General features: G+C 35.8%; 53 protein-coding genes, 5 tRNA genes and 2 rRNA genes (1 of these 60 running past the window's edge). 6 read left to right on the top strand and 54 right to left on the bottom strand.

All coding sequences use genetic code 11. The annotated features are described in order from the left end of the window. The 11 genes from BMW29_RS10045 to BMW29_RS09995 form a co-directional block, all read right to left on the bottom strand. A protein-coding gene (locus tag BMW29_RS10045; protein WP_092652989.1) for a glucosaminidase domain-containing protein crosses the window boundary here: on the bottom strand, positions 1–387 show its 5' portion. It extends 201 nt beyond the left edge of the window; only the first 387 of its 588 coding nucleotides appear in the window; its start codon is at positions 385–387; its stop codon lies off the left edge, out of view. Then, a complete protein-coding gene (locus tag BMW29_RS10040; RefSeq protein WP_245706269.1) occupies positions 380–766 on the bottom strand; it encodes a phage holin family protein in 387 nt (128 codons plus the stop codon). Before BMW29_RS10040 ends, BMW29_RS10045 begins: the two co-directional genes overlap by 8 nt. 137 nt (positions 767–903) lie before the next feature. Next, complete coding sequence (locus tag BMW29_RS10035) at positions 904–1,308, bottom strand: hypothetical protein (RefSeq protein ID WP_092652985.1); 405 nt, start codon at positions 1,306–1,308, stop codon at positions 904–906. Next, the gene (locus tag BMW29_RS10030; RefSeq protein ID WP_092652983.1) at positions 1,308–2,951 is read right to left on the bottom strand and encodes a hypothetical protein; all 1,644 of its coding nucleotides are present in this window, start codon (positions 2,949–2,951) and stop codon (positions 1,308–1,310) included. The genes BMW29_RS10035 and BMW29_RS10030 overlap by 1 nt, the downstream gene beginning before the upstream one ends. A gap of 7 nt (positions 2,952–2,958) precedes the next feature. Then, entirely contained in the window at positions 2,959–4,062 is a 1,104-nt protein-coding gene (locus BMW29_RS10025) for a siphovirus ReqiPepy6 Gp37-like family protein (RefSeq protein ID WP_092652981.1), read from the bottom strand. 4 nt (positions 4,063–4,066) lie between these two features. Next, the gene (locus BMW29_RS10020) at positions 4,067–5,011 is read right to left on the bottom strand and encodes a phage tail domain-containing protein (protein WP_092652979.1); all 945 of its coding nucleotides are present in this window, start codon (positions 5,009–5,011) and stop codon (positions 4,067–4,069) included. Next, positions 5,011–6,771 (bottom strand): phage tail protein, encoded by a 1,761-nt coding sequence (locus BMW29_RS10015; protein ID WP_092652977.1) that lies wholly within the window; start codon positions 6,769–6,771, stop codon positions 5,011–5,013. The genes BMW29_RS10020 and BMW29_RS10015 overlap by 1 nt, the downstream gene beginning before the upstream one ends. A gap of 19 nt (positions 6,772–6,790) precedes the next feature. Then, a complete protein-coding gene (locus BMW29_RS10010; protein WP_245706268.1) occupies positions 6,791–7,072 on the bottom strand; it encodes a hypothetical protein in 282 nt (93 codons plus the stop codon). Between the two features lie 29 nt (positions 7,073–7,101). Next, positions 7,102–7,536, bottom strand: coding sequence for a tail assembly chaperone (locus BMW29_RS10005; RefSeq protein WP_092652975.1), 435 nt, complete (start codon positions 7,534–7,536; stop codon positions 7,102–7,104). 140 nt (positions 7,537–7,676) lie between these two features. After that, positions 7,677–8,201 carry a phage major tail protein, TP901-1 family gene (locus BMW29_RS10000; protein WP_092652973.1) on the bottom strand — a complete coding sequence of 175 codons (525 nt, stop codon included), beginning with the start codon at positions 8,199–8,201 and terminating at the stop codon, positions 7,677–7,679. 209 nt (positions 8,202–8,410) lie between these two features. Further along, a complete protein-coding gene (locus tag BMW29_RS09995; protein WP_092652971.1) occupies positions 8,411–8,755 on the bottom strand; it encodes an ArpU family phage packaging/lysis transcriptional regulator in 345 nt (114 codons plus the stop codon). Positions 8,756–9,010: 255 nt separating this feature from the next. Between BMW29_RS09995 and BMW29_RS09990 the strand changes: the two genes are divergently transcribed. Continuing rightward, positions 9,011–9,208, top strand: coding sequence for a YdiK family protein (locus BMW29_RS09990; RefSeq protein ID WP_092652969.1), 198 nt, complete (start codon positions 9,011–9,013; stop codon positions 9,206–9,208). A gap of 138 nt (positions 9,209–9,346) precedes the next feature. Here the strand turns inward: BMW29_RS09990 and BMW29_RS09985 are convergent, their stop codons facing one another. Then, a complete protein-coding gene (locus BMW29_RS09985; RefSeq protein ID WP_092652967.1) occupies positions 9,347–10,000 on the bottom strand; it encodes a redox-sensing transcriptional repressor Rex in 654 nt (217 codons plus the stop codon). Between the two features lie 352 nt (positions 10,001–10,352). On the opposite strand from BMW29_RS09985, the gene BMW29_RS09980 reads away from it, so the two are divergent. Further along, entirely contained in the window at positions 10,353–12,290 is a 1,938-nt protein-coding gene (locus BMW29_RS09980; RefSeq protein WP_092652965.1) for an ABC-F family ATP-binding cassette domain-containing protein, read from the top strand. Positions 12,291–12,315: 25 nt separating this feature from the next. Here BMW29_RS09980 and BMW29_RS09975 read toward each other — a convergent pair whose 3' ends face one another. From BMW29_RS09975 to BMW29_RS09935, 9 genes are all read right to left on the bottom strand, one after another. Next, on the bottom strand, positions 12,316–12,729 hold the full coding sequence (locus BMW29_RS09975; RefSeq protein ID WP_092652963.1) for a DUF1801 domain-containing protein: 414 nt from the start codon (positions 12,727–12,729) through the stop codon (positions 12,316–12,318). Between the two features lie 66 nt (positions 12,730–12,795). Next, the gene (gene tsaD / locus BMW29_RS09970) at positions 12,796–13,821 is read right to left on the bottom strand and encodes a tRNA (adenosine(37)-N6)-threonylcarbamoyltransferase complex transferase subunit TsaD (protein WP_092652961.1); all 1,026 of its coding nucleotides are present in this window, start codon (positions 13,819–13,821) and stop codon (positions 12,796–12,798) included. Positions 13,822–13,836: 15 nt separating this feature from the next. Then, a complete protein-coding gene (gene rimI / locus BMW29_RS09965; protein ID WP_092652959.1) occupies positions 13,837–14,325 on the bottom strand; it encodes a ribosomal protein S18-alanine N-acetyltransferase in 489 nt (162 codons plus the stop codon). Continuing rightward, complete coding sequence (rimI, locus tag BMW29_RS09960; RefSeq protein WP_245706267.1) at positions 14,315–14,914, bottom strand: ribosomal protein S18-alanine N-acetyltransferase; 600 nt, start codon at positions 14,912–14,914, stop codon at positions 14,315–14,317. The genes rimI (BMW29_RS09965) and rimI (BMW29_RS09960) overlap by 11 nt, the downstream gene beginning before the upstream one ends. Continuing rightward, entirely contained in the window at positions 14,901–15,623 is a 723-nt protein-coding gene (gene tsaB, locus BMW29_RS09955; RefSeq protein WP_092652955.1) for a tRNA (adenosine(37)-N6)-threonylcarbamoyltransferase complex dimerization subunit type 1 TsaB, read from the bottom strand. Before tsaB ends, rimI (BMW29_RS09960) begins: the two co-directional genes overlap by 14 nt. A gap of 127 nt (positions 15,624–15,750) precedes the next feature. Beyond that, positions 15,751–16,737, bottom strand: a complete 987-nt coding sequence (gene lacD, locus BMW29_RS09950) for a tagatose-bisphosphate aldolase (RefSeq protein ID WP_092652953.1) — start codon at positions 16,735–16,737, stop codon at positions 15,751–15,753. Positions 16,738–16,761: 24 nt separating this feature from the next. After that, a complete protein-coding gene (locus BMW29_RS09945) occupies positions 16,762–17,700 on the bottom strand; it encodes a hexose kinase (protein WP_092652951.1) in 939 nt (312 codons plus the stop codon). A 136-nt stretch (positions 17,701–17,836) separates the two neighbouring features. Continuing rightward, on the bottom strand, positions 17,837–19,114 hold the full coding sequence (locus BMW29_RS09940; RefSeq protein WP_092652949.1) for an MFS transporter: 1,278 nt from the start codon (positions 19,112–19,114) through the stop codon (positions 17,837–17,839). Next, positions 19,107–20,420 carry an alkaline phosphatase family protein gene (locus tag BMW29_RS09935; protein WP_092652947.1) on the bottom strand — a complete coding sequence of 438 codons (1,314 nt, stop codon included), beginning with the start codon at positions 20,418–20,420 and terminating at the stop codon, positions 19,107–19,109. Before BMW29_RS09935 ends, BMW29_RS09940 begins: the two co-directional genes overlap by 8 nt. A gap of 226 nt (positions 20,421–20,646) precedes the next feature. On the opposite strand from BMW29_RS09935, the gene BMW29_RS09930 reads away from it, so the two are divergent. Beyond that, positions 20,647–21,180, top strand: coding sequence for a 3'-5' exonuclease (locus BMW29_RS09930; RefSeq protein WP_092652945.1), 534 nt, complete (start codon positions 20,647–20,649; stop codon positions 21,178–21,180). A gap of 429 nt (positions 21,181–21,609) precedes the next feature. On the opposite strand, the gene BMW29_RS09925 is transcribed toward BMW29_RS09930, so the two are convergent. The 3 genes from BMW29_RS09925 to BMW29_RS09915 all read right to left on the bottom strand — a co-directional run bounded on the left by BMW29_RS09925 (position 21,610) and on the right by BMW29_RS09915 (position 24,722). Further along, on the bottom strand, positions 21,610–22,134 hold the full coding sequence (locus BMW29_RS09925) for a GNAT family N-acetyltransferase (protein WP_092652943.1): 525 nt from the start codon (positions 22,132–22,134) through the stop codon (positions 21,610–21,612). 16 nt (positions 22,135–22,150) lie between these two features. After that, the gene (gene tsaE, locus BMW29_RS09920; protein WP_092652941.1) at positions 22,151–22,621 is read right to left on the bottom strand and encodes a tRNA (adenosine(37)-N6)-threonylcarbamoyltransferase complex ATPase subunit type 1 TsaE; all 471 of its coding nucleotides are present in this window, start codon (positions 22,619–22,621) and stop codon (positions 22,151–22,153) included. A gap of 127 nt (positions 22,622–22,748) precedes the next feature. Continuing rightward, positions 22,749–24,722, bottom strand: a complete 1,974-nt coding sequence (locus BMW29_RS09915; RefSeq protein WP_177165740.1) for a leucine-rich repeat protein — start codon at positions 24,720–24,722, stop codon at positions 22,749–22,751. A gap of 269 nt (positions 24,723–24,991) precedes the next feature. Between BMW29_RS09915 and BMW29_RS09910 the strand changes: the two genes are divergently transcribed. Next, the gene (locus tag BMW29_RS09910; RefSeq protein WP_092652937.1) at positions 24,992–26,722 is read left to right on the top strand and encodes a hypothetical protein; all 1,731 of its coding nucleotides are present in this window, start codon (positions 24,992–24,994) and stop codon (positions 26,720–26,722) included. Between the two features lie 55 nt (positions 26,723–26,777). On the opposite strand, the gene BMW29_RS09905 is transcribed toward BMW29_RS09910, so the two are convergent. The 7 genes from BMW29_RS09905 to BMW29_RS09875 all read right to left on the bottom strand — a co-directional run bounded on the left by BMW29_RS09905 (position 26,778) and on the right by BMW29_RS09875 (position 34,571). Beyond that, positions 26,778–27,584 (bottom strand): Imm26 family immunity protein, encoded by an 807-nt coding sequence (locus BMW29_RS09905; protein ID WP_092652935.1) that lies wholly within the window; start codon positions 27,582–27,584, stop codon positions 26,778–26,780. A gap of 12 nt (positions 27,585–27,596) precedes the next feature. Next, positions 27,597–28,052 carry an ASCH domain-containing protein gene (locus BMW29_RS09900; RefSeq protein WP_092652933.1) on the bottom strand — a complete coding sequence of 152 codons (456 nt, stop codon included), beginning with the start codon at positions 28,050–28,052 and terminating at the stop codon, positions 27,597–27,599. 73 nt (positions 28,053–28,125) lie between these two features. Beyond that, the gene (locus tag BMW29_RS09895; RefSeq protein ID WP_092652931.1) at positions 28,126–30,792 is read right to left on the bottom strand and encodes a cation-translocating P-type ATPase; all 2,667 of its coding nucleotides are present in this window, start codon (positions 30,790–30,792) and stop codon (positions 28,126–28,128) included. A gap of 404 nt (positions 30,793–31,196) precedes the next feature. Further along, positions 31,197–31,733, bottom strand: coding sequence for a hypothetical protein (locus BMW29_RS09890; RefSeq protein ID WP_092652929.1), 537 nt, complete (start codon positions 31,731–31,733; stop codon positions 31,197–31,199). Between the two features lie 189 nt (positions 31,734–31,922). Beyond that, positions 31,923–32,822, bottom strand: coding sequence for a UDP-N-acetylmuramate dehydrogenase (gene murB, locus BMW29_RS09885; protein WP_092652927.1), 900 nt, complete (start codon positions 32,820–32,822; stop codon positions 31,923–31,925). Between the two features lie 77 nt (positions 32,823–32,899). After that, the gene (locus BMW29_RS09880) at positions 32,900–33,601 is read right to left on the bottom strand and encodes a GntR family transcriptional regulator (protein ID WP_092652925.1); all 702 of its coding nucleotides are present in this window, start codon (positions 33,599–33,601) and stop codon (positions 32,900–32,902) included. Positions 33,602–33,665: 64 nt separating this feature from the next. After that, a complete protein-coding gene (locus BMW29_RS09875) occupies positions 33,666–34,571 on the bottom strand; it encodes a Gfo/Idh/MocA family protein (RefSeq protein WP_092652923.1) in 906 nt (301 codons plus the stop codon). A gap of 160 nt (positions 34,572–34,731) precedes the next feature. Here BMW29_RS09875 and BMW29_RS09870 point away from each other — a divergent pair, with 160 nt between their 5' ends. Together BMW29_RS09870 and BMW29_RS09865 are read left to right on the top strand one after the other, a co-directional pair. Continuing rightward, a complete protein-coding gene (locus BMW29_RS09870) occupies positions 34,732–35,493 on the top strand; it encodes an exodeoxyribonuclease III (protein WP_092652921.1) in 762 nt (253 codons plus the stop codon). A 16-nt stretch (positions 35,494–35,509) separates the two neighbouring features. After that, on the top strand, positions 35,510–36,115 hold the full coding sequence (locus tag BMW29_RS09865) for a DNA-3-methyladenine glycosylase (RefSeq protein ID WP_092652919.1): 606 nt from the start codon (positions 35,510–35,512) through the stop codon (positions 36,113–36,115). An 86-nt stretch (positions 36,116–36,201) separates the two neighbouring features. Here the strand turns inward: BMW29_RS09865 and BMW29_RS09860 are convergent, their stop codons facing one another. The 23 genes from BMW29_RS09860 to rrf (BMW29_RS09745) form a co-directional block, all read right to left on the bottom strand. Then, complete coding sequence (locus BMW29_RS09860) at positions 36,202–36,882, bottom strand: response regulator (protein WP_092652916.1); 681 nt, start codon at positions 36,880–36,882, stop codon at positions 36,202–36,204. Further along, positions 36,879–39,587, bottom strand: coding sequence for a sensor histidine kinase (locus tag BMW29_RS09855; protein WP_092652914.1), 2,709 nt, complete (start codon positions 39,585–39,587; stop codon positions 36,879–36,881). The genes BMW29_RS09860 and BMW29_RS09855 overlap by 4 nt, the downstream gene beginning before the upstream one ends. Before the next feature lie 36 nt (positions 39,588–39,623). Beyond that, entirely contained in the window at positions 39,624–40,190 is a 567-nt protein-coding gene (gene kdpC, locus BMW29_RS09850) for a K(+)-transporting ATPase subunit C (RefSeq protein ID WP_092652912.1), read from the bottom strand. A gap of 24 nt (positions 40,191–40,214) precedes the next feature. Then, positions 40,215–42,272: a potassium-transporting ATPase subunit KdpB gene (gene kdpB, locus BMW29_RS09845; RefSeq protein ID WP_092652910.1), complete on the bottom strand. Its 2,058-nt coding sequence runs from the start codon at positions 42,270–42,272 to the stop codon at positions 40,215–40,217. A 30-nt stretch (positions 42,273–42,302) separates the two neighbouring features. Further along, positions 42,303–43,988, bottom strand: a complete 1,686-nt coding sequence (gene kdpA / locus BMW29_RS09840) for a potassium-transporting ATPase subunit KdpA (RefSeq protein ID WP_092652908.1) — start codon at positions 43,986–43,988, stop codon at positions 42,303–42,305. Between the two features lie 250 nt (positions 43,989–44,238). Continuing rightward, positions 44,239–44,616 (bottom strand): RidA family protein, encoded by a 378-nt coding sequence (locus BMW29_RS09835; RefSeq protein ID WP_092652906.1) that lies wholly within the window; start codon positions 44,614–44,616, stop codon positions 44,239–44,241. 84 nt (positions 44,617–44,700) lie between these two features. Further along, positions 44,701–46,506, bottom strand: a complete 1,806-nt coding sequence (gene glmS / locus BMW29_RS09830; protein ID WP_092652904.1) for a glutamine--fructose-6-phosphate transaminase (isomerizing) — start codon at positions 46,504–46,506, stop codon at positions 44,701–44,703. Between the two features lie 366 nt (positions 46,507–46,872). Next, on the bottom strand, positions 46,873–47,424 hold the full coding sequence (locus BMW29_RS09825) for a helix-turn-helix domain-containing protein (RefSeq protein WP_092652902.1): 552 nt from the start codon (positions 47,422–47,424) through the stop codon (positions 46,873–46,875). A gap of 116 nt (positions 47,425–47,540) precedes the next feature. Continuing rightward, the gene (locus BMW29_RS09820; protein WP_177165739.1) at positions 47,541–48,713 is read right to left on the bottom strand and encodes an MFS transporter; all 1,173 of its coding nucleotides are present in this window, start codon (positions 48,711–48,713) and stop codon (positions 47,541–47,543) included. Positions 48,714–48,841: 128 nt separating this feature from the next. Then, a complete protein-coding gene (gene glmM, locus BMW29_RS09815; protein WP_092652898.1) occupies positions 48,842–50,197 on the bottom strand; it encodes a phosphoglucosamine mutase in 1,356 nt (451 codons plus the stop codon). Positions 50,198–50,244: 47 nt separating this feature from the next. Next, complete coding sequence (locus BMW29_RS09810) at positions 50,245–51,438, bottom strand: CdaR family protein (RefSeq protein WP_092652896.1); 1,194 nt, start codon at positions 51,436–51,438, stop codon at positions 50,245–50,247. Continuing rightward, entirely contained in the window at positions 51,435–52,274 is an 840-nt protein-coding gene (gene cdaA / locus BMW29_RS09805) for a diadenylate cyclase CdaA (protein WP_092652894.1), read from the bottom strand. The genes BMW29_RS09810 and cdaA overlap by 4 nt, the downstream gene beginning before the upstream one ends. 268 nt (positions 52,275–52,542) lie before the next feature. Continuing rightward, positions 52,543–52,658, bottom strand: a 5S ribosomal RNA gene (gene rrf / locus BMW29_RS09795). A 323-nt stretch (positions 52,659–52,981) separates the two neighbouring features. Next, positions 52,982–53,053 (bottom strand) — tRNA-Gln (locus BMW29_RS09790). 9 nt (positions 53,054–53,062) lie between these two features. After that, positions 53,063–53,146, bottom strand: a tRNA-Tyr gene (locus tag BMW29_RS09785). Between the two features lie 11 nt (positions 53,147–53,157). After that, positions 53,158–53,229, bottom strand: a tRNA-Glu gene (locus BMW29_RS09780). 134 nt (positions 53,230–53,363) lie between these two features. Then, positions 53,364–54,050: a histidine phosphatase family protein gene (locus BMW29_RS09775; protein WP_092652892.1), complete on the bottom strand. Its 687-nt coding sequence runs from the start codon at positions 54,048–54,050 to the stop codon at positions 53,364–53,366. A gap of 98 nt (positions 54,051–54,148) precedes the next feature. Then, positions 54,149–55,591 carry a PTS transporter subunit EIIC gene (locus tag BMW29_RS09770; RefSeq protein ID WP_092652890.1) on the bottom strand — a complete coding sequence of 481 codons (1,443 nt, stop codon included), beginning with the start codon at positions 55,589–55,591 and terminating at the stop codon, positions 54,149–54,151. Positions 55,592–55,814: 223 nt separating this feature from the next. Then, complete coding sequence (locus tag BMW29_RS09765) at positions 55,815–56,177, bottom strand: YybH family protein (RefSeq protein WP_092652888.1); 363 nt, start codon at positions 56,175–56,177, stop codon at positions 55,815–55,817. A gap of 48 nt (positions 56,178–56,225) precedes the next feature. Further along, positions 56,226–57,167, bottom strand: a complete 942-nt coding sequence (locus BMW29_RS09760) for an alpha/beta fold hydrolase (protein ID WP_092652886.1) — start codon at positions 57,165–57,167, stop codon at positions 56,226–56,228. Positions 57,168–57,348: 181 nt separating this feature from the next. Further along, positions 57,349–57,421 (bottom strand) — tRNA-Thr (locus BMW29_RS09755). A gap of 30 nt (positions 57,422–57,451) precedes the next feature. Continuing rightward, a tRNA-Asn gene (locus tag BMW29_RS09750) sits at positions 57,452–57,525 on the bottom strand. A gap of 10 nt (positions 57,526–57,535) precedes the next feature. After that, a 5S ribosomal RNA gene (gene rrf / locus BMW29_RS09745) occupies positions 57,536–57,651 on the bottom strand. Positions 57,652–57,671: the final 20 nt, after the last annotated feature.

Below are 57,671 nucleotides of genomic sequence, written 5' to 3'. Positions count from 1 at the left end.
CGTTGCATAACCACAGTTTTGAATAGCTAAGCATTGTACCTCATAATCTCGCATCCCGATTAACCCAAGATATCTTGGACCCTCATGAAAAAAAGCACCATGATCTTTAACAGATTCAGCACAACTTGGGTATTTTCTAAAATTCCCTTGAATGGTAATGTACTGACTCCCATCCCACTCTTGAGTTGGCAAGGTCACAAATTGCCCATTGTAGCTCCCTTTTATCCCAAATAAATTATGATTTGGTGGCTGAGCCAAAGTAGACATGCCCCAGCCACTTTCAATCACTGCTTGGGCCGCAGAGACAGATGGTAAAATACCATATTGATACCAACCAGCAATTGCTCCTGCTTTAATACTTTGTAAAAATTGCTTTGTTTTACTCATCTTTTTTCTCCTCCTCTTTTATTTTCATTTGATCTTGTAAGACCCCTAAATATTTACTTAAAAAGCCAATATTAATGCCCATTTGTCCGACATTCTCCAAAATACTGCCTAACTCATAGAGGGTTAAAATAATCGTCCACCAAAAAGCAATATTTAAAGGAATCGATACATGAATCAGCGGCGCTAAGCGATCAATAACATCTGCCGCAATAATTGTAAAAAAGGTCACAAATTTAATGAGTAAGCCTTCAATATTTAAAGATGAATGCCAGTTGTGTTCTTTTAGTGCTTTTACATAGCCTGTCATTAAATCAATGACTAGAGCTGTTAGATAAAGCGACATCACAACTGTCCCACCACCAAAAAGGTATAAAATCATTTCTTTTATCATCTCCCTTTATTCACTTCCTTTCTCTTCTGTTTTATAAAATGAATAGCGATTAGGATTAAAGTACCCTAATCGCTCATTCTGGAACCTTCTTCAATTTTTATTCTTAGCCTCACAACTTATTTTTCTTAAACGTCTCTTGCAATAAAGTTAAAGGTTAACGTGTGGTTTGCTTGGATATGAGTAGAACTCCAAATGACTACCTCTCCTGTTGAAGAAGAAATTCGGATGACTGCTGTTCCATTAATAGCATTTGTTCCGATAACTAACGATATATCACGTACTGGTCGATAGCCTTCTGGAAGTTGCATGATACTATTTGCATTTCCAGTACCTGCTCCACTTGATGCAGCTGTAACCGTTGCATCAATATAGACTACACGATGAATCTTCATCAAACGTGCATCCCCTCTAGAACCATTTTTAAGTGGTACTGTTACCCAACCACTATTTTCATAATTTAGTGCTTCAAAGTTTTGATCAATTGCTTCTGCTGCTTTTTCCATTCCATTAATAATTTTGTTTAATTTCATTACATTTCACTCCTTAATTTTAATTCAAGATTGATATAATCTACTTTTAGTTCTGATTTAACTAATGCTCCATCACTAGCCTCAGCATGGAGTAATGCATAGTAGAAGCCATCACTATTTAAATAATAGGTTGCATTTTCACCAGTCGCGGTATAGCCAATTCTTTTTATTTCATTTAAATTATTGGCTGCTATTCCATCCCAACGGGTACCACGCGCTGTTTTAATTGTTACTTTATTTCCACCAACGCCTTTACCTAAAGCATAGGCATTCACTGTCATTTCATAAATGCTCTTTTGGGCAAAGATTAACTTTTGTGATAAAGTCATATTTTTCATCACTGTAAATTTTCTAGATAAAGCTTCAATCACATTAAATTTAGCAAGTTGTTGTGTCATATTGCCTTTAGATTGAGAAGTCGTATGAACGACATTCTGATTAATTCCTTCTAACGATTCATAGGCGTTCCATAAAGTTTTATCCCCATTAATCAACCCATATCTAAAAGCAGTAGGTGAGATTAACTGCGCACCTACGTCATATAAATAAGAATGTGGATTTTCTTTTAAGCTGCCTATCTTACGTCCCTTTAAATCAAGCTTCATGGTTGTTTCAACATACTGCTTCACATCATTCTGATGATTGCCAATCGTAATTTCTACTGAATAAATGCCTTCCACCAATAAATATTTATTTGGTGCAGTTCTAACAATTGTAGGATTTTCCATGCAATAATTTTTAGGCACCAATACGGTCAATTTATGACGATTATAATGTCTTGCTTCAACAGCAATACTAAATACATCCGTCCCATCAAAACTAATATTACTTGGTTGTGTACTTAGTGGCACTGTTCCGATACCATATTGCCATGCTAGCGCACTGACTTGCGGGAATTCGTTTAAGTTATGCTCTACAGTCAGAAGGGCTTCTGTTGCCTTCATTTCATGTTGATCAGCATTTAGTTGATTTAATTGATTTTGTAAGTTGCTCGCAGTATTTTCATCCAACATATCTTGTAAATTTTCAAACCATGTTTGAAATTCTTTTTTTGCTTCTACTAAATATTTTTTAAGCGTCTCAGTGTTAATATTGGTTTCATGCTGCTTGTTTGCATACCATTCATGCCAATCTGCTTCAAACTGCAACCAAAGTGTTGTTGGATCGATGTCAATTAAAGAGTGAACATAGCCACATAGGGTGCCATCGCCTCGGGTATCTTGAATCATGCTCTGCGTAATCGCCGCACCATCGCCTGGAAGATGAATTCTTGCTAGCATCAATTCATAAATTGCCTTTGTCCGGGTTAATTCATCTGTATTCTTAGCATGCACACTCATCTCACGTTCATTTAAATCTAAACGTAAAACCACAGCTGCTTTTTTAGCGGTTCCTGCAACATCTGAAATATCAAACAATAACGTTTTTGGCTGGTCTGATGCATACAAATAACCATTAATATTCCCATAGCCTGGTTCTACAACAATGGATAGTCCATTTGTTTTTGATGCTAACACTTGTAAATTTTCACTATTATTACTAAAGACACCATTTGAAAATAGTTGTGAGAAGTAACCTGTAAAATCACTGGCTTTATATTTTCGATCCCCATTTTTGGAAGGGAAAAACAATCCTTTTTCCATCGTTTTATCACTTCACTTTCCTTTTTATTTTATCGACTAAGGTCGGTACTTTATTACCAAAAATCAGTCTAATTTCTCGTCCATTTTGTTCATAGACTTCTTCAATTGTTTCAATTCTTGTATCTAGTCTTAAACCTAACTTTTCAGAAATAACCGTTACCTTATCCCCTAAATCATAATCCTCTTGATAGCGTAAATTACCATTCGTGATAACATCAGCTTCCATTGTTTGAATCATTTGATAATTAGCTAGGGTTTCAAGACCTTCTTGTTTAACCAACTCTTTTTGTTCACTTTCACTGATAGGATGGTTTTCATCCCCTTTACCACTACTGGTTGCATCAATATAAATTTCTTTTCGAGAAAGTCCTTGTTCATTATTTGAGACTTCCAATAGCTTTTTGATTTCATCATGTTCATAACTAAGAATGGCTGTTGTTTTTTGATCCATCAGATTTTCTGTAAAGGCCTGTGTCAAAATATTTTCAAACTCCTGAGAAAAAATTGCTTGTGTGTGCTTGGTTTGATTTCCTGTTCTATCAACACCTTGGTAGACATCCAGAAATAATTTTCTCATAGCTAGATTTACCCGTACTTTAAAGCCAAATCCTGTTATTTTGCATAAATCAGACATCGCTTCAAGCAAATTCTGGTAATTTAATGCAATCGTTAGTTTGTCTTTAAATACTGGAAGGTTTCCCATTTCAAATTGCGCTATTCTACGTTTACTATCAGCGGGAGAAAGAATACATTCAGTTAACCAAGAACGAATCAAGATATCGGGTGTTGCAGTTTGTACTTCTTCCTTCATAATGATTCTTCGCTCCAAATAGGCACGTAAATCTCGGCCTTTGATGATAATTTCTCCACCAAAATGCTCGAAGTTAGGCTGTAACTCCTCAATTAAATAAGCCTCTTCTGTATCTGATTGCATCATAAGGTTGCCTGTACAAAGCTGGTTTTCTCGAATCAGTCTGAGCATTTCCTCTGTTAAAGGTAAATGTAGTTCAAAAGAACTCGGTTTAAAATAATGCTTAGTCACGATATAACTGCTAAAATTTTCTAATAGCTGTAAGCGCTCAAGTTGAGGATTCATTAACCATAGCATCATCTAACTACACCCCCACATAGCGCAAATCATATTGCACATTGATTTCTAACTGTTCAGGATGTTTCAACGCTTCATAACGTAAGAAGTTTTCACCAACATCTAACTGAATAAAGGTACTATCTAGTGATAAAACATTAAAGATATTTAGCCATTTTTTAGATTGGTCATCCCATTGTTCAATTCGCTTGTTTCCTGAAATGGTTCGAATACGAACGATATCCCCTGATTTCATGCCCCTATTTAACTGCATAAATTGTGTTTCAGTTCCATCAGGCATGACACGAATGATTTTAGGCGTTTCAACATCTCCAGTTGCTGTTAACAGCATGGTCATACCTGTTTTTTCATCGCCATCATTTGTTAGCTGAACCAAGCCATTTTCCTGTAACACTTCAAGCTCAATTCCTTCTTCTAATTCATTAATAACTGGAAAGGTTAAATCCCATTCAAAATTTGGTAGCCAATTGGATAAATAATGTGTTTCAGCTGTTGTGGCATACCAAAATGGATCTGAAGCAACAAGTGTGATGGAAACACGTTGTCCTTTTTTACTTAAATAACCATCCGTGGTAAAGCTCGGTACATGATCACTTGCCACTTGAATGCGATAACTTTTTTGCTCTTCTGTATAACGTAATTCTAATAATCCTGCTTTGGGATTAAAGATGTGACTCACTTCTCGTCTTAATTCTTCCATCGATTTTGTTTCATCAGCTTGGATGATAAATTCAATCTGAATTTCTCTTTCTGCCAATGTTGATGCCATATATAATGTGCCATCGCCATTGGCATCCATTGTCTTTCTATCTGCTTGAACCTCACCTAATCCATCTAATTTAATGAAAAAATAATTTCCAGTTGGATGACCATCTGTTTGATACGTTTCTTCAACATAATCTTTAATGGTTAGTTTTTTATTTGCTACTTTATTAAAAATTTCGCATTCCATTACATACTCCACCCCATTTCTTGATTTGCTTGACGCATTTTGCGTAGCATTTCTGAAGGTCGTGTAATAGGTTGATTAAATTGGACGGTTTGATGATTGGTTACGGATTGTCCATTGTTACTGCTATTTGCAAATGCACCAGTATCTACCATTGAACTAAAGGTTAATGGTTTTGATATTTTACGCATATCTGCAATGCTCATTTGTAAATCTTTTGGGTCAATGGTGGCTGCGTCTGTTAGATTTTCAGTTGCTCGTTTAACGGCATTCATTTCATTATTAAGTCCCTTAGCTAGCCCAATTGTAATAAATTCTCCCATGCTCATCATGAGTCTTGAAGGTGAATGAATTCCAAAGAACCCTTTAATACCATCTAAAATACCATCAGCTATTTCTTTAATCTTTTTTAATACAGCATCTTTCATATCTGCAATACCACTAATCAAACCATCAATAATATCTTTACCTACATCTTTGATTTTATTAACTTGCTTTCCAAACTCTGTTTTCATTTGTTCAATAATATCTGTTGCAGCATCAAGAATTTTACTCCCTATAGTTAGTACACCTTTGATTAATTCTTCTATAATTTTTACCCCTGCTGCTAAAATTTTAGGTAAATTCTCAACTAAAGCACTTCCCAGTGCAATTATTAGTGTTAATGCAGCATCTATAATTTGTGGTAAATTATCAATAATCCCATCAATTACACCCATTAATAAAGATAATCCCGCATCTATAATTTTAGGTAGGTTTTCAATTAAGGCATCAATTAAGGTTGTTAATAATGTGATGGTTGCATCTATTATCATTGGCAAGTTTTCTACAATGCCGTCAATAATTCCTAATAGCAAACTCAAACCAGCATCTATAATAATTGGCAGATTGGCTATTAAAGCATCAATTAAGGTATTCATTAAAACAATTGCTGAATCAATAATTAATGGCAAATTTGTAACAATTCCATCAACTAACGCAGTCAATAATGTGATTGCAGCAGTGATTAAGAATGGTAGCATTTGTAAAACACCTTCAATTAAACTGTTTAGAATAGTTATTCCTGCTTCAATAATCATTGGTAAGTTTTCAATTAAAGTGTTTGTCAATGTTGTAATAATTTCTAGTATGGTTGTTACTAACATTGGCATAATTGTCACAACACCATTAATCAATTCTGTGAGCAATTCCATACCTAAACTTAGAATAACTGGTAAATTAGTTGTTATAATTTCTACAATACCATTCAATAAAGTGGCAAACATTGGTGCAATAACTGGCAAAACAGCTTTAATTCCTCCAATGATTGATTTCACTAAGTCAATCCCCATCTTCATGAATTCTGGAACTTTGGTTTGTATCATGGAAACAACACTTTGAATTTTATCTGTAAACGTAGAAAGAAAATCAGCCTGGCTAATTTCACCTTTAAATAAACTCATAATATCTGAAAGTATACCAGTCTGTTGTGCAAACATTAAAAATGCACCACCTGCAAGAGCTGCTGGCCCTGGCAAATTTGAAAATTTTTCTTTCAATCCATCAATGGATTCTTGTATGCCACCAAAACCAACTTTATTTATTGCCTCAAATGCTCCTGTTATGCTATCAATTGGTCCTGATATGCTATCAATATTACTTTGCATATTAGTTGCAAAATTTGTAACTGATGAAACGGCATTAGAAAATCCTGATGTAATATTGTTTATTGCTTCAATAGCATTTCTTCCATTAACATCAATATTTAATGAATAATCACTCATAACCTTCCTCCTTCCTCTCTTATTTTTCCAACGTAAAGTTCACTTGATAATCATTTAATGCCTTACTTGCTTGCTGTAGCATCCTTTTATCTGGTTTGTTTTGATTTCCATGATGATTCAAGCTGCGTAAGGCACGATTCTTATCGAAGATTTTTCGTTCATTCGCTCGTTTTGCATGCTGGGCATAGCGCTGAGCCATGGCAGATTTTGCCATCAACTCATATTGATCAATTGTTCTTAACTGCATCCCTCGTAACGCGGCTTCGTATTCCACCAAAGTTAAGTCCAAAATTTGCTCCATATTGCTTATCCCATATTGAAAACAAGTTTCTATGATTGTGAGAGTAGAGAAATGGCTTTCTTGCGTTTTTGTTCCATTTGTTTGGCCAGCGCCTGATTCTTCTCGTCTTTTTTCAGATTGTCCATCAGCGCGTTCCTCATTTTTGCGAAAAAACCACTTGTTTCAAGTACCCCAATTGCTTTTAAAAATAATGTGTCTAGCGCATTTTCATCCTGTTCTAACATCTCATCCAGTGCCTCTTCAATGGCTTCCATACTTGCTCTACCATTTGGATGCATGCCATAATATAGGAAGTTTAATAAGGCATTAATCGAATCACTTTGGAGTCCCATATATAAAAGTGCCAGACCATTTAATTGATTAATCCCGTCTTGCTTAGTTGAACATTGATTTTCAATGTCTCTTGCAAATCGTAAGTTTCCTTTCACTTCGTAAGCTTTTTTTTGAATGTCAAATGTAAACATATTTCTTCTCCTCTTTTCTCTTCGTTATGAAATTTATCATTAGAAATGTTAGGGTGTATCAGAAAACTGCAGTGACATCGTGCAAGTAGTCGTCGCTATCGTTTTCAGAGACACCTGATTACTTTATTTCCTTAATTGAACTACTCCGCAGTAGGCTCTGTGCCTAATTCACCTGTTTTTTCACCAGGGTTTTCAAAGCCATATAAAGCTAAGTTAATTAATTCTTCTGGAATATCTGTTAAGGTTCCTGGTTGTGTTTTACCAATTACTGGTAATGTCACAGTTAATTCTGCAAAGCTATCTGCATCTGAAATCGCCACACTTTGAATAATTGAATAACCAAAACGAGCTGGGTAAGTACCATCTGCATTTTGTTGTAATTCTACACGCCATACTTTTACTTGTTCTTCATGATCATAGGCATTTGTAATGGCTTCTTGACCAGCATCTCCTGGAGCAGCATAAAGTGTCAGTTCAAAGTTTTCTGTTTTAGCACCATAGCCTAAAATACGACCCGATTTTGTTTGCTCATCTAAAGCCTCATGTTCACGTGTCCATGTTCCTTCTGTTTGGAATCCTGGAAGTAAAGCTTTGGCTCCTTTTGCTGCATTTGTTGCTTGAACTAAATAAACTACTTTTTTTCCTTCAATTGGTTGTACTGTCATTTAAAATTCCTACTTTCTTTTTGTTTTTTTGACTGCAGTCTTTGTAATCGGCCTTGATTACATACTTAGTATAACCCCGAAAAGAACAAACGTTCTTTTTATTTTCTGTTTCATTACTGTCAAAAGTCTTTCAAAAATCTTTTTTAGCAAAAGAAAAAAAGCTTTTAAAAATGAGTGTTTCATTTCTAAAAACTTTTTTGTTCTTCTATTTAGAATCCCCAGAAAAAGGCTAAGGTTTCTAGCGCTTCTCTTTTCATGCGATAATAATAGGATTCACTCATATTCAATTCCATATATACCTGAATATCAGTATCATATTCATTATGCTTCAAATAACGCTTTTCAATAATATCTTGCTGTTCCTTTTGTGGTAAAAGGGCGATGGTTGATTTGATGTCCTCTAATTCTTCTAAAGCTTCTTTACTTCTTTCTACTAATTCTTGCCGAGCAATTTTCCTGCCGTATAAACTGGCTACAGCAACTAGCTTTGGCACTGCTTTAAGCTTTTCATCTACTTTTTTTCTGCTGCTTCTTTCTACTCTGTTTTCTCTCATGTTCTCACCACTTCGCTTTAATATTGAGGGTATATTGCGCCGCGTTCCTCCACATTATAGCAAACGTATGTTCTTTTGTCATTCTTTTTTTATAAAATAGCATCAACTAAATGATTCATCCTTTTAAAATATCACTTCAATAGTAGACAAAAAAATTAAATGAATCCTACACGATTAAATGATTTATTTTTATATTTGTTCTATTTATTGTTATAATGGCTAAGATGGTTAAAAAACAATAAAGGGGTGATCGTCATGATGAGTAAAAAAAGTTTTCTCACTCAAATTATTGTGAATTTTATTTTTGCTATAATTTTTATCCTATTTGCTTTTGATTCAGTTTCCCAAGATGGTTGGGATATTTGGTCGATTCTTTGTGTTGCTTTTGCAACCACTGATTTAATTCGTGGGGTTAAATTATGGCAGTTTTATCGTAAATTAAAAAAACAGTAAAACAATTCATTCAAGTAAAAAATCCACTCTCTTCTAATAGAAGAGGGTGGATTTTTTCTATTGTTAAGATGACTGAATGAAACTTAATTTAAAATAAGGAAAAAATATTATCATAAATTCTATCACTACATAATCTTTTTATTCTTCTTCACTAACTTCTTCCCCAGCATAATTATCTAAGAAATAAATAAGTGTTTGTAGTTCATTGGTTAAATCAACATTTTGAACGCGAACATTTTTTGGCACTGTAATTCGAACAGGTGTGAAGTTCATAATCCCCTTCACTCCAGCTTCCACTAATTTATTGACTGTATCTTGTGCAACTTGAGCTGGTACAGTTAAAATGGCGATTTCAATTTGTTGTAAGGGAATTTGCTCCATCATTTCATCCATTTGATAAACAGGTATACCGCTATAAATGGTGCCAACAATTTCTTCTTTGACATCAAATGCTGCACTAATTCGTGTATTATTATTTTGATGAAAATTATAGTTCAATAATGCATGACCTAAGTTTCCAACACCAATTAAAGCCACACTTGTTAAATGATCTTGATTTAATGTTTTACTAAAGAATTTCATTAAGTTCTCAACATCATAGCCATAACCACGTTTTCCAAGCGCACCAAAATAAGAAAAATCTCTTCTAATGGTTGCACTATCAACCTTTACTGCATCACTTAATTCAGTTGAAGAAACTCTTTCTTTTCCCGCATCATTCAAAATTTTTAAATAACGATAATAAATAGGTAAGCGTTTTGCTGTCGCTTGTGGTATTTTTTGTGTTGACATATTCTTCCTCCGTCTATTTTCAGTATGTAAAAACTGTAATTTTCACAAACATATATTCATTTTATACTTCAATTATAAACAACATTTCCATTTTAAACAAATCTTGTGCTTATGTTCACAGCATTAATTGTCTACTTATATGATACAGCTTACCAAATATCCTGCTGTTTATCTATCATTATTCTTAATTTGTGACTTTATTAGACTCATACAGTTTTCAAGAAACTGTATTCATTAATAGTTAAAATGCTTGTGAAATTTTTGAACAAGTAGATTTTATTGGTTTTTTCAGCCCAAGTATCTTAATTTATGATAAACTGAGATTATCTAGTGATAGAAAGGATTATGAGCGATGATATTACTTCAAGTACAACAAGTGGCACGCTATTTTGGTGCAGATACACTTTTCGAAAATATTCAATTAGAAGTGCAAGATACTGACCGTATTGCTTTAGTTGGCAGAAATGGTGCAGGAAAATCAACTTTATTAAAAATGATTGCTGGTGAAGAAGAGCCCGATGCTGGGAAAATTGTGAAAGGTAAAGAAATTACAATTGGCTACCTCGCACAAAATACAGGGCTTCATTCTGAAAAAAACATTTGGGATGAAATGTTAGAAGTTTTTGAACAGGTGCTTTTGATGGAAGAAAAATTGCGTCAATTAGAAATCGCGCTTGGGGATGAACAGGTTTTAAACAATCCAGCACTTTATGAAAAAACGTTAGCTACTTATGACCAGCTTCAACATGATTATCATGCCTCTAATGGTTTTGGCTATGAAGCAGAAATTCGTTCGGTTTTACATGGCTTTCGTTTTTATGAAGCAGACTATCAAAAGAAAGTTAAAGAGCTCTCTGGTGGTCAAAAAACACGTTTGGCATTAGCTAAATTATTATTAGCAAAAAAAGATTTATTAATCTTAGATGAGCCTACAAACCACTTAGATATTGACACCTTGGCGTGGCTAGAAAATTATCTAACAACTTATCAAGGCGCGCTTTTAATTGTCTCTCATGACCGTTACTTTTTAGATAAAGTGGTTACTCAAGTTTATGAAATAAGCAGACAAAAAATGACTCATTTTGTTGGAAACTATTCTAAATATTTGGTTCAAAAAGCAGCAAACTTAGAGCAAGAATGGAAGGAATTTGAAAAACAACAAACTGAAATCGCTAAGTTAGAAGATTTTGTGAATCGTAATTTGGTTCGTGCTTCGACAACTAAACGGGCTCAAAGTCGCCGGAAAAAATTAGAAAAAATGGAAAGATTAGACCGCCCACAAGGCGATGAAAAATCTGCGCATTTTATGTTTCAAGCTGAAAAATCAAGCGGAAATGTGGTATTAGCTGTTGAAGATGCTACAATTGGTTATGGTCAACAAGCCTTATCATCTGCCATTCAATTAGATATTAGAAAACAGGAAGCGATTGCGTTAGTCGGTCCTAATGGGATTGGTAAATCGACTTTATTAAAATCAATTACTGGGGAGCTACCTTTTATTAAAGGCTCCGCAAGTTTAGGTGCAAATGTTGCCATTGGTTACTATGATCAAGAGCAAGCACATTTGGTTTCAAATAAATCCGTTTTAGCTGAGCTTTGGGATGCGCATCCAACAACACCAGAAAAGGATATTAGAAGTATTTTAGGTAGTTTCTTATTTTCAGGAGACGATGTTGAAAAATTGGTTTCTTCTTTAAGTGGTGGAGAAAAAGCGAGATTAGCTTTAGCCAAACTTGCAATGGATCAGGATAATTTTCTGATTTTGGATGAACCTACCAACCACCTTGATATCGATAGTAAAGAAGTATTAGAGAATGCTTTGATTGATTATGATGGCACAATTCTCTTTGTTTCCCATGACCGTTACTTTATTAATCGTATTGCAACATCTATTGTGGAGCTATCTGAGGATGGCAGTAAGCTTTATTTAGGGGATTATGATTATTACCTTGAAAAAAAATTAGAGGAAAAAGAATTGCTCGAGCTTAAACTGCAAGAAGAAAATAAAGACCAAGCTCCTGCTCAAAAAAATAAAGTCCATCATCAAATCAATAAAGAACAGCAAAAACTTATACGTCAATTAACTCGAAAAATTGAAGGCATAGAGGCGGAATTGGCAACTGTTGAAGCAGATATTGAAGCTGCTGAAGTAGAGCTAACAAAGCCTGAGATTTTTGGTAATCATTTATTGGTACAGGAATTAAATGATACTCTTTCTGCACTTAATCAGCGTTATGAAGCATTAATGAACGATTGGGAGCAATATAGTATGGAATTAGAAAGTTTATAAATTTTGAAATTAAAAAAGACAAAACTCAGTTTTTGTCTTTTTTTCTGATATGATAAGTTAATGCCATTTCAATACAAAAGCTTAATGCTTTTGTTGGTAATACTTTCTTTGGATCTAAAACGATGGCTCTTGTTTTAGAAAACTCAAGCTCCTCTTTAAATAGTTCTTTAAATTCTTCTATTAATGTTGTTTGACAAGAAACAAATAGGGCAATTTTATCAGCACCAAATCGATCTATCCGAATTGGTGTGCCTGATTTGGTGACTTTTGTACTATAGGTTGGTTGATTCCACTTGAGGCTTTCTTCAATTTCTCCAACTACTGGCATGTTGTTGGCAGTTACCAAAATTAATTGACGTAGTGCCAATAATGGTTGTCGATAAGCTTCTGGATAATTGTCAAAAACATTTGCGACATTTTCTTCTTTGATTGCGATCATAAAATCCCCCTTCTTTCTTCATCAAAGGAATAATCTCAAACAAGCAAGATTTCCTGATGTGTCTATTTATTTTTCATCAATTTCTAAACTAGGAATGGCATTTAAATCATATCCTGCCCATTCTTCTTTTTGATAGGAAATATAAGCTGCTGCACCAATCATCGCTGCATTATCACCACATAAAGCTAATGGTGGAATCATCAGTTTTATGTCTGCTAGCTGACAAGCCATTTGTTCTTTTAGTGTGGCTCTTAATCCAGCATTAGCAGCTACGCCACCCGCTAAAACTAAAGTCTTAACCTGATACTCTTGACAGGCGCGAATGGTTTTAGTGACAAGTACTTCAATGACGCTTGCTTGAAAACTTGCTGCTAAATCCTCTTTATTTAAAGCGATTTGCTTCTGTTCAGCATTATGGACGGTATTAATAAACGCACTCTTTAAGCCACTAAAACTAAAATCATAATTGTTCTCTTTAATCATCGCTCGTGGAAAATGGAAAGTATCCTGTCCAATATGAGCCATTTGATCAATTTGTTTGCCTCCTGGATAGGTCAGTCCTAGCACTCTACCAACTTTATCATAAGCTTCACCAGCAGCATCATCTCTTGTTTCTCCAACAATTTCAAAAACGCCATCTTTTTCCATATAAACCAGTTCAGTATGCCCACCACTTACCACTAATGCCATGAGCGGAAACTCCAAAGGTGCTTCAAAACGATTGGCATAAATATGTCCAGCCATGTGATTTACCGGAATGAGTGGCAATTGATGTGCAAAAGCAATAGCTTTGGCTGCATTCACGCCCACTAGTAAAGCCCCTACTAACCCAGGACCTTCAGTTACCGCAACAGCTGCTAAATCTTGATAGGTTACCTTTGCTTGAGACATCGCTTCTTCAATACATTGAGTAATTTGCTCAACATGATGTCTACTAGCAATTTCTGGTACAACACCACCAAAACGCATATGACTCTTAATTTGTGAGGCCACAATATTGGAAAGGATGATGTGTCCATCTGCTACAATTGCAGCACTTGTTTCATCACAGCTTGTTTCAATCGCTAATATTAAGGTTTTCTTTTGTGTCATTTTTTTCCACACTCTCTATTTTTCATCTATTAATTGAAGAGACATGATGATGCCATCTTCTTGAGGGGCATGATAATATTTTTTACGGAGTCCAATTTGTGTAAAGCCAACTTTTTGATAAAGCTTTTGTGCCGGCTCATTACTAGCCCGCACTTCTAACAAGATTTGTGTACATTGCCAATTTCTTGCTTCATAAATCAGTGCTAACATTAATTGCTCTCCAATTTTAACCCCTTTTACTTCTGGTGCAACAGCAACACTCAGCACTTCCACTTCATCTATTACCTTATGACAGCCTGCAAAGCCTAATAATACTTCTTTTTGATAAAAAGCAAAGTAATAAGCCTTTTGATTTTGTAATTCCTCTATAAAAAGTGCTGGTTTCCATGGGGAACCTGTTAGATAGCTTTGATCAGCAAGCTGAAAAAAATCCTGACCTAAAGCTTCTGCTTCTTTCGGAAGATGGATGCATTTTATTTCTCCTACTAGCTGCTTATCCCTCATCTATTTCTACCATTAAGTCTTTTTTATTTCTTAAATCTAAACTCATTTCTAAGGCATCTTCAAGATCACTGGCATAGTAAGCTTTTTTGATTTTTCCATCTACAAATCCCATTTTTCGATAAACACTTTGAGCGGTTGTATTAGAGGTTCTTACTTCTAAACTCATTATATTATTTTCTTTTTGAATGGCTAATTCAACTAGCTCCTTGATTAAGAAGGAAGCCAAGCCTTTATTTCTAAATTTGGGGATAATGGCAATATTTGTAATATGTGCTTCTCCTTGAACAAACCAAGCACCAATGAAACCAATGAGTTGATATTCAAAAACGAGTACTAAATAAATGGCATTTTTATTGCGTCGCATCTCATGTTCAAAAGCACGTCTATTCCAAGGTGTTTCACCATGATAGCTTAAACGCTCCACATCCAAAAGACCATCAATGTCTTCAAAAAAGCCACGTCGAAAAATAATGGTGTCTGCTACTTCTAATAAGGTTAATTCTTTTTCAATTACTTGAAAAGAATCTCTTTGCCATCTGTTGTTCGGCTTTTTTTCTTTAATGTTGAAAAATTCTTTAAATTTTTTCAATGAAATTCCCGCCTTTTAACTCAGGATGTGCTTTTTGCCAGTTCTCCTCTGCCTCTGCTAATTTTAAATAAGAAGGCAAGAATTCATGGGTATCACTTGGCGCTTCAGCTAATCCCAAGCGCCCTAGCACACAAGCAGAGGGCATATTTTCTTCTGGAGCAGCAAAATCATAAGCCACACTTAAATGCTTTTTAAAAATTGGGTCAAATTGTTCAGCATCCATTCCTACAAATAAAATCGGCTGGTTTATTTTTTCAAGCTGCTCACTCATTTTTTCAGCAGCAATATGCTGATCAGGAATAACGACTGCCAATTGCTTTCCCTTATATTGATAGGCACCTGTATAGATATTGTCTCTTCGTGCATCAAAAATAGGCACAATCACTCCTTCAAAATGTCGCACATTTCCTGCAAGTGATTTTAAGCTTGAGATGCCCACTAAAGGAATATCTAGTGTCCAAGCAAGTGTTTTGGCAATCACAACGCCAATTCGTAAACCTGTATAAGAACCAGGACCTTTAGCAACCACTATTTTTTCTAACTGATTGGGTACCATTCCGACTTCTTTCATTAGTTGGTCAATGCCAGGCATTAAGCGTGTGCTGTGATTTCCTTTAATATTTGTGGTTAATTCCCCTAAAATTGTTTGATCCTCTAAAAGTGCAATAGTCATCACTTGATTGGATGTGTCAATTGCTAATATTTTCATATTTATCGTCACCTATTTTTCTCTACTTATCAGTTTCATCATTATTTATCTATTTTAGCACAATTCAAGTAAAAAAATAAGAGAACCTTCTTGAAGCACGAAAGTTCTCTTATCCTAGTAATTCATTTTATTTTACTTTTTGATACCACGATGACGCAGTCTCTTTTAAGACTTTATTTAAAGCTTCAATATTCTCTTTACCTGTTGTCTTTAGCCATTTTGTGCCGGCTGCTGAACCTTCACTAGCAAATGGCGCTACACCATTTTTCCAAGTTGCACGGCCACATAATACGCCATTAAAGGTTGAGCCTGCTTCATGGGCAAATACTAGTGTTTCTTGGAATAAAGCAGCACTGACACCTGCACTTAAGAAGATAAATGGTAAATCAGTTACTTCACTCTGTTCTTTGAAATAGCGCGTTGCTTCTTCTTTTGTATATAAGACTTCACCTTGAGCATAGCCCTCTACAAATTCCATATTCACAGGTACTTCTACTTTTAAAACATCTACATGATAAGCTGGTTTAGAAAATTCTTTCATCATTTCATTAACCTTGTGTGGTTTTACCTTTGCATAAGCGGCACTTTTCACATCATCATTTGCGGCATCATAAGAAACCAACTCTAGGAAAAATGGGATATCTTCAGCTACACACTCTGAACCTAAACGTTCAATAAAAGCATGCTTGCGATCATTGATTTCAGTAGCCTCATCTACATCATAATAAAGTAAAAATTTAATCGCATCGGCTCCTACTTCTTTTAAGCGATGAACAGACCATGTTGGTAATAAATCTGGTAATCTACCTGGCTCAGTTGCATCATAGCCTGTTTTTTCATAGGCCACTAGCAAACCGGCATTGCTTGCTCTTTTCTTAGCAGCTGGCAAGCCATATTCTGGGTCTAATAAAATAGAGGTAGCATAAGGGGTTAATTTCTCAGAAACCAATTCCTTAAAAGTAACAATCCCTTCGTCCCCAACTGGCTGATCACTGGCCGCAGCAATCATTTTCTTTAATGAACCACGTTGATCAATTGCTAATGCACCAATAATTCCTTGTTCATCTGATAATCTTTCCATTGCTGCTCTTTTACTCTTTGTTAATGTTAACATTTGTCCTTCACTCCCAATTCGTATTTAATCAATTTTTGTAACCTTTACTTGTTGATAATAAGCATCAAAATGTGTGATTGAAATATAACCTGTTTGTGCTTCCATTGTGTTTAACATTCCTGTCGTCATTGCCGTAGCAAGAATCGCTTCAATTGTTTTTCCTTCAGAAATCGCTACCGCCAAACCTGCCACAGTTGCATCGCCTGATCCTACTGGATTGACAACCTCAATTTTAGGAATCTCTACTTGATAAAAAGCATCATGATATTTAACAAACGCCCCTTGAGCCCCCATTGAAATCACCATACAAGCAATACCAGTAAAACGTTCATCTTTTAATACAGCCTTTAACTCCTGAATATCTCCATTTAAATTTTTCTCAACAATCTGACTCAGTTCAGAGAGATTTGGTTTAATTAAATAAGGCTTATACTTAGACTTCAAGGTGGCTTCTAAAGCTGGACCTGAGCAATCAAGTAAGACTTTCACCTGTTTTTCTGCTGCAATAGCAAGTAGCTGACAATAAAAATTAATTGGGAGGCCTAACGGTAAACTACCTGAAATAGTGACCACTGATACTTGTTCCACTTGATGCTTAAAATGCTGCAAAAATTGCTGTGCCTCTTGTCCACCCAAAGTTGGACCCGCTTCCAAAATTTCTGTTTGCTTGCCATCATCATGCAAAATTGCAATACAATTTCGTGAGGGTTGATCAGTTTGAAGGAACTCATGTGCAATGCCATCATTTGATAGTTGTCTTTCCATAAATCCCCCTAACTCTCCACCAACAATTCCTGTAGCTAAAACATTTTTTCCTAGTAAATGGATGACCCTTGCAACGTTTAATCCTTTTCCACCTGCAGTTTTGCTGACTTCTTTTGTTCGATTCACATCATCTAAAGCAAAATGCGCTATCGAATAGGCAATATCTACGGATGGATTTAGTGTTACCGCTAAAATCACAACCTCACCTCTCAATCTCAAAAAGTTTGTTTATGTTTGATTTTGTTCGTTCATGTAGAATATAACACACCTATTTTTTTCTGTCAATTAAGCGCACAAAAAAAGACTTACGAAAACCTTCGCAAGTCTTACTAAATTATTTTTTCTGCTCAATTGGTGTTGAATCAACAAAATGAAGGAATATTCCGCCGACAATAAAAAGAATAATTAAAGCAAACACACCATCTGTTGAATGCCCCGTCACACTTGTAATAATCCCCACAATTAATGGTCCCATAACAGCAGCAAACTTCCCAAAAATATTATAGAAGCCAAAGAATTCATTGCTACTTTCTTGAGGGATAATTTGTGCAAACAATGAACGACTAAGAGATTGAATGCCTCCTTGTGCAGTCCCAACTAAAACTGCTAAAATAATAAATTTTAGCATAGAATCCATTTGAATCGCAAACAAACAAATACCAACATAAGTCAAAATCCCAATAAATATCATGCGCTTATTACCAAAATGCTTTGCCAATACACCATATAAAATCGAAAATGGGAAAGCAACAAATTGAACAATCAACATAATCACAATTAAGTTATTTGCAGAAATGCCAATATCTGTTCCAAAAGTGGTAGCCATTGTAAAGATTGTCCCGACTCCATCAATATAGAAGAAATACCCTAACAAAAATAAGAAAACATTGCGATATTGACGGATATGCTTCAGGGTTTGCCATAAGCGTTTAAAGCTATGAGCAACCACATGAGGCGGCTTTTCAATATATGTTTTTTGCTTCACATTTTTCCAATAAGGAATTGTAAATATAAACCACCATAAAGCGGTTAAAATAAAGGCATATTTGGTTAATAAGCCTGTTGAAATTGGCAAGATACCTGTCAACTGGAAAAAGATAAAAATCATAAAAGGAATTGTACTCCCAATATAGCCCCAGCCAAATCCAGAACTAGATACCCGGTCCATTCGCTCACTTGTTGTAGCATCTACTAATGAAGCATCATAAAAAATATTAGATGCCGCAAAGCCAACTGAAGATAAAGTATATAAAATGAGAAGTAATTGCCAGCTATCATCAGGTACAAATGCAAATAATAGTGTAGCGATGACCCCTAACATGGTCGCTAAAGTGAACAATGGATTGCGGTACCCCTTATAATCTGCTAAAGTGCCTAATAAAGGTGCTAAGACAGATACAATCAAGGTAGATAGTGCATTTACATAGCCCCACCAAGCAGTAGAAGAGGCGTCACTTATCCCATTACTTTCAGTAATCGCTTTAAAGAATAGTGGAAAAACTGCAGTTGTAATCATAATGGAGTAAGCAGAGTTTGCCCAGTCTTGTAAAATCCAACTTTTTTCTAATTTCGTATACTTAAATGGCTTCTTTTTTTCCTTTATCTCATCCATTTGTTAGCTCCTCTTCCTCATCAGCCCTAACATTTTGTGCAAATAATTCTTCTAAAACGACACCTTCGATTTTATTGGGAAATGATAACCCCATAATTTTTGCAAAAGTAGGCGCTTCATCTACCAACCTTCCATAAGGTATTCTAGCTGTCTCATCCATTCCAGGACCTGAAATAAATAAAGTCGTTGCATAATCAGGTTTATCAGGAGAATAGCCATGTGTTCCCTTATATAAATGATTAGATGCTTGAACTTTTTCAATCATCGGTCCATTCATCTCATCTAAAAAAAAGTAACCTGCATAGCCCTCAATTAAAAAGGTACATGCTGGATCTGCCCCTAACGAGGTGGCTTCTTTTTTACTATAAATCATTTCAAATTCTTCATTATATTGCTCTAAACATTGACGAACGTGATTAAGGTTAATACCTGGTTTGGTATAAATATAGCAAGCACCATCAGCAGACTTTGCAATCACATCCCAGTGCTTAAGCTCTCCTTTACGATTGCACTTAATCCAACCTCTTTGCTGAAAATCTTTATTTAAACGAATCGCTGTGTGTAAATCAATTTGATAATGATCTCCTAAAACAGCAATCACTGTATCTTTTAAAATATCCTTATAGGCCATCACTTGTAGGATTTCACCCAGACGTTCATCCATTCTTCTAATCGCGGCCTGTGTTTCTGGTGTATTGACACCATATTGATGGCGCATACTGTCTAAATCAACAAAATGAACGGCTAAAAAGTCTGGATTTTTTGTTTTAATGGTCTCCACAATGCTTGCAGTGAGAAAATCATCTAATTCAGGTTGCGCAATACCATTTCTTAAATGACCAAACTTGCGATTTAATTGATAAATAAAGGAAGCGGAGGAAGCATACAGCGAAACCCCTACTTGGCTTTGCCATTTTCTATTTGGAAAAATTTCAACAAAGTTATAATCAATTTGCTTGCTTCTTCCAGTGACAGGCCATAAAAAGCTTGCTGTTTGATAACCCGCAGACTTGGCCAGATCAAATAACGTTGGCACTTGAATATCTTTTGCATACCAATGCCAATCAGGCGACATACGCTTAGGCTGTAAAAAAGTATTATTCACAATCCCATGTGTTTTAGGAGAGACTCCTGTCACAATCGAGGTATGTGCCATATAGGTCAGCGATGGATACACACTTTTTACCTCTTTTACTTGTGCACTTCTATCTAATAAATATTTAAAATGAGGGAGTGTTTGAGCATAGGCAAGGTCTTTTGAACCAAATGCATCTAAAGAAATCATATAAAATCGTTGCTTTTTCATTGATATTCCTCAATTCTTATGACGTGATAGTCAAACTAGTTGTTCCTATTATTACATACATTCTGTTAAATAAAAAGAAAAAATTAGAACCAAGTACTAATTTATTCTTTATTTTTTTATAAAATCAAACTGATTCTGACTTTCTACAACTAGTAATCAGCAGGAAAGCGCGTTATAATAAAATAAATGCAGGATAGCATATCTAACCAGAAAAGAGAGGACCAACATGGATTTTATTGCCTTTGATTTTGAAACGGCCAATCACGAAAAGCATAGTGCTTGTTCTGTTGCCCTAACTTTTGTAAAAAATAATCAAATTACAAATGAATATTACACCTTGATTAAACCTGAGACCCCATTTTTTTGGCGAAATATCCAAGTTCATGGGATTAAAGAAGAGGATGTCGCCTTAGCGCCCTACTTCCCTGAAGTTTGGTATCATTTAAAAGATTACTTTACTGAAAACCAGTTAATTGTGGCACATAATATGAACTTTGATAAAAGTATTTTAGCAGGCTGTTTAGATTATTATGGTATGCCGGCTCCCCATTACAAAACTTTATGTACCGTTCAATCTAGCCGTAAATTACTGCCAGCTAGTAGCAATCATCGCTTAAATACAGTTTGTGATTATCTGAATATCCCGTTTGAAAATCATCATCATGCTTTAGCTGATAGCAATGCTTGCGCGAAGATTCTTTTACATTTGGAAGAACAATTTGGTGAACAAGCACTGAAACCATTTATTAAATCTATTTAAATTTAAAAGTCGTTTTATTCATTAGCAATTATTGCTTTGAATAAAACGACTTTTTGCTATTTAATCCATGAAAAAATAGGCTATTTGTGTAATAAGTGTTGGGCCTTATAAGCTTTATAGGCTCTTCTTTTTAAGATCATTCTACGAACACTCGCTTTGATTGAACGTTGCTCATCCATGACAATCAATACGAGTCCTAAAACGCCATATATTAATACCCCGAAAAACATAAATCCATACATTTGTAAAAAGTTCATATTAAAACCCTCATTTCATTTATTTTGTTATTCATCATTTCGACTTGTTAAATACATCTTAGCACACAGAACAAACGTTTGTCAAACATTTGTTCTGTTTTGTTCTAAAAAAATAAAAAAGTTTTAGAGAAAACACTCTAAAACCTTTTTAAATCAGCGAATAAATTCAATTTTAGCCATCAATCAGCAAACTCATCAACCGAACAGAATGGAAATCTCCGTTTAAACAAATCCCTCTTTCCATGAGTCCTTCTGTTTGAAAACCAAATTTTTCATATAAGCGAACGGCTCGTTGATTTCTTTCTTGAACGGTTAGTTCTAACCTACGAATCAGACCAGTTGTTTGGCTCCAATAAATTAATTCATCTAATAACAGACTACCCACGCCAAAGCCCCAGTAATCTTTTAAAATACTGATACCAATCTCACCAACATGCTGGATTTTTTTATTAGTATCAGCTGTTACAGAAGCTAGTCCAATGATTTTATTGCCTGCAATTGCCACTAACATGAGATTATTAGGTAAATCTATCCTATTTTGAAGATATTCTTTTTCTTGTGCAACCGTTAATACTTGCTGCTCTGTCCCTAACAATAAATAATCTGTTTCTTGACCTACTTGTTTTAGCAACGCTAAAATATCAACAGCATCTTCTGGAATGACTTCTCGCAGCTCAACAGTTATTTCTTCAGTCACTTTTTGCTACCTCCTTTTAAAGTTGCTTTTCTAATACCGTTAATAACTGCTCATAATGTGTTCCAACAGCTTTAAAATGAATTTTTCTTCCCTCAACATCATTTGTTTCAACATTCAATGTGATTTCTAAATAAGTCTGTGGTAAATTTTTAGCTACCAGATGTGCCCATTCCACAACGGAAAAGCCATCTCCTTCGAAATATTCCTCTAAGCCCAAATCATCTGCACCACTATCTTCTAAACGATAAACATCCATATGATAGAAAGGTAATCTGCCTTGATGGTATTCTTTAATGATGGTAAAGGTTGGACTCTTAATTGTTTTTTGAATCCCTAAGCCTAGTGCTAACCCTTTACTAAAAGTCGTTTTTCCAGCACCTAGATTTCCTTCTAGCAAGATGACATCACCTGGCTCAACTAAGGCAGCAAGCTTTAATGCGATTTGTTTTGTTTCTTCTTCATTTTTGACAAGTAGCGTCTTTTCCATCTTATTCCTCACCCTTTAATTCTAATATATGTAGTATAACAGAAAATGAAACTTTTTATAAAATTTAATCTGAAAGCAATGAAAAACCTAGACTGTTTGGTCTAGGTTTAATTTTTTGAAAACTAGGTTATTTTTTCTTAAAGCGCCAAATAACAATTGCTAAAACAATGACAATTAAGCCAATCACAATTGGCATTTTACTAGAAGTTTCTCCAGTTTGTGGTAATTTAGGTGTAGTCTTAGTTTGATTGGTTGGATCGTTTGATTCTTTTATAGGTGCTACTTTTTCTTGAACTGTGATAGTTGCTGTCTGTAGCTGACCCTCATATGAATAAGTTACTTGATATTGACCAACTTTACTTGTATCAACCACTCCTTCAGCTGTTACAAGATCAAAATTAATGGCTTGTCCATCTCTATTCGTAGCTGAGACAAAATTATCCTGTGGTGTCCATGTTTCACCAATATAAAGTGTAGAATCTTTGACTTCAATAGCTGTTAGATCCTTGTTAGCAGTATATTTCTGTGTAATCGTTCCGCTAAATTCGCCAGCTCGAGAGCTAGTAGACCAGGAAGCGTCAAACGAACCTGTTGCTGCTAAGTTTGTCCAATGAATACTATTTGTTTCTGACTGATAAGTTCCTGCTGGTGTTGCCATTCTTAAAGCTATTGGATTTAAGTCAGCAGCACTCCCATCAATCGCAGTTATCAGTAAATCATTTTGTGTATATTGCGTATCATAAAAAACAACATCCGGTAAGTTGATGGTTTGATTAGATGCATCTAGTTCAGCTAGTAAGTTGAACGAGTTAAGTGGACTGATATCTGCAATCTGATTATGACTAATGTTCAATCTCTCCAAATGAGAAGGTTTCTTTGGCTTCATTGAGCTAACATCATGAATTTGATTATGAGATAAATCGATTCTTCTTGTTTGATCCCAAAAAGTTAGAGAGCTAATATCAGTAATCTGGTTGTGACTTAAATCGAGATAATAACCGTGATAATCAATAAAGCTCACATCACTAATTTGATTATTGGCTAGTTCTAAAAATGCAAGCTTTTTAAAATCAAGGCTGCTAATGTCACTCACTTGATTATTCGACATGTGCAAAGTCGTCATTTTTTTTAGTGGAATAAGCGGACTGATATCACTTACCTGATTGTCAGTCAAAATTAATTGTTGGATTTCAACGAGATTTTTAAGTGGACTCAAATCCGAAATTTGATTATTAGTTAAGCTTAAAAAATCAAGAGTAGCCAATTTACTTAGTGGCATCAAATCACTAATTTGATTATGATCTAAATCCAAAGTTTTGAGAGCTGATAAACCAGCAAGTGGTGTCAAATCACTAATTTGATTATCAGATAGGTTTAAATTGCTGAGTTCAGTTAAAGAGCTGATTGTTTGAATGGAACTAATCTTATTCCCAGATAAATCAACATACCATAACGAAACCAGATGAGAAAGGGAGCTGATATCGCTAATATTATTGTTAGGCAGACGCAATATTGTTAACTTAGTAAGATTCGCTAATGGCGAAAGATCTTCAACAGCATTGTCAGCTAATCTGATACTCACTAAATTATTGGCAAATTCGAGTCCCTTAAGATTTGAAATGGTACCTTCCTGTATCTCTATACGGGATAATCTCCTCAAGGAGTCTTTTGTAATCTCTTCTACTGGTATTGCCAATGTTCTCGCTACTTCTTGTTGTAGAACTGGATCTGGCATCCATGAAGAGAGGGGTTCAACGGCAGACGGATTCGTCTGGTTAGTTGTGTTATCTATTCTGGTGTTTTCTACTTCAGCCACATTACTTTCAGTTAATACTTCTTCTGTAATTGGCTCCTCTTTTACGGCCTCTTCTGCTTCACTTACCTCATTGAAGCTATTTTCAGTTTCTGAATCTTGTTTACTATCTTCTGCTGCTATTTCTTCATCTTCCGTAGAAGTGCTTTCATTTGTTGTATTTAGTTCAGAGTTGTTACTCGTATGTATTTCCTGCTGAGTTTCATCTGCATTTGAGATACCACTTAGACTGATTTGAGAAAACAAAATAATGATACTAAAAATGCTCAGTTTTTTACTTAATTTCATCGAAAACGCATCCTTTATTAAATTTTGCATATATAGTTATATGAAATTATATTATACTATAAAACTTATCTTTTGAGAAGACTTTATTATATTCTCCTACTAACCCCTTTAACAAAGGTTTGATTTAATGGCTCATAGTAATTAGTTCAAAATATACATGAAGCTCTTTTTATGTTTATATAACAAGTAATCTTTCTTAGCGGATTCCTTTTTTATTCTGTGTTAAAATAGAATAAAATGAAATGCAAAAATAAAAGGAGTGCGTGTTAATGATTTGGGATCTACTAAATATCGAACAAACAGTCAACTGGAAAGACATCCAACAGGCTTATTTTGAACAATGGCTACACACTTTAGGTACCCACTATTATGAAGACCTACCAGAATTATATGCTGCCTACATAAAAGCTTCTAAAACGGCTCTTAAACTTGATACTTCAACAAAAAAAGAAAAATTTCAATTATCTAGCCAAGTAAATGATGCAACAAAAGAAGCGATTGAACAATTACAAACTTTATTCCAACAAAATCAGCGATTGGATTTACTTACAACATGGAAAAAATTTTTCCTATCCCCTACTTTTTTAGCGGTTCAATATGATGATGAGTGGATAGAAGTTCTTGCACAATTTTTACAACATTATCAAAAACAACAACTATTACCAATGCCATTTTTAGTTGTTTTTTCCATGAGCTATGGTTTATTTGCTGATACGATGCCCATCCTTTCACATGCTTTTTTTACTTATGATCCACATAAAGAAAAGTCGCCTGTTACACTTTATTCCTTGCTTAAAGTCATTGCTTTTGAATCTCTTGAAAGGCAAATCGATTTATTAAAACAGCTTCATAAAAAAGAAAATCTTTCTACTTGGATTACATTTACAAATTATCGTAGCTTGAGACTAGCACATGAAGCGCCAGCCATTCGGATGACACTACCGTTTTATGAGTTTGTTCCTTACTACGAAAGAGAATATCTTTGGCAAGAAGCAATCTATCCGCTAACCTATCAAGTTTATCCTATTATCAAAGTACCTCGTGAGCCTGAGACCATTGATCTGTTAGTTTATTTTATTCAACATTATCAACAGATGCCGCTTGATTTTTACATCATGCTAGTTGAAATTTTTTCCTTACAGCAACTAAAAGATGCTCAATACCAACCAATTAAAGATGCGTTAGAATCCATTCATTTAAATATTGCCAAATTAGATATCTTGGGTAAAACAGCTCAAAAAGAGAAAAAGGCGTTATTAAACCAATATGCAGCTTTTTGTCAGGATGAGGCTGGAGAAGCACAATTGCCACAAATTCAAGCTTATTTTGCAAGTGAACCTTTTCAAAAATATATGCTGACAAGTGCTTTTTTACTGGATTTTGTCTATCTTGTAGAAACACATCCTCAAATTTCTTATTCATTATGGAAAGAATTATTCCTTACTTATCAAACAAGTTATCAAAAGGAACAGGAGCAACGATTGAATGATTGGTCATTTTTCCTTGAAACACTTCGAGAAGGCGCTTTTGAAAAATATTGGTTTATGTTTAAAAATAAGAAACGCTTTGATGAACACTCTTATGAGCACTTTATTGAAACCGAACAAACGCGGACAGAAGCAGATCGAAAAGCCAAGGAGGTTCCTGAAGAAAAACAAAAAGAATGGCTCCTCCAATATATCTATTTAGATGCTTTTTCTAGAAAAGGCATTCGGACGATTTATAGAGAGCATCTATTTGAACAAATCCAGCAATTTGGTCAGCAAAAGACCTATCAATATGATATGGAATCTGATGGTAAAATAATCATTTATTACCAACTTGAACAAGTCGTTTTATATTTTAGTTTAGTTAAAGAAAAGGTCACACTTTCTCATGAAGCTTATGCTTCACTTTTAGAAGAAATGGTGACACTTTATCAAGAGACTTTCTTTTGTATGGCTAAGGAGAAACTACTGTTTCAAGAGGCTTTAGCTTGCATTAGAAAAAATAGTAAATAAAAAAAGATTCTCTTTTTCTAGAGAATCTTTTTTTGTTTACGCTATTCACCTATTATCACACACCAGCATGTTTATTACGATAAGCATTTCTTGCTTCTTGTGTTAAGACTTGTGCTGTTTTAGGCCTTGCAATGTTAGAAAGTAAGAGTTGGTCGTAATAATCTTCTTTATACAAAATATTCCAAGGCTCTAAGCCATAGTAAGCATTTCCTAAAGCCGTCATGATTGTACCACCATAAGAAGTATTGGCATTTACTCGTTGTGCTTTTGACATAAAACACTGCATATGATGAAGTACTTTATAAGTGCCATTATTTAGTGGTTCATTATCTATATTTAAAACAGTAATGACCTGACTTACTGCTAATTCAGCATCTCCAACTTTTTCTTGACTTTTTTTCAATTCAAATAGTAAACAAATGGGTGAACTTTTAGTTAAGTATGTATCAATGACTTGGCCAAACATAAAGGTACCATCCATTAATGGGATGCTAAAAACATCTCCAATCTGCCATCTTTGAGGTTTTGGCCGTTTCCAAGTCTTTAAAGTTGTCATGATTTGCTCTTTTTCGAGAGTTGTTAGTTGCTCTTCACTAGCAGCTAAATGATTGATACATTCAGCCACACAATAAATAGTTGTTGCGCTTCGGCTAGTTAGCGATGTCCTATCTGCTTCATAATCAATCGTTGGTTTAGGTTTTAAAGCTGGTATTTTATTTAATTCTTTTTTTAACCTAGCAACTGCTTCTGATTGATAATCAGTTTCAAATAAAGTGGCTAAATCTTCAAAAATTTCAAAGACTGTAAGTGTTTCTGAAGGTAGCTGAATGTCAATTTTTCCGAATGTTATTTTTTTACTCAAAGATTTTCCCCCTTAAGTTTCATTAGAAAGTAATTTTACCACTTCAAACCAAATACAATGTAGCAGTACATCATTTGAAAATGGTTGATCAATCCTTGCTAACTGCTGCGTATAATAAGGCAGATGGATGGCTAACCAATTTGCTAAGCTGCCATCGCCCTCTTCTTTTGCAAACTGCTCATCAATGTCACCAAATCTTTGGATTGTAGTACGCACTACTTTTACCACTGCTACTGCATCACTATCACCGTTTAATAATAAGGCATAATCTCCAACTTCGCTGATTTTTGCTTCTCGGTAGTCATACAATTCAAGTAAGGACGAGGTGGCTATTTTTTCACCAGCTAAAACTAACTCGGCTAGCTCATCTGCCATTTCTTTTGTGTTACCAAATGTCATTAATTCAGGGGTTGGCTGGTTACTGATGTTCAACTCTTTTTGACAAGTCTGCCATAATTTTTCATGCATAGGCTTCACTCCTTTAGGTGTATATTATGTAATGAAAAGGCTAAACCAAATTGGCTTAGACTTTTCTACTGAATTATTTTACAAGTTTACGTTGGAAAAATTTCACGATTTCAACAATTGGCACAATCGCAAATGAAGCAACGAATACTGCTAACCATTGATAAGAATCTAGATGTGCTACGTTAAAGGCATCGTTTAAGCCAGGGACTAAAATAGTTGCCGCTAATAAAACAAATGACAACAAGACTGCCCAGTTAAATGATTTATTTTTAAATGCGCCCACTGAGAATAATGAACCATGAATGGATTTTACGTTAAAGGCGTGGAACAATTGAATCAAACCAAGTGTTGCAAAGGCCATTGTACTTGCATCTAAGTGTGCTGCATCATAGCCAGCATGTACTGGGAATGTGATTGCCCACCAGTAAATCCCTAAAGTAATCCCACCTTCAATAATCCCTTGATAAATAATACTTGGGAAAACACCATTAGAGAAGAAGTTTGAATTGCGACCTCTTGGTTTTTGTTTCATGACATCTTTTTCAGCTGGCTCTAAACCTAAAGCAATCGCTGGGAATGTATCTGTTACAAGGTTAATCCATAAAATATGGACAGGTGTTAAAATGGTCCAGCCAACCATTGTTGCGATGAATAGGGTTAAGACTTCACCTAGGTTAGCAGATAATAGATATTGAATTGATTTTTGAATATTAGAGAAGACTTTACGTCCTTCTTCAACGGCTACGATAATGGTTGAGAAGTTATCATCCGCTAGGACCATTTCGCTGGCACCTTTAGAAACCTCAGTACCAGTAATCCCCATACCAATCCCAATATCGGCTGTTTTAAGTGCCGGTGCATCATTGACACCATCACCTGTCATCGCCACAATCTTGCCTTTTTTCTGCCATGCTTTCACAATACGCACTTTATGCTCAGGAGAAACACGGGCATAGACTGAGTATTTGGTAACCGCTGTTGCAAATTCTTCATCTGAAAGCTCATTTAATTCTGCACCTGTAATCACTGCATCATCATTGCCTTCTTCAACAATTCCTAGACGTGTCGCAATTGCTTGTGCAGTATCGCGGTGGTCACCTGTAATCATAATTGGGCGAATACCCGCTTCGCGAGCTGTTGCAACTGCATCTTTTGCTTCTGGACGTTCTGGGTCAATCATCCCAATCATTCCTGCATAAATTAACTCTTGTTCAACAACTTCTGAATCCATTTCAGCTGGGATTGCATCTACTTGGCGGTAAGCCATTGCTAGCACACGTAGTGCTTGTTTGGCTAAATTGTGGTTCGTTGCTAAAATTAATGCATGCATTTCTTGATCCATTGGTTTTACTTCACCGTTTACTACATAATGGGTACAACGTTTGAGTAATTCATCTGGTGCACCTTTTGTTGCAATTTGGTAGCCACCAGTTGATAATTCATTGATTGTTGACATTAATTTACGATCTGAATCAAATGGCACTTCGCCAACACGAGGCTCGCTTGTATTTAAGCCATTCACATCTAGGCCTTTATCTAATGAGAATTGAACCATCGCTGTTTCAGTTGGATCTCCAATTAATGAACCATCAGAAGAAATTTTTGTATCATTACTTAATGTCATAATTTGAACAATTGGTAAGGTTGTATCAATCGCTTCGCTTGCATCCTGTAAGGTGCCATTAACGAAAACTTTTTCAACAGTCATTTGATTTAAAGTTAAGGTTCCGGTTTTATCAGAACAAATAATCTCCGTACTACCTAAGGTTTCAACTGCAGGTAATTTACGGACAATCGCATTTCTTTTAGCCATTTTTTGTGTTCCTAAAGCTAAAATAATCGTAACAATTGCTGGTAATCCTTCTGGAATCGCTGCTACAGCTAATGAAATTGAAGTTAATAACATATCAATAGCTTCTTTACCGCCGTTAATCCCAACAACAAACATCACAGCCGCTACAACTAAAATCGCAATCGTTAAATATTTACCAAGCTGATTTAAGTTTTCTTGTAAAGGTGTTTTTGTTTCATCAGCAGTTGCGAGCATATCCGCAATTTTACCAACTTCAGTATTCATTCCAGTGCCAACAACGACTGCTATTCCGCGACCATAAGTTACATTACTATTCATAAAGCCCATGTTGGTACGATCCCCAATACCAACCTCAGCATCTTCAATCTTATTCATACTTTTCTCAACAGGTACAGATTCACCTGTTAAGGCTGCTTCTTCAATTTTTAATGAAGCAATCTCTAAGAAACGCACATCTGCTGGTACCACATCTCCAGCTTCAAGCAAGATAATATCTCCTGGTACAAGCTCTTCACTTTTCAGTGTCACCACATGTCCATCACGTTTAACACGAGCATGAGGAGAGGACATCATTTTTAATGCATTAATCGCTTGCTCAGCTTTTGCTTCTTGGAAGACACCAAGAATGGCATTTACAACCACAACTAACATAATAATCACAGCATCTGTTACATCCCCAAAGAAGCCAGAAATAATCGCTGCAGCCATTAAGACAATAATCATAAAATCTTTAAATTGCTCTAAAAATTTTACAAATAAGCTTTTTGTTTTTCCTTCATCTAATTGGTTTGCACCATACGACGCCAAACGTTTTTTTGCCTCAGCATCTGAAAGACCTTCGACTGCTGTCCCTAAATTACTTAGTACTTCTTCCTCCGTTTGTGTATAAAACACACCTTGGACTTGTTGCTTTTTCTCTTCTACCATGAAAATCCTCCTTATATTTTGTTGGACTGTATCCGCCTTTTAACAAAAAAAGACCTATGCATGCTTTTTGCTCTTTCAAAGCAAACATACATAAGTCTCACTATTTAAGATAACACCAGAAGAAATTGCCGCTTCAACATGATTGTTGATGTTATCACAGCCTAAGCTGCTAGTTACTCCCCTATGGACAGTACCAAATTTTCATTGCTCGTTCATTATACACAATCCCAGAATCAGGTGCAACTTTTTTAGCTGATTTAGTAAGTTATCTATCCAATTCCCTTTAAAATAAGGAAGAGGAAGCAATCAAAAAAAGATAATGAATGTAAGTGACTATCATTCATTATCTTTATAAAACTACTGGTTAATGAGCCTGATCTGATAAAACGTTAAACTAGCTAAATTTATTGGATAGCATCTGTATCTTCTTGCGTAATAATCTGATTAACTAATTCAGTTCCTTCTGGACTAAGGTAGATTACTTGGATTTTCACATCAGGAAACAAGCCTTTTGACCCATCTATTGTAGGTTTTAGACCTTTTATTAATGTTGGTCTTAAAGCTTCTTGATCAATGGCTACCGCAGGATTTTGTGAAAATGTATAAGTATAGATAATTGTCGTGTCTTTGCCTTCTTCAATTTTGATATCAGAGTAAATATCCCCAGCTTGCGCTTTGATTGCGGGAATTTGTGATTGAGCCGCTTCAATCGACAATTGAAACATTTCTGAATTTCCTAATTCTGTTTTGGCCTCTGATTCTGGTTTTGGTTCTGGTTTGGATTCTGATTTTTCAGAAGTTTTTTTCTCTTCTTTTTTTGTTGAAGATGCTGAACTTTCTTCTTTCTTAGAACTATCTGAGTTTTTAGCACCATTTGAACAGGCACCTAAAGTGATAATCATTAGTGCAGCAAGCATAAGTGTTACATATTTCTTTTTCATAAAAATCTCCTTTTAAACTTTATTTTCCAACTACATATTAAATACTAAAACAGGTTCCTCATATTACAATTCGACAATGAAGCATTCTTAAGAGGCAAAAAAATTGGGAAGGTTCAGAGTTGAACTTTGTTCAATCTGTATCATGTCTCTAAGGATTAAAAATCCTAAGAGGCATGACAAGCTAATCAGCTAATCTTCTCCAATAATCTTCACTTCTGTTTCTAATACGACATCAAATTCAGCTAAAATAACTGCTTGGATATGTTGAATCAAGTCAATATAATCTGTAGCTGTTGCTTGATTAATATTCACAATAAAGCCTGCATGCTTCATTGAAACTTGAGCGCCACCAATCATATGACCTTGTAAATGCGCATCTTGGATCAGTTTCCCTGTAAAATAACCAGGAGGACGCTTAAAGACACTCCCACAAGAAGGGTATTCTAATGGTTGCTTTGCTTCTCTTAGCTCAGTTAACTCTTTCATACGCTCTTCAATTAAAGGCTTCATGCCATGCTTTAACGCAAAGGTCGCACTTAAAACAATGGCACCACTGCTTTGGATACTGCTCATACGATAGCTAAAAGCCAATTCTTCATTGCTGACTTCAATGATTTCACCAGCTTTTGTTAACAGAATTGCACTCGCTAATACTTCACTGATTTCTCCACCATAAGCACCTGCATTCATATAAACTGCACCACCAATACTTCCTGGTATCCCACAAGCAAAGGCCATTCCTTCTAAGCTATGATCTAGTGCAACATAAGTGGTATCAATCAGTTTCGCGCCACTTTGAGCTGTTATGTTGTTTCCTTCTACTTGAATGGCATTCATTTCTGTTAAAATCATGGTTACACCACGAATTCCGCCATCTTTGACAATCAAATTACTGGCATTCCCTAAAACGGTTAGCGGTTCATCATTTTCATTACTCCAAAGTAAGACCTGCTGTACTTCCTCTATTGTTTTAGGAAATACTAAAATATCTGCTGGCCCACCTGTTTTTGTATAGGTGTATAAGGATAAAGGTTCATTCTTTTTAATAATTAGTTGAGGTGCACCCTCAATTAAATTTTCTATCTTCATCAGCTTGTCCTCAAATCTTTATTAATAGTCAATCGCTCTTTCATTATTCTACCATGAATTGCCAATTTTTAAATCACTTATTTATTTTTCTTAATGGCATCAAAAAATTGATAGGATTTCATTGCTGCTTGGTAGTGACAAATCCGATATAAAAAGGGGCAACCCGTTCTTAAAAAAGAGAGCTTTTCCACCTTTAAAATGGGATGATTGTCAGTACAGTTTAAATGCAGCTTATCCACTTCATTTGCGACTACTGCTGAAATGGTATAGGAAGTATCTCCCAATTTCAGTCCTAATTCAAATTCAATATAGTGATACAAATCTTGCTCAAGAGTCTCCTGTGTAATTCCTGGAATAACCTGTTCCGGAATGAACCAATGTTCTAAAGCATAAGGTCTTTCATTTCGATAACGAATAAAGGTCGCAGCATAAACGTTTTGCTGTGCTGAGATAGCTAATTGTTGTTGTAACAATTGATGTGGATGCTTTTTTTCAAAAGAAAGCATTTGCTTAAGATAACTAAATTGCTTTGTTTGTTGCTTTTTCTGATATGTAGAAATTTTCTGTAGCTTCTCATGTTGCACAACAAAAGTCCCCAAACCTCTGCTGCTATAGATAACTCCCTCTTCCTTTAAAATATCTAAGGCTTTTTTGACAGTCATACGACTCACACCAAATTCAGTGGCTAGTTCTTGCTGGTTTGGTAAAGCATACTGAAAATTATATTCATCATTTTTGATTCTTTCAGAGACAATATGAACAATGTGTTGATATTTCATCCTCTCACTCCTTTTTTAGATAACGAAAAAAGATACTACATAAAGTAATATCTTTCTCACATAGCTAAACGCTTTCTTTTTGAACAATTTTATGACAAATGTCATGACTAACAATTGTTTCTTGAATTGAGATTGGACTTTCCAATGTAGCTAAGCTTTCTACAAAAGCTTCTATTATAGAAACAAAGCCTCTCTTTTCTAATGTAGATGTCCAGTCACTAAATTCATTTATTTTTTCACTATCTTTTGTTAAAGTTTTCATTTTTACCATATTTTCTACTTGATAAGTGGCGCTTGGAGTCATGACTTCTACCCATTCACGATTGGCTCCAGCCTTAAAATTAGTAATGGCAATACCTGTTGTGGTCTCGGTATGAAGCTGAATCATTACTTGAGAAACAACTTCACCCTCTAGCTTTTTATGCACAGAAAAATGGGTCAGATTGCCTCCTAGTAAATAACACATGGTATCAACAACATGAATAAAATCATCATAAATCGCATATTGATTTTCCTTGATGGTATCCACACGATTTTTCTCCATAATGATCATATTCTTAGCTGGGATTGCAGCTAATTCTTGATAAAAAGGTGCAAATCTCCGATTAAAGCCTGTCATTAATATCAAGTTTTTTGCTTCTGCCAATTGTAGTAAGCGAGCCGTTTCCCGGATATCTTCTGAAATTGGCTTATCCACATAAACATGAATCCCTTCATTTAATAACAATTCGATGATTTCAGCATGTGTTGGTGTTGCAGTATGAACAAACGCAGCTTCAATACCACTTTCAATCAATGCCGTCAGCGATGAATAGTGATACTCAAAATGATATTTTTCACAAATAGCGGCTAATTTTTCTTGGTTTCTTGTATAAAAATGCCATTCCACACGATCATTCATTTCTGCCATCACAGGTAAGTAAGCTTTTTGAGAAATATTTCCTAATCCAATAACACCGATCTTCTTCATCTACTCAACACGCCCTTTCATTCTTTGACTTTATCTTAACAAAAAAAAGAAAAAGTTGAAATCGTTTAGACTTTTAATCAAAGTAATGTCATTTTGCGAATCTTCATTTTTGCGATACAATAGAAAATAGAATCAATTAAGAGAAAGAGGGGCAAATTAAATGAAACTCATTTCATGGAATGTAAACGGCCTTCGTGCTGTGGTCAAAAAAGGATTTATGGATATTTTTAATGCATTAGATGCTGATTTCTTCTGTTTACAAGAAACCAAATTGCAAGAAGGACAAATTGAGCTAGACTTACCTGGCTATGAACAATATTGGAATTATGCAGAAAAAAAGGGCTATTCAGGAACAGCTATCTTTACTAAAAGAAAACCTTTAAATGTCTATTATGGTATGGATAAAGCGGAGCATGATCAGGAAGGACGATTGATTACGCTTGAGTATGCAACTTATTATGTTGTGACGGTTTATACTCCAAACTCTCAAAGCGAGCTAAAACGCTTAGATTATCGGATGCAGTGGGAATCAGATTTCCTAGACTATTTATTGGATTTAAATCAGAAGAAGCCTGTAATTATGTGTGGTGATTTAAACGTTGCCCATCAAAATATTGATTTAAAAAATTGGAAAACGAACCAAAAAAATGCAGGATTTACACCGGAAGAACGCGCTAAATTCACAGATTTTCTAGCGAATGGCTTTATTGATACTTTCCGCTATTTCCATCCTGATACTGAAGGAGAATATTCTTGGTGGAGTTATCGTTTTAATGCAAGAGCTAATAATGCAGGGTGGCGCATTGATTATTTCTGTGTTTCAGATACATTAAAGGCACAACTTTCATCTGCATCCATTCATCAAGAAATTGTAGGAAGCGACCATTGTCCTGTTGAATTACAAATTGATTTAGCTGATTAAGTAAGGAGTGTCACCAATGGATTTTATAGAACCAGCAACAACTGAAACAGCCAAAGCATTATTAGGAAAATTATTATTGCATGAAACAGAACATGGGCTGGTTGGTGGCTATATTGTGGAAACAGAAGCTTATGTTGGCGCTGAGGATAGAGCTTGTCATACATTTGATAATAAACGAACCCCTAGGCTAGCCTCGATGTATGAAAAAGGCGGTACCATCTATATTTATTCCATGCATACCCAACACATGCTGAATATTGTGACCAAAGAAAAAGATATGCCAGAAGCCGTTTTAATTCGAGCGATTCAGCCTCTAACTAATCAAAAGCTTATGATTAAAAACCGAGGAAAAGAAGGGCTCCTCTTAACTAATGGACCAGGAAAATTGACACAAGCTTTAGCCATTACAACAGCATTAGATGGTCAGTTATTGAATGAAGGAAAGCTTTTCCTGCATCCCTCTGATCAGCTCCTTCCTAAAGCAGTCATCGCTAGTCCACGAATTGGCATTCCAAATAAAGGCAAATGGACAGCAGCCCTTTTACGTTATCATGTGGCTGGAAATCCTTATGTTTCTGGAATGAAAAAAAGGGAAATGCTTCCGGTTCATGAAACTTGGTAATAAGCAAAAAAATCAGAAAATAGCTTAAATGCTACTTTTCTGATTTTTTATTTTCGATGAATAATCAGCAAGCTACTCCATTCCTATTAACATTCCACCATCCGATACCCCACACCAATTTCCGTTAAAATATAAACTGGTTCAGCAGGATTAACTTCAATTTTCCTACGAATATTGGACATATTTACTCTTAAAGATTGATTTTCTAAGGAATAAGGCCCCCAAACTTCTTTCGCAATATAATCATGTGTTAGCACTTTTCCAATATTCAAAGCTAAAAGTTGAATAATCTTATATTCTGTTGGTGTTAAATGAACCTGCTTGCCTTCAATTTGGACAAAGCGTTTATCAAAATCAATTTCAAACGCACCATTGCTTAATTTCCCAGCTGAGCCTTCTTTTTTCTTCACATGGCGCAAAGCTGTACGGATTCTTGCGAGCAATTCAGAGGTGCCAAATGGTTTTGTGATATAATCATCTGCACCTTCATCTAGCGCTAGTACTTTCTCACTTTCATCGCTTCTAGCAGAAACGACAATAATAGGTACCTCTGACCAGCTTCTAATATTTTTTAACACATCGATGCCATCTTGATCTGGTAAACCCAAATCAAGAATGACCACATCAGGAGACCATAAAGCACACATGCTGACCCCTTCTGTTCCTTTAGCAGCATGTAAAACTTTATAAGCATTTCCCTGTAAAATAGCCGTCATAAAATTCACAATCGCTAAGTCATCTTCAATCATCAAAACAGTTGTTGTCATGATGTGGCTCCTTCCTTAATGGGTAATGAAAATCTGAATACTGCGCCACCTTGGGCTTTATTAACCGCTTCAATGGTGCCACCATGTGCAGTCACAATTGTTTTACAAATAGACAAACCAATGCCCATGCCTCTTGAAGAATCAACCGGTATATCCTCTCTGGCCTCTCCTAATTGCTGAAATAGCACTGGAACACGTTCTTTGGCAATGCCAATACCATCATCACTGACTTCAAAAATCGCAAAATCTGGTTTCTTTTTGACGGTGATCATCACAGGCTCTTTAGAGCGCGCATGTTTAATCGCATTTTCTATCAAATTAATCAATACTTGCTCAATTAATGTCCCATCCATCGGAATCATCAGCAATTCTTCTGGTACTTTGACAGTCAAGGATTGCCCTTTAAAACGTTTGCGAATCTTACCAACTGCTGCTCCAACAACTTCTTCTACAGCTTCTGGCGTTTTTTTAACCTTCATGGTGCCTTCATCAATTCTTGTGACAGATAATAAATTTTCTACCATTCGAATCAACCATTCTGCATCTTCTTTCATATCTGTTAATAAACTTTTCTTTAACTCAGCAGGTAATTGTTGCTCCTCTTCCAATAAAACCGAACTGGCTCCTAGAATCCCAGTAAGCGGTGTTCGTAAATCATGGGAAATTGCACGCAATAAATTACCACGCATCTTCTCTTTTTCATTTTCCACCATAATTTGCTGTTGCTCTGCTGCCAAGCGTTGTCTTTCTAATGCTAAAGAAAGTTGAGAGGTTAACATTTTTAAAAAGTTTTGCTGTTCATAGGTTAGTGGCTGTTTTTTATCAATTAAAATGCCAATAACTGCTAATACCTTACCTTGAGAAATGACTGGAAAATAATGGCCTTTAGCGCCCATTAAGGTATCCGTTCCAAAACCTGCAATTTTATGATTATTAAAGACCCAATTGGCTACACCTTGTTCATCACCTGAAGCCAACGCTTGATAATCTTGCTTATTTTGATAGGTTAAAATATTTAATTGTTGCTGTGCATGTGGTTTTTCAGTATAAAAAATCACACTTCGTTCAATAGCTTGCACAAGATATTCATTGGTTAATTGAACAATTTTAGTTAAATTTCTAGTTGACAGCAAACTCTTATTTAGATCATATAAAACCGACATTTGATGCTCTTTCTCAATAGAATCTCGGGCTTGATTTTTTAATCGTATCATGATGTTACTGGTAAATAAAGCCCCTATCAACATAATTAATAAGGTAATCGGATAACCAGGTTTATAAACCGTCAATGAGTTCAACGGCTCAACAAAAAACCAATTAAATAAAATCACACTAATTCCTGAAGCGAGCACACCATAAAAATAACCTGTTGTCACTCTGGAAATCATCACCACAAATAATAAGTAAACAATGATAACATTTTGATCACCAATTCCTAAATAAGTCACAACCTCAGATAATAAAGTAGCAGCAATTAGCAGTCCTACTGTTTTGAACAAATCTACCAGTAGAATTTTTTTAGGAATCAATTGTTTAAAAGAAGCCTTTTCTTTTTTCAAACGCGGTTCCTGTTCTGCTAGTGGAATAATGTGTAATTCAACATGATTTAACCGCTTCATTAGCTCATCTTCAATATCCTGTTTCAACCATTTAAAATGCCCAAAGCGATGACGGTATTTACCAACAATAATATCTGTCACACTTGTTAACTTAGCATATTGGGTAATCACCTCAACTGGTTGATCCCCTATTAAGGTCACAACTTCTGCACCTAAACGTTCAGCTAACACTTGATTTGCCTTCCTCTTCTGTTGCTCTTCCTCAGAGGTTTCCTCATCACTTTTCTCAACAATTAAAACGACCCATTCTCCATGAAAAGCATTGGCTAGTCGGGCTGTCCAACGAATACATTTTTCAGCTCCCTGTTGGTCCAAATGATGGATGCAAGTTAACAATCGAACATGAACCCTTTTTTCCTTATAAACATCTTCAATTCGATTGTCCATACTAATATGATCGGCTGCTTTACGAATCGCAATTTCTCGCAATAGTTTTAAATTTTCTTTTGTAAAAAAATGATTCATGGCCTTTCTAGCACGCTCTGGACGATAAATCTTCCCTTCCTTTAAGCGACTCAGCAACTCTTCTGGCTCAATATCAATCAGCTTCATTTCAGCATGACTTAAGAAACTATCTGGCACAGTCTCCTGTACACGAATTTGAGAAATTTCTTCAATAATATCATTTAAGCTTTCCAAGTGTTGTACATTGACTGTTGTATAAACATCAATGCCAGCTCGTAGTAACTCTTCAATGTCTTGATAACGTTTCTTATTCCTGGATCCAATCACATTGGTATGTGCTAATTCATCGACTAAAATCAAATCTGGCGCGAGTGCTAATGCAGCATCTAAATCAAACTCTTCTAACTGCATATTTTTATAATGTAATTTTTTAGTTGGAATCCTTTCAAAGCCTTCCATTAAAGCTAAAGTATCTGGTCGAACATGAGGTTCAATATAGCCTAAAATGACTTGCTTGCCTAAAGCCACTTGCTTTTTAGCGGCTTTTAACATGCCATAGGTTTTTCCGACACCAGCTGCATAGCCAAAGAAAACCTTTAATTTTCCCGCTCCAGTTTCCTCCATTTGTTCAACCTGCAATAACAATTGGTCTGGATCTGGTCGATTTAATTCTTCCCCCATGTCCTACTCCTCACTTTCTGATTCACTTTAAACTATTTATTCTAGTTCATCTAAAGCGATATTCACACCTAGTACATTGACTCTTGATTCTCCTATTGTACCAAAAAGTTTCCCACTTGTATGGTCTTGAATCACTTTCTCAACAGCTTCCTGTGAAATCTGACGTTCTTTTGCAATTCTTGCTACTTGATATTGCGCTGCTTCTAATGAAATCTCTGGGTCTACACCACTGCCAGACTGTGTCACTAAATCCATGGGAATCGCTTGCTGATTGGTTGGATCAAGCGCTTTAAAAAAGGCCACACGTTGCGCCACTAAATCCTCCTGTTCCTTACCAACTGGTGACAATTGACTAGCTGTTCCAACTGGTCGCCCAATTAAATACTGTGATTCAGTAAAGGGTTGTCCTAATAATTGTGACCCCACATTTTTCTTACTCCCATCCGCTGCAGATACCGTCACAATGCTGCCATTTGCTTGTTGATAAAAAAACAATTGACCCATTCCTGTTACCAAAAGCGTATATCCTAACCCACAAATCAATGTCATAATAAGTAATAAACGAAATGCTGGCTGCAAATTTTCTTTGATAAAAGCTTTCATTTTAAGTCGCTCCTTCTTTTCTAATTAACCTACACCAATCACTGTTAACACAACATCAATCAATTTAATTGCAATAAATGGTGCAACCAAGCCACCCAAACCATAGACCAATAAATTATGTCGCAAAATTTGACTGGCAGGCATTTCTTTATAGCTCACTCCCTTTAAAGATAAAGGAATCAATGCCACAATAATCAATGCATTGTAAATAATCGCAGATAAGATCGCACTGGTTGGACTATTTAACCCCATCAGATTTAGCGCGTCTAATTGTGGATAAATGGCATAAAATAACACCGGAATAATCGCAAAATATTTTGCAACATCATTGGCAATACTAAAAGTTGTTAACGCACCGCGTGTCATGAGTAACTGTTTCCCAATCCGAACAATATCAATCAGCTTAGTTGGGCTTGAATCCAAATCAATCATATTGCCAGCTTCTTTTGCTGCTTGTGTGCCTGTATTCATTGCTACTGCCACATCCGCTTGCGCTAAAGCTGGTGCATCATTGGTGCCATCGCCAGTCATCGCCACCAAATGACCTTCCTCTTGATACTGGCGAATTAACTGCAACTTAGCTTCTGGTGTTGCTTCTGCTAGGAAATCATCGACCCCAGCCTCAGCTGCAATCGCAGCAGCAGTCATTGGATTATCACCTGTGATCATAATGGTTTTAATCCCCATCGCACGCATATCTTCAAAGCGTTCTTTGACACCATTTTTCACAATATCCTTCAAATAAACGACACCTAAAACCGTTTTATTTTTCACAACAACGAGCGGTGTACCGCCTAGTCCAGCAACCTTTGCAACAATCTCATCACATTCAGCAGGATAAGTCCCACCAGCTTCCATCACAAATTTCTTCACAGTATCTGCAGCGCCCTTACGAATTTCATGCTCCTGATAGTCAATCCCACTCATTCTTGTCTTCGCAGAAAAATCAATAAAAGTTGCCTGTAACGCTTTAAAATCACGTCCCCGAATATCAAAACGCTCTTTAGCTAATACCACAATACTGCGTCCCTCAGCTGTTTCATCAGCAAGCGAGGATAATTGTGCAGCATCTGCCAGCTCAAACTCTTCTACACCAGCTACAGGTAAGAACTCACTCGCCTTCCGATTTCCTAAAGTGATTGTCCCTGTTTTATCTAGCATTAAAATATCAACATCACCAGCCGCTTCAATGGCACGACCACTCATCGCTAGGACATTGGCTTTATTTAAACGACTCATCCCTGCAATCCCAATTGAAGACAATAACGCCCCAATCGTTGTCGGTGCCAAACAAACAAGTAAGGCAATAATCACTGTCAATGAAAGCGCTGATCCACTTCCTGATAAGGCACTAGAATAACGTGTAAAAGGTAAAAGTGTTGCTGAAACCACTAAAAAGATTAGTGTTAAGGTAATCAATAAAATTTGCAAAGAAATTTCATTCGGTGTTTTCTTACGAGCAGAGCCTTCAACCATCGCAATCATCTTATCAAGAAAGCTTTCGCCACTTTCCGCCGTTACTTGAATGACTAACGCATCAGAAACGACTGTTGTTCCACCCGTCACAGCACTTCTATCGCCACCAGATTCTCTAATGACTGGAGCTGATTCACCAGTAATCGCACTTTCATCAACAGATGCCGCACCATCTACCACATCACCATCCATCGGAATTTGTTCTCCTGCTACAACATAAACCAAATCACCTTTTTTTAAATCAGAAGAAATCACTTCAGTCACCTGATCAAGGGCTTTAATCGATTTCACTTTTTTAGCAATGACTTCTTTTCTAGCACTTTTTAAACTATCTGCTTGCGCTCTACCACGCCCCTCTGCAATGGCTTCTGCAAAATTTGCAAAAAGAATGGTCACCCATAAAATCAAAGCAATCGCTAATGTGAAACCAGCTGATTGATCTTTTATGCCCATAAAGGATAAAAAGTAGAGTACAGTTGTTAAGATGGCACCTAAATAAACCACAAACATTACTGGATTCTTTAATTGGATTAATGGTGCACACTTTACTAGTGACTGCTTCAGTGCATCAACCATCATTGCTTTTCTTGATTCTGTTTCTTTCATTTTTTATGTCTCCTATCCTCTTAAACTACCTCATGAATGAATAAAAAAGTCTGCAATTGGTCCCAATCCCATTACTGGTAAAAAGCTTAAGGCACCAATTAATAGAATCACTCCCAGCAACATAAAGGTAAAGGTACCATTTGTAGTGGATAATGTACCTTCACTAACAGCAACCATTTTTTTCTTCCCTAAATTTTCACCTAAGAATAAAATAGCCGTCATTGGAATAAAGCGAACCAATAGCATGATACAGCCACCTAAAACATTCAAGAAGGTCGTGTTTGTTTCCATTCCAGCAAAAGCACTCCCATTATTATTTGCTAAGGAAGAAAAATTATAAAGCATTTCTGAAAAACCATGGGCTCCGCTATTTCCTAACCAAGCTGCAGAATCAGGATGCAAGGTAAAAATCATACTCCCTACTAAAGTCAAAATAGGTGGCGTTAAAATGACAAGACAAACCATCTTCATATCAAACGGTTCAATTTTCTTGCCTAAATACTCAGGTGTTCTTCCCACTAATAAACCTGCAATAAAAACAGTTAATAAAACAAAGGCAATCATGCCATAAAGACCACTACCCGCACCACCAAAGACAATCTCACCTAATTGCATAAGGAACATTGGAATCATTCCTCCAAGTGGTGTAAAGCTATCCATCATCGCATTGACAGACCCATTGGAAGCAGCAGTTGTACTAACTGCCCATAAACTAGACCAACCAATCCCAAATCGGACTTCTTTTCCTTCTAAATTGCCATTAGCCAAAACATCAGTAAAATGAGGAGCCATATAATATTCACTCATTGTGACCCCAATCAAAGCTAAAACCAATAAAATAAATGAGACAATCAAAATTGTTCTTCCTTGTTTCATCTCTTTAACAAATAAACCAAATGACACAATCAAAGCAACTGGAATAATCAAAATCGCAATATTTTCAACAAAGTTAGAAAAGACCGTTGGATTTTCAAATGGAAATGCTGAGTTTGCCCCAAAATACCCACCACCATTTGTGCCTAATTGTTTAATCGCAATTTGACTGGCCGCAGTCCCTAGAGGAACCAATACTTTTTCTCCTGTTTCTAATAAATAAGTTTCTACTGCACCGCCAAAAGATTGTACAACACCTTGTGAAACTAAAATCAAGGCAATAACTAGGGATAAGGGTAATAAAACATAGAGAACAGCTCTTGTTAAATCCTGCCAAAAGTTCCCTAAATTGCGACTATTTTTTGAGATAAACCCTCTTAATAAAGCAAATAAAACAGCGATTCCAACACCTGCCGAAACAAAATTTTGAACGGTTAAAGCCAACATTTGTGTCAATGGCGAAAGTGTTGTTTCCCCTGCATAAGCTTGCCAATTTGTATTGGTCACAAAGCTAATTGCTGTATTAAAGGCTAGACTTAAACTTGTCCCTTCCGCCCCATTAGGATTTCCCGGGAAATAACCTTGTAGCAACATAAAGAACATTACTGCAATAAAACTCAAAAATGAAAAAGCCAAGACAGAGAATGTATATTTTTTTGCATTCATTTCAACTTTAGCCTGTTTCCCTAACAACCGATAAATCATTTTTTCAAGAGGTGCTAAGAACGCACTTGTCCAGACATGCTTACCAGACATCACTTGATACGTATAAAAACCCAGTGGAATACCTAACCCAATTAAGACCACTAAAAACAAGAGCTGATTGATTAAGATAGCACTCATATTTGATCACCCCAAAATAAAATATAAATTAAATACATGAATAAACCTAAAGCCATCAATCCAACAAAAAGAATGACGAAATCCATGATGTACAACTCCTTTACCTAAGATAGCATTAGCTTAACAGGAAACTGATAAAGATAGTGTTAAGATGAGTGCTTGTGGTGTTAAGATTGTGTAAAGAAAAAATCGGCCGACAATAAAAAAGCTTTTAGCCCTAATTATTTTAGGTCTAAAAGCTTTTTTTATTTTATTTCGCAACGGCAATTGCTTCAACTTCAATTAAAACATCTTTTGGCAACCTGCTAACTTCCACACAAGAGCGAGCTGGAAAATTCTTGCCAAACATCTCCTCATACACTTGATTAAATACAGCAAAATTCGCCATATCACTAATAAAGCAAGTTGTTTTAATCACTGTTGAAAAATCCCCACCAGCTTCAGCTAGCACATGATACAAATTGGTTAATGTCTGTTTCGTTTGTACCGCAATATCTGTTCCAATCACTTCACCAGTTTCTGGATTCATAGCAATTTGTCCTGAAGTATAAATGATGCCTTTATAGACATTCGCTTGAACATAAGGGCCAATTGCTGCTGGTGCTTTTTCAGTTTGAACTTTTTTCATGTCCTATTTCCCCACTTTCATCACTTACTATCTACCTCTATTTTACGCGTTTTTCACATGAAAACAAGTCAGCAATTTATCATGCTATTCAACTGTGACACTTTTCGCCAAATTTCTAGGCTTATCTACATCATTGCCACGGTGTAAACTTGCATAATAGGAAAGTAATTGTGCTGGAATCATCGCATTTAAAGTGGTTAACAGTGGATGTGTTTTTGGTAAAATAAAGTCATCTCCCGCTTCATTTAGCCCATCCATTGCAATGACCATCACATGACCACCTCTAGAAGCGACTTCTTGAATATTGCCACGTGTATGTCCGGCAACATTTTCTTGTGTAATCATCCCAATTACAGGTGTACCTTCTTCAATCAAAGCAATCGTACCATGCTTCAATTCCCCAGCTGCAAAGCCTTCTGTTTGAATATAAGAAATTTCTTTTAATTTTAGTGCAGCTTCCATCGATGCGTAATAATCTAATCCTCTACCAATATAAAACGCATTGCGGCTCACAGCTAAAAACTCACTTGCTAACTGTTCAATCTTCTCTTTATCATCAATCATCATTTCCATACCATTCGCAACAATCCCTAATTCATGCTGCATATCAACTGTTAGCGGTAATCCTTTAGATTTACCCACAACCTCGGCTAACACGGCTAAAACAGCAATCTGAGCTGTATAAGCCTTAGTTGAAGCAACAGCAATCTCTGGTCCTGCATGTAAGAGCATCGTGTAATCTGCTTCTCTAGATAAAGTAGACCCTTGAACATTCGTAATCGTTAGAGTAGGATAGCCCCATTCTTTAACCTGTACGAGTACTTGTCTACTATCTGCTGTTTCACCACTTTGACTCAAGAAAATGAAGAAAGGTTTCTCAGTTAATAATGGTGGATTATACCCAAATTCACTAGATAAATGCACCTCAACAGGAATGTGAGTCAGTGTTTCTAGCAATTGCTTGCCTACCCAACCAGCATGACTACTTGTTCCACAGGCCACAATATAAATCCGATCAGCTTGCAACATTTGTGCCACAATCTCTTGATCAACCGCTAAATTTCCATGAGCATCTTGATAATGCTGAACAATTTTTCTTAAAACAGCTGGTTGCTCATCAATTTCTTTGAGCATGTAATGAGGATAGGTGCCCTTTTCAATATCCGTAGCATCTAACAAAGCGGTGTAAGCTGCACGTTCGACAACTTCTCCTGTTTGATTTTCAATCAACATTTCTTCCGCTTGCAAGATGACCATTTCCTGATCCATCAATTCAACAAATTGGTCGGTTACATGAATCATAGCCATTGCATCACTTGCTACCACATGAAAATCTTTCCCTACACCAATTAATAAAGGACTTTTATTTTTAGCCACATATAATAATTCAGGGGTTGCAGTATCAATCATCGCTAGTGCATACGAACCTTTTAAGATAGATAAGACTCTTTTAAAAGCTGTTTTAGTATCTTGTCCATCTGCCACAAATTTAGCCAACAATTGAACAATCACTTCAGTATCTGTTGTACTTGCAAATGTCCCATCAGATAAATACATTTGCTTCAACTGACTAAAGTTTTCAATCACACCATTATGAACAATGGTAAATCTTTTATTTGTTGATTGATGTGGATGTGCATTTTCTCTACTTGGTTTTCCATGAGTGGCCCAACGTGTATGACCAATCCCATTTGTACCGCTTGCAGCAGTTGGAATCAAGCTTTGTAAAGTCGCAATCCGTCCTTTTTCTTTAAATAATTCTCCTTGACCTGTTTCATTTAGCAAATAAATACCAGATGAATCATAACCACGATACTCTAATTTTTCTAAGCCTTGCAATAAAATCTCTTTGGCATTTTCATGCCCAATATATCCTACAATTCCACACATAATAAAAAAACCTCTTCCATTCAATAAATTCGCTTCTTTAGTATTGAAAGATGTGTGAATAAACTTTTGTCTAAAATATTACTATTTTGATTTGTATTTATTCTTTAGATTACATCAACCTAGAGCCACCCGCCGAATACTTCGATAAGCTCTTTCCTCGTCACCTGAAAACAGGTCTGGCGCTGTTCTTTTTTAAAATTGGTACACCTCCATTATTATTTTTTATTTTCAAAAGAAGCATTTAAAGCATAACTAAATACCAGTAATATGTCAACAAAAAAATAAATAATCAAAATTGGTCTATACAAATAAAAAAAGAGTCAAAAGACCCTTTTTCGATTCTGTCCCATTTATCCTAACCACTGACTATCCTCTATCAATTTGTAAACCAAGGAATCCTTTTCGCTTTACCTTCACACTATACTTCAACATATAAGTAGGCTGATTTTGGGAAATAGCATGATAAATTGCCGTCATTTCTTTTTCTGCATCCTCTACAGTTTCATACCAACCTAAAGGTTTTCCACTATCTCCCCAGAAACTACTTGTGGAATCTATCCCCATTAACATCGCTTGTGGAACAACGCCCTTTTTCTCTTTAAAGGTCTTAGCAATATAAAATTTATAATAGGATGTCAAATTTCTAGTTAATTCACTTTTAATGAGTATTTTAAAGGAAGTAGGAACCACTTGGTTTGCTTTTGACATTTGATGACCAGCCTCACTACCTTGAGCAAGTAAATCATCAAATGAAATATGGAAATATTCTACTAACATTGTTAATTTTTCATAATCAGGAAATGAAAGACCTTGCTCATATTTTGAAATAGATTGCCTTGAAACATTTAATATTTCTGCTAGCTCTTCTTGAGAAAGACCTTGTTCAACTCTTAATTTTTTTAATCGTTCAGCAAACAATCAACTCACATCCACTCTCTATTTATTTCCTTTATCCTACTAAACAGGCACTCATTTGACTACCATTATTTAGTTACATACCGCAACTACCAGTTGCAAAAGTGATATTCTTTGATTTATTCAGCCATTTCTTTCCCCATTTTACCAAGAAGCAAGCTGAGTAAAAAAGCAAGACCTCCTAAGATTGCTGTTAAATAAATCGTCACTTCTACTTGAAAAGCACTGGTAATAGCACCTGCAATCGTCGGAATCAGTAATGAAGAGCCACCATTATATAAACTAATCGCTACTAGCTGACCTGTTGATTTCAATTGATCACTTGAATACTCGAAAAGCAGCACTCTTGCAACCAAAATAATCAGTGGGATTGTGAAAATTTGTAACATCCCTGCTAAGATGATTTGGAAAGGTGTGGTTGAAAGACCATAAATTAAAAATTGAAGCGTATAAGCAATACAAGCAATCAATAATAGACGATAAGGATTGATTTTCCTCAATAAATAAGCCCCAAAAAAGAAAGTAGGAATTTCTACAATCGCCATCAAGGTCCAACGATATCCAATATCAATTTCATTTGCTCCTAATGCCATCATCTTATCTAACACAGCACTATTATTCGTTGCACTCATTGCATAAAGTAAAAACAAAATCAGTGTTAATAAAACATATTTTTTATTTTGAAACAGCGTCTTAATATCAGAAATTTTAACATCCTGTGTCGCACTATGGGATCCTTTGTCTGCATCGGCAATAAAATAAGCAATACAAAAGCTAATTACAGTAAAGAAAAGAATGCCCGTTGCTACACCACCATAACCAAAATGATAGACAATCGCTGAAATACAGGTACTACCAATTGCCCAACCAATTGAGCCAAACAACCGAATAAAACCAAAACGCGTTCGTGTATATTCACCTAGTTCAAATACCCAGTTATCCATCAAACCAAAATTTAAATTCATTAAACCACCAGCCATTGCAACCATTAATAAATGAAAAATAAATAATTGGTCCTGCCTTGTAAACAACACACAGGCTGCCACCGCATATAGCGCAACCCCTAAAACAAAAAACTTTTTAATTGCGCGATATTTATCCGATAAAAAACCAAATAATAGTTGAAAGCCAATCGTTGTTACCGCATAGGATGATAACATCATCCCACGTTCAACCGTTGAATACCCAATTTTTGTTAAGTAGGGCACATATTGAGACATCGAAAAACTCATGACCATATAAATAAACAGGTATAATCCAACAAAAGACCTTACTTGCTTCTTCTTCTCCACAATTTGCCTCCTCCCGTTTCACTCATTAAATAGTATTGTATCCCATATTAGAGAAACTGCATAGCCTAAAAAAATGGCAGGTTATTTCTTATTTCTAAGAAATAACCTGCCAGCGATTTTACACTCATTTAATCTAAACCAATTTCAGCCTGAACAACTGCCGCAATCCGGTCAACATATTGATTGACTTTCTCTTCAGTTGGCGCTTCACCCATCACACGTAATAAAGGCTCAGTACCACTAGGACGAACAAGAATTCGACCATCGCCATCCATTTCAGCTTCAACCGCTTCAATGACTTCTTTAATGGCAGCATGTTCCATTGCGTTATTTTTATCACTCACCCGAATGTTCACTAATTTTTGCGGATAGGTATTCACTTCAGCAGCTAACTCAGATAATTTTTTACCCGTCTGCTTCATGACATTCAACAATTGAATCCCTGTTAACATCCCATCACCAGTTGTATTATGATCTAAGAACACAACATGACCAGATTGTTCACCACCAAAATTATAACCATTCGTACGCATTTCTTCCACAACATAGCGATCACCTACTTGAGTTTCTAAAGCAGTCATTCCTGCTGCCTCAACGGCCTTATGAAACCCTAAATTACTCATAACCGTCGCTACAATTGTATCCTGTTTTAAGCGCCCTTTTTCTTTTAAATATTTTCCACAAATATACATAATTTTATCGCCATCAACAATTTGACCAAGCTCGTCAACTGCAATCACACGATCGCCATCTCCATCAAAAGCTAGTCCAGCATCTGCACCTTTTTCAAGGACAAACTCTGCTAATTTTTCTGGATGGGTTGAACCAACCCCAGCATTAATATTGATGCCATCTGGAGAAGTTCCCATTGTATAAAAATCAGTTTCTAAATCCGCAAATAAACGATTAATCAAAGGACTTGTTGCCCCATTTGCACCATCCACACACACACTAATTCCAGCTAAATCACTTGGTAATGTTTGCTGTAAAAATTGAATGTATTTTAAGGCGCCTTCATTATATTCATCTAAAGAACCTAAACCATCTGCACTAGGTCTTGGTAAATTATCTTGCTCTGCATTTAATAAGGCTTCAATTTCAAGTTCTGTTTCATCAGAAAGCTTAAAGCCATCTGAACCAAAGAATTTAATCCCATTATCCTCAGCAGGGTTATGAGAAGCTGAAATCATCACACTAGCTGCTGCTCCTTGTGAACGTGTTAAGAAAGCAACACCGGGTGTTGAAATAACACCTAATTGCATCACTTCAATACCAACAGATAATAATCCAGCAATCAAAGCTGACTCTAGCATAATACCAGAAATACGTGTGTCTCTTCCTACCAATACACGAGGCTTTGCATTTCCTTCAGCGTGTTGGGTTAATACATACCCACCAAATCTTCCTAATTTAAAAGCTAATTCAGGTGTTAATTCTGAATTGGCAACTCCTCGAACACCATCTGTTCCAAAATAATTTCTCATGCTTGTTTTCTCTCCTTTAATTTAAGGTCAATCCGTTTTAATTGTCGTTATTTCTGGCGACTGAAAGCAACAAATTGAGCTAGGCTGTCTTTCGCTAATCTTTGATAGTTTTTCAATTTAACGCTACGCATACCGGATTGAACAATACTCTTTGTTGACTGTCCATTCATCGAAACACTTGAATCTTTACTAGATTCCGCTTCACTCTCTGAGCTGCTACTTTCACTACTTGAGCTTGACTCATCTTTTTTATCCTCTTCTGTTTTAGCGGGTTTTTCTTCTACTGTACCTGTAACATTAATCGCAACTGTTACCTTTTCTGGAGAATATAAAAAGACATCCTCAGGCAAATTAACCGTTACATCTCTGACAGTAGTCTGCTCAATATCACTAATATCAACAGCTACTGCTACCGTTGAAAGCTTAGCTAACGCTTCTTGTGTTCCTGCAACAGTAATGGTGGTAATAGGAGAAGAGAGCTGATAGTTTTTCCCTTTCTTGGGCGTCCCTGTTTGTTTAAATGTAATGGGTACGGTTTTAGTCAATGCATGAATTGGAATTTTCACTTGAACGACCTCTGGATTAACTGTGACATCAAGTTTATTGTAGTCTGCATCCAGCACTTGCACCGAAACCTCTTCATTATAATCCTTTTTCAGACCATTTTCTGGAGAAACAGAAACCTTTACATAAGCAATTTTATCAATGGTCGATTTAGAACCTGATATTTCAACTTCATCATAATCTAAAACAGGTTCTGCAGAAACATAACCTGGTGCAATCAAGGATGGATTGAATTCAACTTCTACAGGAAATGATTTTGTTTCTTTTTCTTCAATTGAAACGGTCACTGTATCAGGAATAATCGAAACAGCTACTTCATCAGAAATCCCTGTTTGTTTTAATTTTACCACATGTTCCCCAGGTGCTAAACCTCTAAGATCAGCAGAAATTTTAAAATCCTGTAAATTTTCAGTTGTTTGCACAATATTTCTTGGTCCTTCAATATAAACGGAAACAAATTGAGGAATCCCTGAAATAAAATAATCTTTATCTTTATCTTTTAGCACTTGAATAGGAATATCACTCATTGTTGCTTTACTTTTATAACTAACAATTGAACCCGTATCAATCGTATTTTTACCAATATCAACACCTTTGACATAAGCAAACAAAAGCAGAGCAGCAACAAAAGCCAGGGTTCTTACTGACCATTTACTATTCATTATTTTATTCATCATTTAGAGTCCCTCCTTGTAATACCAGAGATAAACTCTTGAATCATATTTGGTTTCTTCTTACTATCAGGAGTAACTAATTGCTGTTCTAATACTTTAACAAAATTTTCATGTGTTAAATCCCTCATAAGTTCACTGTTTTGAGCAATGCTGACTTCTCCTGTTTCTTCTGAAACAATAATTGTCAACGCATCTGACACTTCACTTAAACCAATAGCTGCACGATGCCTAGTTCCCAACTCTTTAGAGATAAATGGGTTTTCAGATAATGGCAAATAACCAGCTGCTGCGGCTATTTTATTTTGTTTAATCAAAACAGCCCCATCATGTAATGGTGTGTTTGGAATGAAGATATTAATCAACAGCTCCCCAGAAATATCTGCATCTAAAGGAATCCCAGTTGCAATATATTCATCTAAACGTGTTTCCTTTTCAATCGAAATCAATGCACCTATTCGACGTTTTGCCATATATTGAACAGCCTTATCTAGCCCATCAATCATTTTCACAGTTTGATTGGTTTCACGCTTGGCTTTTCCAAACAAAGATCCTCTACCTAAATGTTCTAAACCACGTCTTAGCTCTGGCTGGAAAATAATAATCGTTGCTAGTACGCCCCATTGAATCACACGGTCCATAATCCAAGCAATTGTTTGTAAGCCTACATATTCACTGATAATTTTAATCACTAGGATAATCACAATTCCCCGCAATAACTGAACGGCTTTTGTGCCACGTACCATCAAAATTAATTTATAAATGCAAAACCAAACAACTAGGACATCAATTACATTCGCTAATTGGTGCCATGTAAAAACAGTAGACCAATCAATTGACATTTCACATGTCACCTCCGTTATTATTTTAAATGACATTATTCGTTCATTATTATATCATATAGACCATTCATCCGTCTGTTTCCTTATAGGATTTATACAAAAATTTAATCAATTTACAAAAAAAACGAAAGAGAAGAATCTCTTTCGTTTAAATAAAGTAAGGTGAATGAGTCATGCAGGGGCCGAACCTGCGACCCTTTGCTTAAAAGTCAGATGCTCTCCCAGCTGAGCTAATGGCTCAAATGGATAAATAAAAAAAATAAACAGTGCGTGGCAACGCCCTATCCTTGCAGAGGGAACCCCTCAACTACTATCGGCGCAAAGAAACTTAACTTCTGTGTTCGGCATGGGAACAGGTGTATCCTTCTTGCTATCGATACCACACTTTTGTTTATTTGTTTAATGATAACTATGCTTTAATCTAAAGACTGTTAGCGATAGTGTTTCAATTTAATGCGAGAAAAATTTATTCATCTCAACATCGATGCTATCAATTAGTATTTTTACTAACGACAGTGTTTCAGTATTAAGGTGACAAAGTCTCATTTCAATCGCTTTGTACTTCTCAACATCAATGCTATCAATTAATATTTTTACTAATAGTAGTGTTTCCGTATTAAGGTGACAAAGTCTCGTTTCACTCGCTTTGTACTTCTCAACATCTACTCTGTCAATCGAAGATTGTCAGTCGTAGTGTTTCGAAGCAACTGGGCTAGCTGGATTCGAACCAACGCATAACAGAGTCAAAGTCTGTTGCCTTACCGCTTGGCGATAGCCCAATAATAAAATGGTGGAGGGGGGCAGATTCGAACTGCCGAACCCGAAGGAGCGGATTTACAGTCCGCCGCGTTTAGCCACTTCGCTACCCCTCCATCTTATTATATGACCCGTACGGGAATCGAACCCGTGATACCGCCGTGAAAGGGCGGTGTCTTAACCGCTTGACCAACGGGCCTAATTATTTACTGCTTAGCTTTTTGCCACAAGATTGATTATATAAAGTTTTTGCCGCTTTGTAAAGTTCTTTTTTCGTTTTTTTTCATTTTCCAGTATAAAAGTTCTGTTTTATACTGGAAATATTAGGAAATGCTATTGTTCTCCTAAGGTTTCTAAGTAAATACGACCATTTTCTATCACTAAAGTGGTCACACTACAATTTGGTAATTCTAAAGCTTCAACTGGTTCAGCTACAAATAATTTTAAGATGGTCAGTATCGTCATTCCATGGGTAACAATGAGTGCATTGCCTCCACCTAAAGCAATCATTTCAGCTATTATTTTTTCAATCCCTTGCTTCACACGAGTGACAATTTCTAAATAGGATTCAGCTGTCTTGGTCGCATCATTTGTTTGAATAATTTCTGCTATTTCTGCTTCTGTTACTTTTTCTGTTAATGCCTTTAATTGAGAAAAGGCTGGGTCATAGGTCAGTCCTTGCGATTCAAAAATAATCCCCCACATGAAGGCATCATCTCTGCCTTCAAAGCCTCCATAATGCCACTCTCTTAGCTCTATTAGTTCCGTTAGTTCAAGTGTCTGTTTTTTGCTTAGATTGATTAATAGACGCGCGGTTTTAATCGCTCGACCTAAATCACTTGCATAAGCTTTTTTAAATGGAATCATTGCTAGTTTTTTCCCAAGTACTTCTGCACCTTTTACTCCTTTTTCAGTTAAGGGGGTGTCAGACCAACCCTGAACTTGAAAGTTCGCATTAAATGTTGTTTCACCATGTCTAACCAAATATAAAGTTACTCTTTTATCACTTTTATGTACCATATTTTTCCTCCTACCTTGCCTTTATCTATCTTATCACAAAAAATGCTCTTCTTTCATTTCAAAATTCTGAAATGAAGAAAAGCATCTTAACAACGATTTTATTTTAATGTTGCTTCTTCTTTGCCACTAAACATATAGGTTAAGAAGAATCCGACAACAAATCCTGCAGCAATAGCAATTAATGTGCCATAGAAATCCATCCCTATGCCATCAACAGGGTTAATCTTATTTGGGATAGCAAAGATACCTAAGCCTCCCATTTGGAAGCTTCTACCACCAAATAGACCAATTAACGCTCCACCAACCCCTGCACCAATACAGCTCATAATGAAAGGCTTTTTACGTGGTAAGGTAATTCCATAAATAGCTGGTTCTGTAATGCCAAAAATCCCCGTTATAAAAGCTGAAATTCCCAGCCCCTTAACCTTATCATTTTTAGATTTTAACACAACTGCTAAAACAGCACCGATTTGAGCAAATGATGCGGCAAAAGTCAACGCTAAAACTGGATCACTTTGGAATTTTCCTAAGTTAATTAACGCAATAGGGACTAATCCCCAGTGTAATCCAAACATCACAAATACTTGCCATAAACCGCCAATTAAGGCACCTGCTACAATTGGACTTAAATCATAAATAGCCAAGCTACCAGCACCTAATAAATCACCTAACCAAGAAGCAATTGGTCCAATGATTAGGAAGGTAAGAGGCACAACAATCAAAATTGTAAAGAAAGGAACCAAGAACATTTTCACGACATCTGGAATAACTTTTTTAAAGAATTTCTCTACCTTTGCCCCAAAGAATGCTGCAAAAATAACTGGAATGACTGAAGAACCATACCCATTAATTGGTAAAATAACTGGTAAACCAAAGAAGGTCAATTTTATAGGTGACTCAATGACGGTTCCTTTAAATAAAGTGTAAAGAACACCCTCACCTGGTCCCTCCAAGGTAGGCGCCATTCCCACCACTGCTGGATAAACTAAACACGCACCAATAACCATACCAATAAAAGGATTGCCTTTAAATTTCTTACTAGCTGAGTATCCTAGAATAATTGGGAAGAAATAAAATAATGAATCACCAATAGCATTTAATAGTAAATAAGTTCCTGAGTCTGCTGAGACTAATTTTGTAATCGTTAAGATTGCTAATAAACCTTTAATCATCCCTGTACCAGCTAATACGCCTAGTGTCGGTGTAAATACACCAGAGACAGTATCAATAAATTTATCAAATAAGCTCATATGCTTATTATCGCCTTCGTCAATCTCTAAGGCTTCCTCATTATTAAAACCGCCAACATAGGTAACTGCCTTATACACATCTGATACATGGTTGCCAATGACAACTTGATACTGTCCACCGCTTTGCATAACCGTCACAATTCCATCCATATCTTTTAACTCATCTGTCTTGGCAAGACTTTCGTCTTTAAGCTTAAAACGTAGTCTTGTCATACAATGAACAACACTGATTACATTTCCCTTGCCACCAACTTTTTCAATAATCGTTTTTGCTAAGTCTTCATATTTCATTTTAAATCTCCTCTCATCTTTATCTAGGTGTTGTTTAGTTTGTTTAAAAAAAGAAAAAAACCCAAACTAATTTGAGGCTACAATTCATACTTGTAGTATCAAATTAATTTAGGTTTTGCCCACTGCTGGTAACAATCCTATTTCTTTGTAAATTCATCATAACACACAAAGAAAGCGTTTACAATTTTTTTTTAAATATTTAACATAAATTTTCATGAACATTTTAAGCACTCAAATGTTCATGAATTAAAAGCCATTTTTGATCCACTTGCTTAAAGATATTCGTCGCTCTCCCTTTACCAGATTGATGAATACCATTAACCAAACCTGACCACTTATATTCATAAATACAAGTAGCCACTTCAGAAGAGGTCGCAATCCACTGAACATGATCCGCTTGATAAACCTCTTCCTGAACAGTCGTCCAAGCCTGTTCAAAATATTCTTTGATTGCATCTATTGTTGTACAACTATTATCAGAAAACCAATAAACTGCATTTTGGGCCAAACATTTCTCCACTTCAGAAAAATCATGAGTATTTGTCGCATTTATGTAGTCAATTAGAGCCTGTTTATAATCACTCATCTTTCTCCCTCCTTCCTCTTATGAATAGATAAAACGAATAGAATCTCTTTAAAATGCTGCAATAATCTCTTGTAAATCTTTTTCAAATTTTTGAGGCTCATCAAACATCGGAAAATGCGCACTATTTTCATAGGTATAGAAGCTTTTCTTAGGTGCATCTATTTTATCATAGAAGGCTAATGCTTGCTCTGTACAAGCCATTAAATCATGTTTCCCAGCAAATAGGTACATAGGTATGACTAAACTTTCAATTTCTTCGCCAATATTCATATCAAACATATCATTTGTTAAAAAAGTCATTAATTTACTTGAAAAAAGTGCACCAAAGAATTGTTTCTTTTCAGTAAAAGAATATAATTTATAGGAGAAGACATCTTTGATTGTCTGAAATGAGCCATATTTTCTTGTATGGAAAATAGTTTTTCTTTCTGCTGCTGTTATCTGTTGACTAGATAGAAAAAATTCCTTACTTGAAAGATAAGCTCTATTTTTATTATTCTCCAGCTTAGCCATTAATTTTTTCTTATTTTTATTTTTTGCAGTTGTCAGCATAAAGTCATAAACAATTTTATTATGCTCATACATATCATTGACTTGCCCTACACCGATGTATGCATGATAAAGTTCAGGATAGGCTTTCACTACCTTACTTGCTGTTACAGTTCCAAATGAATGGCCTAAAATAAATGCTTTTTTCTTGTTAAATCTTTCCAAAAAATGGCGTGTTATTTCCTTAACATCTGAAGCAAAATCGTCAAAAACAGCTTTACCATCTGTAATGTCAATCGTTGCATTCATTCCAGCACCACGCATTTCTGGAAAAACACATTGAAAAAATTGGCTAATCTGAGGAAAATACTTTGTGATGATCGCACTTTCTGGGTACAATGGGCCACCATGAACATAAATTAGTAATGGGCGTTCATCTACTTTATCATCAAAAATAGTTCCTAAAGATACTTCATTTACTTGAATAAATTCTTTCTTCATTTACTTCCAACTTTCTATGTATAAGTATGTAACTACTAAAAAATAATTCAGAGCTTTCACACAAGCTCTAGATAAAAGTATAAAGTATCTCTCATAAAAAAAATACCCCAAATTTATTAAATACTTTATTTTACTAATAAACAAAAAAAGACTTTAAAAAAGTCTTTTCACCATTTGCTTAAGCCACCTGCCGGGATCGAACCGGCGACCTCTTGCTTACCATGCAAACGCTCTACCTACTGAGCTAAGGCGGCATACAATGTGTTTTTTTGCAAAAAAAAATACTCCGAAAGTAGGACTCGAACCTACGACATCATGATTAACAGTCATGCGCTACTACCAACTGAGCTATTTCGGAATAATTAAATGCGTGGCAACGTCCTACCCTTGCAGAGGGAAACCCTCAACTACTATCGGCGCTAAGAAGCTTAACTTCTGTGTTCGGCATGGGAACAGGTGTATCCTTCTTGCCATCGCCACCACACTATTTAATGTTTAAGAGAT

It is taken from the genome of Isobaculum melis (assembly GCF_900111355.1).
Lineage (GTDB): Bacteria > Bacillota > Bacilli > Lactobacillales > Carnobacteriaceae > Isobaculum > Isobaculum melis.
The sequence above is the reverse complement of the archived record's forward strand: the minus strand, read 5'-3'. Positions and strand labels throughout refer to the sequence as shown.

Coding starts and splice junctions, on each gene's coding strand:
- BMW29_RS10025 (WP_092652981.1), bottom strand. CDS start 4,062: ATGATGCTATGGTTAATGAATCCTCAACTTGAGCGCTTACAGCTATTA.
- BMW29_RS09765 (WP_092652888.1), bottom strand. CDS start 56,177: ATGAGTGATTATAAACAGGCTCTAATTGACTACATAAATGCGACAAAT.
- BMW29_RS09860 (WP_092652916.1), bottom strand. CDS start 36,882: ATGACAACAACTGTTTTGATGATTGAAGATGACTTAGCGATTGTGAAT.
- BMW29_RS10005 (WP_092652975.1), bottom strand. CDS start 7,536: ATGTTTACATTTGACATTCAAAAAAAAGCTTACGAAGTGAAAGGAAAC.
- BMW29_RS09940 (WP_092652949.1), bottom strand. CDS start 19,114: ATGGATGAGATAAAGGAAAAAAAGAAGCCATTTAAGTATACGAAATTA.
- BMW29_RS09990 (WP_092652969.1), top strand. CDS start 9,011: ATGATGAGTAAAAAAAGTTTTCTCACTCAAATTATTGTGAATTTTATT.
- BMW29_RS10015 (WP_092652977.1), bottom strand. CDS start 6,771: ATGAGTGATTATTCATTAAATATTGATGTTAATGGAAGAAATGCTATT.
- cdaA (WP_092652894.1), bottom strand. CDS start 52,274: ATGTCAATTGATTGGTCTACTGTTTTTACATGGCACCAATTAGCGAAT.
- BMW29_RS10020 (WP_092652979.1), bottom strand. CDS start 5,011: ATGGAATGCGAAATTTTTAATAAAGTAGCAAATAAAAAACTAACCATT.
- BMW29_RS09770 (WP_092652890.1), bottom strand. CDS start 55,591: ATGAAATATGAAGACTTAGCAAAAACGATTATTGAAAAAGTTGGTGGC.
- BMW29_RS10030 (WP_092652983.1), bottom strand. CDS start 2,951: ATGGAAAAAGGATTGTTTTTCCCTTCCAAAAATGGGGATCGAAAATAT.
- glmS (WP_092652904.1), bottom strand. CDS start 46,506: ATGTGTGGAATTGTAGGATATATTGGGCATGAAAATGCCAAAGAGATT.
- BMW29_RS10000 (WP_092652973.1), bottom strand. CDS start 8,201: ATGACAGTACAACCAATTGAAGGAAAAAAAGTAGTTTATTTAGTTCAA.
- BMW29_RS09980 (WP_092652965.1), top strand. CDS start 10,353: ATGATATTACTTCAAGTACAACAAGTGGCACGCTATTTTGGTGCAGAT.
- kdpA (WP_092652908.1), bottom strand. CDS start 43,988: ATGAGTGCTATCTTAATCAATCAGCTCTTGTTTTTAGTGGTCTTAATT.
- BMW29_RS09775 (WP_092652892.1), bottom strand. CDS start 54,050: ATGGTACATAAAAGTGATAAAAGAGTAACTTTATATTTGGTTAGACAT.
- BMW29_RS09835 (WP_092652906.1), bottom strand. CDS start 44,616: ATGAAAAAAGTTCAAACTGAAAAAGCACCAGCAGCAATTGGCCCTTAT.
- BMW29_RS09890 (WP_092652929.1), bottom strand. CDS start 31,733: ATGAAAAAGAAATATGTAACACTTATGCTTGCTGCACTAATGATTATC.
- tsaE (WP_092652941.1), bottom strand. CDS start 22,621: ATGGAAAAGACGCTACTTGTCAAAAATGAAGAAGAAACAAAACAAATC.
- BMW29_RS09995 (WP_092652971.1), bottom strand. CDS start 8,755: ATGAGAGAAAACAGAGTAGAAAGAAGCAGCAGAAAAAAAGTAGATGAA.
- BMW29_RS10010 (WP_245706268.1), bottom strand. CDS start 7,072: ATGGAGCAAATTTTGGACTTAACTTTGGTGGAATACGAAGCCGCGTTA.
- BMW29_RS10040 (WP_245706269.1), bottom strand. CDS start 766: ATGATTTTATACCTTTTTGGTGGTGGGACAGTTGTGATGTCGCTTTAT.
- BMW29_RS09880 (WP_092652925.1), bottom strand. CDS start 33,601: ATGAAATATCAACACATTGTTCATATTGTCTCTGAAAGAATCAAAAAT.
- glmM (WP_092652898.1), bottom strand. CDS start 50,197: ATGAGAAATTATTTTGGAACAGATGGTGTTCGAGGAGTTGCCAATTCA.
- BMW29_RS09935 (WP_092652947.1), bottom strand. CDS start 20,420: ATGAAAAAGCAACGATTTTATATGATTTCTTTAGATGCATTTGGTTCA.
- BMW29_RS09870 (WP_092652921.1), top strand. CDS start 34,732: ATGAAACTCATTTCATGGAATGTAAACGGCCTTCGTGCTGTGGTCAAA.
- BMW29_RS09810 (WP_092652896.1), bottom strand. CDS start 51,438: ATGATGAATAAAATAATGAATAGTAAATGGTCAGTAAGAACCCTGGCT.
- tsaD (WP_092652961.1), bottom strand. CDS start 13,821: ATGACACAAAAGAAAACCTTAATATTAGCGATTGAAACAAGCTGTGAT.
- BMW29_RS09900 (WP_092652933.1), bottom strand. CDS start 28,052: ATGCATGAAAAATTATGGCAGACTTGTCAAAAAGAGTTGAACATCAGT.
- lacD (WP_092652953.1), bottom strand. CDS start 16,737: ATGTTAACATTAACAAAGAGTAAAAGAGCAGCAATGGAAAGATTATCA.
- BMW29_RS09975 (WP_092652963.1), bottom strand. CDS start 12,729: ATGATCGCAATCAAAGAAGAAAATGTCGCAAATGTTTTTGACAATTAT.
- BMW29_RS09985 (WP_092652967.1), bottom strand. CDS start 10,000: ATGTCAACACAAAAAATACCACAAGCGACAGCAAAACGCTTACCTATT.
- murB (WP_092652927.1), bottom strand. CDS start 32,822: ATGAAGATAGAAAATTTAATTGAGGGTGCACCTCAACTAATTATTAAA.
- BMW29_RS09865 (WP_092652919.1), top strand. CDS start 35,510: ATGGATTTTATAGAACCAGCAACAACTGAAACAGCCAAAGCATTATTA.
- rimI (WP_092652959.1), bottom strand. CDS start 14,325: ATGAGGGATAAGCAGCTAGTAGGAGAAATAAAATGCATCCATCTTCCG.
- BMW29_RS09855 (WP_092652914.1), bottom strand. CDS start 39,587: ATGGGGGAAGAATTAAATCGACCAGATCCAGACCAATTGTTATTGCAG.
- BMW29_RS09895 (WP_092652931.1), bottom strand. CDS start 30,792: ATGGTAGAAGAGAAAAAGCAACAAGTCCAAGGTGTGTTTTATACACAA.
- BMW29_RS09910 (WP_092652937.1), top strand. CDS start 24,992: ATGATTTGGGATCTACTAAATATCGAACAAACAGTCAACTGGAAAGAC.
- BMW29_RS10035 (WP_092652985.1), bottom strand. CDS start 1,308: ATGAAATTAAACAAAATTATTAATGGAATGGAAAAAGCAGCAGAAGCA.
- BMW29_RS09915 (WP_177165740.1), bottom strand. CDS start 24,722: ATGAAATTAAGTAAAAAACTGAGCATTTTTAGTATCATTATTTTGTTT.
- kdpC (WP_092652912.1), bottom strand. CDS start 40,190: ATGAAAGCTTTTATCAAAGAAAATTTGCAGCCAGCATTTCGTTTATTA.
- kdpB (WP_092652910.1), bottom strand. CDS start 42,272: ATGAAAGAAACAGAATCAAGAAAAGCAATGATGGTTGATGCACTGAAG.
- tsaB (WP_092652955.1), bottom strand. CDS start 15,623: ATGAAAATATTAGCAATTGACACATCCAATCAAGTGATGACTATTGCA.
- BMW29_RS09760 (WP_092652886.1), bottom strand. CDS start 57,167: ATGAAGAAAGAATTTATTCAAGTAAATGAAGTATCTTTAGGAACTATT.
- BMW29_RS09875 (WP_092652923.1), bottom strand. CDS start 34,571: ATGAAGAAGATCGGTGTTATTGGATTAGGAAATATTTCTCAAAAAGCT.
- BMW29_RS09930 (WP_092652945.1), top strand. CDS start 20,647: ATGGATTTTATTGCCTTTGATTTTGAAACGGCCAATCACGAAAAGCAT.